Origin of the sequence: Martelella radicis (assembly GCF_014196625.1) — a bacterium.
Classification (GTDB): domain Bacteria; phylum Pseudomonadota; class Alphaproteobacteria; order Rhizobiales; family Rhizobiaceae; genus Martelella; species Martelella radicis.
This window is the reverse complement of record NZ_JACIDZ010000004.1, coordinates 169,117-226,787: the sequence shown is the minus strand read 5'-3', so window position 1 is coordinate 226,787 and position 57,671 is coordinate 169,117. Positions and strand designations below refer to the sequence as shown.

Genomic DNA, 57,671 nt, shown 5'->3' with positions numbered 1-57,671 from the left:
GTTGCCAAACTGATCTTGCTCCTCGATTCGCTCAGGCACGACCGTAAGGTCGAGCGGCGCGCCGTCACGCTCGACCGTCAGTTCGATGGGCACGCCCGGACGCACGCTGACATAGCGCACCACCGCGTCGAAGGTGCCGACCTTCTGCCCGTCAAGCGCCACCATGATATCGCCGGGCGCAACGCCTGCCGCCGCAGCAGGGCTGTCGGGCACGACCTCGCCGACGACGGGATCGGAAACTCCCCGACCGTAAACGGAGAAGATGACCGCGAAAATGGCGATCGCCAGCAGAAAATTTGCGATCGGGCCGGCGGCGACCGTCAGCGTCCGTTTCCAGAGCGCCGCGCCGTTGAATGTTCTGGCGCGCTCCTCAGGCGGCAAGGCCTCAACACCGGCAAAATCCGGCCGGCTCGCCGCGTCTTCGTCGCCGTAGAAACGCACATAGCCGCCAAGCGGTATGGCGCAGAACTTCCAGCGCGTGCCGTGTTTGTCCGTGCGGCCGACGATTTCCGGACCAAAGCCGAGCGAAAACGCCAGAATGCGTATGCCGCACCAGCGCGCCACCAGATAATGGCCAAGCTCGTGGAAGAAGACGAGAAAGGAGATCGCGATCAGGAAGGCAACGATCATTCCGGGCGCGTTTGTAAATCCGATACCCAAGTCAGACTCCATGAACGGGCGGCAAGGCCGTCAGGCCGCTCCACCGAAACAACACGGCCCCGACGCTGTCGCCCGCGCCGAAAAGCATCGCGCAATAGGCAAGGACGAACATCGCCGCCGCCGCGGCGACAAGCCCGTCGACGCGATCCATCACCCCGCCATGGCCGGGAATGAGATGGCTGGAATCCTTTGCCCCGCATCTTCGCTTCAGAGCCGATTCGAACAGATCTCCGGCCTGACTGACGGCCGAAAGAACGAGCGCCAGCAATGCCAGAAGAGGAGAAGGCCTTCCGCCATAGGCAAGACACAGGGAAAGGGCGGCAACGACGCCGAAGAATGCCCCGCCGATGGCGCCCGACCAGGTCTTGCCCGGAGAGATCGACGGCGCAAGCTTCGGTCCGCCAATGGCGCGTCCGACGAAATAGGCCATGATGTCAGTAGACCAGACGACGGCGAAAACGAACAGGATCGTATAAAGGCCGGCCGCGCCGCCATTCCGGATCGCGGCAAGCGAGACCATCGCAAGCCCGGCATAGATCAGCGCGCCGGCAAACCAGAACGGAACCGGCCGGCTTCTGCCACAGAGATAAGCAGCGATCGCGGCAACGGCGGAAAGCAGAAGCGCCGGCAGGAAGAGCTCGAGAAAGGTCAGGATCGCCGTCGCGATCATCACCGCCCATCCCGAAAGAAGCACCGTCATTGTCTCGCCGCCGCTGCCCGAGGGCCGTGCGCGGCTCATCGCCAACCATTCGTGGAAGGCCAGAAGACCGATGCCGACCGAAAGGAGCAAAAAGGCCCAGCCGCCGAACCAGGTGGCCAGAAGAACGGCAGCGGCCATCACCGCCCCGGAGATCACGCGCAGCTTGAGTTCGCGCCCCATCAGGACCCCGTCAGGGCCGCGGCCGTCTCGGCAACGCCGCCAAAACGACGCGAGCGCCGGGCATATTCGGCAAGCGCCTCGTCGAACGTCTCGCGCGAGAATTCCGGCCAGAGGCAGGACAGAAACACGAGTTCGGAATAGGCGGACTGCCACATCAAGAAATTCGAAAGCCGCTGTTCCCCGCTGGTGCGGATGATCAGATCCGGATCGGGAATGCCGGCCGTATCGAGCCTGCCGGACATCATGGCCTCATCGATTTCGTCGGGAGATATCCTGCCTGCAACCGCCTCGCGCGCCAGAGCGGCCGCTGCGCGGGCAATTTCGGTCCGCGACCCGTAATTGACGGCAACCACGACGTGAAGCCCGGTATTGTCGCGGGTCAGGTTCTCTGCCGCTTCGAGCGCGCCGAGTACTTTGGGGCCGAGCCCCTCGCGCTCACCGATCATCTGAAAGCGCATGTTCTGCTGATGATAGGTCTGCAGCTCGCGATGGATGAAGATGGCGATCAGCTCCATGATGTCGCTGACTTCATCCTTGGGTCTTTTCCAGTTTTCGGAAGAGAAGGCGAACAGCGTCAGGTGCTTGATCTTGGCGTCGCGCGCCGCCTCGACGGCGCGGCGAACCGCTTCAACGCCCTTCCGGTGCCCGAAAATACGCTTCAACCCGCGCCCGCTGGCCCATCGTCCGTTGCCATCCATGATTATGGCGACATGATCAGGTTTTGCAGGATCTGCGTAAGACGTCATATCGTTGCTCAAATTCTTGAAAAAATGCAGGTTAAAAATCAGACCTGCATGATTTCTTTTTCTTTCTCCGCAAGCAAGTGGTCAATGCGAGAAATTGCGCCATCGGTCAGTTTCTGCACCTCGTCGGACAGGGATCGGCTGTCGTCCTGGCTGATATCCCCGTCCTTTTCGGCCTTTTTCAGCGCATCCATCCCGTCGCGGCGAACATGACGAATGGCAACTTTGGCCTTTTCGGCATATTCATGGGCAACCTTGACCAAAGAACGGCGGCGCTCCTCATTGAGCTCAGGCAGCGGAATGCGCAGGTTCTGACCGTCCATGATCGGGTTGAGGCCGAGATGCGATTCCCGGATCGCCCGGTCGACGGCACTCACCGTGCCCTTGTCCCAGACATTGACCGAAAGCATGCGGGGCTCGGGAACGGTGATGTTGGCAACCTGATTGATCGGCACCTTCGAGCCATAGGCCTCGACAAGCACCGGATCAAGAATATTGGCGGAAGCGCGTCCGGTCCGCAGTGAGGTGATATCGCCCACGAAGGCGTTGACGGCGCCTTCCATGCGGCGCTCGAGGTCTTTCATGTCGGTTGCATCGCTCATCATCATTCTCCCGTCTTGCGCAGGGCCTGCCGCTCAGGCCGGCCGCGCCGTCATCACTCGTCGGTTACGATCGTCTTGCGGCCACCGCCGGCCATGATCTGGCCGAAACCGCCGCGTTCATGAATAGAAAACACGATAATCGGAATATTGTTCTCGCGCGCCACCGCGACGGCGGCGACATCCATCACCTGCAGGCCGCGCTCGAGCACCTGGCGGTGGGTCAGCGCTTCAAAGCGGGTGGCTTCCGGATCCTTCTTGGGGTCGGCGGAATAAATGCCGTCAACCTGCGTTCCCTTGAAAATCGCCTCCGCGCCGATCTCGGCAGCGCGCAGCGCGGCGGCGGAATCCGTCGTGAAGAAGGGATTGCCCGTCCCGCCGGCAAAGATCACCACCTTGCCCGCATCCATGTGGGTTCGTGTGGCCCGCTGGGAAAAGGACTGGCAGATCTCCGGCATGGCGATCGCCGACAGAACAACCGTATCCACATCCATCTTGCGCAGCGAGGTTGCCAGCGCCAGCGCGTTGATCACCGTACCAAGCATGCCCATATGGTCGCCGGTCACCCGTTCGCCGCCCTTGGAGGCCACGGCAACGCCGCGGAAAATATTGCCGCCTCCGACCACGATGCCGACTTCGACGCCCATGGCCCGGACCTCGGCGATATCGGATGCGATGCGGTCGGCGACATTGACGTCGATGCCGAAACCCTGATTGCCCATCAGGGCCTCGCCGGAAACCTTCAGCAGAACACGCTTGAAAATCGGATTCGTCAAAGTCACAAACTCCTAAAAAGCAATGCCATCCGGATACACGAAGGGCGCCGCAATGTCACGCGGCGCCCTTTCAAATTCCAAGTCTTTCGGGCAATCAGCCCTTGGCGGTCGCGGCAACTTCGGCAGCGAAGTCGCTCTCTTCCTTCTCGACGCCTTCACCGAGCGCGAGGCGGGCGATGGCGGCGACCCTGATCGGCGCTCCCGCTTCCTTCTCGGCTTCCTTGACGGCCTCTTCGACCGTCAGGTCCGGGTTGATGACGAAGGACTGCGAGAGAAGTGCGACTTCCTCGAAGAACTTGCGCATGCGGCCTTCCACCATCTTTTCGGCAATGTTGGCCGGCTTGCCGGATTCCTTTGCCTGCTCCAGGAAGACGGCGCGTTCGCGGTCGGCAATGTCCTTGTCGACTTCGTCGGCGCGCACGGCCAGCGGATTGGTCGCGGCAACATGCATGGCAACCTGACGGCCGATCGTGGCGAGAACGGCCTTGTCGCCTTCCGATTCCAGTGCGACCAGAACGCCGAGCTTGCCAAGACCATCGGCGACGGAATTGTGGACATAGGTAGCCACAACGCCCGAGCCGACCGAAAGCTTGGCGGCGCGGCGCAGCGTCATGTTCTCGCCGATCGTGCCGATGGCATCCTTGATGCTGTCGGCAACGCTCTTGCCGGTGGCCGGATAGGTCGCGGCGCTGATCGCATCGACGGAACCGTTGGTCGACAGCGCGACCTCGGCAACGCCGGCGACCATGGACTGGAACGCCTCGTTGCGGGCAACGAAGTCGGTCTCGGAATTGATCTCGACAGCAACGGCCTCGGTGCCCTTCTCGGCGATGCCGATCAGGCCTTCGGCGGCCGTGCGGCCGGACTTCTTGTCTGCCTTGGAAATGCCCTTGGCGCGCAGCCAGTCGATCGCTGCTTCCATGTCGCCGTCGTTCTCGGCGAGCGCCTTCTTGCAGTCCATCATGCCTGCGCCGCTCTTTTCGCGCAGTTCCTTCACCATTGCAGCCGTAATCGTGCTCATAACTTGCCTCTTGTCCATTCGCTCAGCGGCGCTTGTCGCATCAAAGCGCGGCCTGTTGGGCAACGAAGTGTACCCATACTGTGACAGGGTGATGAAACCCTTGCTGCCGACGGCTGATGGCCGACGGCTCAAAAGTCCAACGGCAAACGCATCGGCAATCCCGATGCGTTTGCCTGCGTCCGGATGGCATCGACTGCGCATTGCGCGGTCGGCCCGATACCGGACCGGAATTTCAAACGGGCCGCGAGCATGCCGCGGCCCAAGGCCAAATGCCTTACTCTGCCGGCTTTTCGGCGGAAGCGTCCTCGGCAGGCGCTTCGTCTTCCAGCGCGGTCTCTGCCGGCGCTTCGGAAGCGGCGCCGAGATCAACGCCCTGGGCGCCCTGCTGGCGGGCGATGCCGTCGATGGCAGCGCGCGAGATCAGGTCGCAGTAAAGGGCGATGGCGCGCGAGGCGTCGTCATTGCCGGGGATCGGGAAATCGACTTCATCCGGATCGCAGTTACTATCGACGATCGCAACGACCGGAATGCCAAGGCGCTTCGCCTCCTCGATGGCGATCTTTTCCTTGTTGGTGTCGATGATGAAGATCAGGTCCGGAACGCCGCCCATATCGCGGATACCGCCAAGGGCGCGGTCGAGCTTTTCACGCTCGCGGTCGAGGTTCAGGCGTTCCTTCTTGGTGAAGCCCTGTGCCTCGTTGGCGAGGATTTCGTCAAGCTTGCGCAGACGCTGGATCGAGTTCGAGATCGTGCGCCAGTTGGTCAGCATGCCGCCGAGCCAGCGGGCGTTGACGTAGTACTGGGCAGAACGCTGAGCCGAGTCGGCGATGATCTCCGAGGCCTGGCGCTTGGTGCCGACCATCAGGACGCGGCCGTTGCGGGCAACGGTGTCGGAAACGACCTGCAGCGCGCGCGACAGCATCGGAACCGTCTGGGCGAGGTCGATAATGTGGATGTTGTTGCGGTCGCCAAAGATGTAGGGTTTCATCTTCGGGTTCCAGCGGTGGGTCTGGTGACCAAAATGGACGCCTGCTTCGAGCAGCTGGCGCATGGTAAAGTCGGGCAATGCCATGCCTTTTCTCCTTTTCCGGTTGAACCTCCGCAGGCCTGAGACCAGACATCAAGGACGTCTGACACCGGCGGAACGCACCGGATTTCTCCCGGAACGCCCCATGGCCTACGTGTGGAATGGGGCGGCGATACCCCGTTTTGCGGCAAATTGCAAGAGGCGCGGCGCCACGAAGGGCCGTCGCATGTCCGCCTGCCCCGATGAAGGGCCTCAGGGCTTGGACGAAAGCGCTTCCGGCGGCGCCTCGCAGCCTGCCGGCTCAAGCGGTTCGAGACGCGTCAGTTCGCCCGCCATCTTGAAGTCGCCGAAATCCATGACGATGTCGCGGCTGACGCCGTCGGCGGAGAGCAGCATGGAGACCGTATAGTCCGGCGTCTCGTCGCCAGAGACCGCGCCCATCGGGAAATAGGCCGTGGTGATCGGCCAGCCGGCTCCGCCCTCGACCCTGTCCTCGCGATCGCCGATCAGGGTGATCGCGCGCATCGTTTCCTCGCCGGAGCCATCGAAGGAGATCGCCTCATAGGCGCGCCGCCCGTTCTCGGCGGCAAGAATCACATTGGCCATGTATTCGGTCGGAAACTCGGCATCCTGAAGCTCGACCGCCCTCGCCTCGTCGCCGCCGAAGGTAACGGCGATCGCGCGCTTTTCGGTCCGCTGGGCCTCGCCGACGGTCTCCGATTGCAGGGCGTTGTCGGAAAACAGCGTGCTGGAAAAGGCAAAGGCGCCCTTTTCTTCGAAGGATGACGACACCTGATCGGTGACGACAGCGCCGTATTCGCGGGCAATATCGGTGACCATGCGCATCTCGGTCACATAACCGGCGCAATCGCTGCCGGTGAAGGAATAGACGAAGCGGCCGTCAAGCCCCTCGACCCCGGACTGCGCCGAAGCCCATTCAAGCGAAAGATCATAGACGGCACGGTGCGGCAGCAGCGACACGGCGCCGATCGCCGGTCCCGCCGCCTGGGCGCCCGCCGCGAGTATGGTCCAGAAAATCCCCGTCGCCACAACTTTCCGCATGCACATTCCCCTTGGTTTTGGAGACCAATCGTATAGAAAAGTCCCGGTTCTGCCAATGTTGTTGAATCCCTTTCCCGAGAAGCCCGGAGCCAAATATGCCCAACGTCGTTTCAGACCGCCTGAAAGCCCTTTCCATCACCCTTCCGCAAGCCTCAGCCCCTGCCGCCAACTACCTTCCCTTCACCCGGTCACAGAACCTGCTGTTCATTTCCGGGCAGCTGCCGACGGAAAACGGCAAGATGGTTGCGACCGGACGCCTTGGCGCAGATGTCTCGCTCGAAGAGGGCCAGAAGGCCGCGCGCGCCTGCGCCATCAACATCATCGCGCAGATCAATGCCGCGCTCAACGGCGATCTCGACCGGGTCAAGCGGATCCTGAAGCTCTCGGGCTTCGTCGCCTCCGCACCGGAATTCACCGATCAGCATCTCGTCATCAACGGGGCCTCGGACCTGATCGCGGACGTCTTCGGCGAGGCCGGCAAGCATGCCCGCGCCGCCGTCGGCATGGCCGCCCTTCCGCTCAACGCCTCTGTCGAAATCGATGCGATCGTGGAGATCGACTGATGCCGCCCCATGACTGGCTGACGGCCCGTCCGATCGCCCATCGCGGCTATCATGACATGAACAAGGCGATCTTCGAGAACACGATGCCCGCCTTTGAACGCGCCATCGAGAACAACCTGGCGATCGAATGCGATGTCCGCCTCTCCGCCGACGGCAAGGTGATCGTATTTCACGACGATGACCTGAGCCGGCTCTGCGGCCGCTCCGACACGATCGAGGCGCTTGAGGCGAGCGCGATCGACGGGATCCGCGTCGGCACGAGCGAGGCGCGCATTCCGCGTCTTGCGGCGCTGCTTGAGGCGACCGCGGGGCGCGTACCGCTGGTGATCGAACTGAAAGCCGGCCCGAGCGATCCCGACGTCTTTGCCCGCACCGTCGTCGCCGAGACCGCCCACTATCAGGGCCCGCTCGCGCTGATGAGTTTCGAGCCGGCTCTTCTCGCCGCGCTCAAACGCGCCGGCGCGGCCTGCCCGCTTGGCCTCACGGCCGACGGACATGACGTGAAATCCTTTGATGCCCATCGCGAGACGATGCGGATCGGCCTTGATTTTGTCTCCTATTATTATGATGATCTGCCCAACGACTTCGTCGCGGGCCTGCGCGACAGCGGCGTACCGGTCATCACCTGGACCGTCCGCAACGAGCGCGCCCGCCAGATCACATTCCAATATGCCGACCAGATGACGTTCGAGGGTTTCGACCCCGCGTAAGGTCCGGGCCTTGAGAGTTCTGTTGAGCGAAAACCTGCAAATCCGCATCGAAAACAGCTTTCCCGCCATTCCGCGAACCGAATGGGAGACGCTTTCGGGGACGCATCCGGGCTTTGACGGCGCGGGCTACAACCCGTTTCTGTCCCATGCCTTTCTGTCGTCACTGGAAGAATCGGGCTCGGCATGTGCTGAAACCGGCTGGCTCGGCCATCACCTCCTGCTGGAGACGGAGGATGGCAAGCTGATCGGCGCCGTGCCCTGCTATCTGAAGAACCACAGCCAGGGCGAATATGTCTTCGATCACGGCTGGGCCGATGCCTTCGAGCGCGCCGGCGGGCGCTATTACCCGAAGCTGCAGTCTTCACTGCCGTTTACGCCCGCAACCGCACCGCATCTTCTGGTGCGCGAGGGCTATGACAGGGCGACGGTGCAGAAGGTCCTAGCGGACGCGCTCATGACGGTCAGCGACCGGCTCAATGTCTCGTCCGCCCACGTCACCTTCGTGCCGGAGGAGGAAACGCCTGTTTTCGAGGCGGCAGGCTATCTTCACCGCACCGACCAGCAGTTCCATTTCCTCAACAAGGGCTATGCCCGCTACGAGGATTTTCTCGACACGCTCGCCTCGCGCAAGCGCAAGGCGCTGAAGAAGGAGCGCCGGGTTGCGCTGGAGGCAGACATCGCCATCGACTGGCTGACCGGCGACGACCTGACCGAGGACATCTGGGACCAGTTCTTCGAATTCTACATGGATACCGGCAGCCGCAAATGGGGCCGGCCCTATCTGACGCGCGAATTCTATTCGCTGATCGGCGAACGCATGCCGCGTGACATTCTGCTGGTCATGGCGAAGCGCGACGGACGCTATATCGCCGGCGCGATCAACTTCATCGGCTCCGATGCCCTCTACGGCCGGCACTGGGGATGCATCGAGGACCATCGCTACCTGCATTTCGAGGTCTGCTATCATCAGGCCATCGATTTCGCCATCGCCAATAATCTGGCCCGCGTCGAGGCCGGCGCCCAGGGCGAGCACAAGCTGGCGCGCGGCTATGTGCCCGTCACCACCCACTCCGCCCACTACATCACCCATGAGGGGTTACGGAACGCGGTCGCCGAGTTTCTCGTTCACGAACGGGAGGACGTTGCGCATTTCAATGATATCCTGAGCGCGCACGCGCCCTACAAGAAGGGCGAATGAAGCGACGGCAACAACGGAGTGAACACCATGGCAGACGAAACCCATATCGCCGAATATGAAGACGACAACATCTTCGCCAAGATCCTGCGCGGCGAGATCCCGGCCACGAAGCTTTACGAGGATGACGACGTCATCGCCATCATGGATGTGATGCCGCAGGCGCCGGGCCATGTTCTGGTCATCCCGCGCAAGCCCTCGCGCAACCTGCTCGATGCCGATCCCGTGGTTGTCGGCAAGGCCATGGCCGTGGTGCAGAAAATGGCGCAGGCGGTGAAAGCCGCGTTCAAGGCTGACGGCGTCTTCATCGCCCAGTTCAACGAACCCGCCGCCGGCCAGACCGTCTTCCACCTCCACTTCCACGTCATTCCGCGTCATGAGGGCGTGGACCTGAAGCGCCACTCGGGCGTTATGGAAGAGAGCGCGGTCCTTTCGGCCAATGCCGAAAAGATCAGGGAGCATCTCTGACATCAAACAAGGAGAACGATGGAAGCCCTGATTGACGATATCACCACCACAGGCGGTAGCGAAAATCTGGTCTTCTTCGTCCGTCTGGTGGGCGCGGCGCTGTTCGGCGGGTTGATCGGCCTTGAACGGGAAATGCAGAACCATGCCGCGGGGCTGCGCACCCACATTCTCGTCAGCCTCGCCGCCGCCCTCTTCGTCATCGTCTCCACGGAAGTGCCGGACCTGATGCCGGAAGATTCCGATGTGCTCAGGATCGACCCGACCCGCGTGATCCAGTCGATCACCGAGGGCGTTGCCTTTCTCGCAGCCGGCATCGTGTTTTTCCAGAAGGGTACGGTCAAGGGGCTGACAACCGGGGCCGGTCTCTGGCTCTCCGGCGCAATCGGTCTCACCATCGGTCTCGGACTCTGGACACTGGGAATCTTTTCCTCTGTCCTCGGCGTCATCGTCCTGCTCGTGCTGCACAGAATCGAGGTGCGCACCAGGCTCAGCCGCCGCAAGACGAAGGACAATCGCTCCGGCGAGGCGTGATCAACGCTCCAGCATCACGATATCGGCCCTGCCGCCAAGCTCGCTCCGGGCTATGTCGACAAGGCTTTTTTCATGGGTGAACAGGATCGTCTGGATATCGCCGCCAAGGCCCGTGAGCGCCTTCAGGCCGGCGGCGCTTCGGACATCGTCGAAGGTCTGGAAGATATCATCGACGATCAGCGGCGCCGGTTCGTTGCGGCTGGCGTAGTCTTCGATGAAGGCAAGGCGCAGCGCCAGCCAGAGCTGATCGCGCGTGCCGTCGCTCAAACCATCCACCGGCACCTCGCTGCCATCGGTCCGGCGGGCGGAGAGCAGCAACGCGTCATTGGCGCCGTAATTCTGCAGCAGCCTGTCGAAGCCGCCCATCGTCAGCGCGGAAAAGTGCCGCCCGGCGTTCTCAAGAATGGGATCGGCGCGGCCCTGGCGATAGCGCTCCATCGCCTGATCGAGCAGATTGCCGGCAAGCTTCAGCACCACCCATTCGCGCGCAAGCCCGCGCGCTTCCTCCTCGGCGGAGACCCGGTCGAAGGCCGCCTGTTCGGCGCTTTCGCCGCGCCCGAGCTCCTGCTTGCGGTGGCGGCATTCGGCACGGCGCTGCAACAGTTCCTCGCGCACGCCCTCGTCCTCGGCCTCTTCGGCGGCAAGCGCCTCACGCTCCTGCCGGCAGGCGATCACATCCAGCCCCTCGGCCAGCCGGCGCGTTTCCTCCGCATCCGCGCCCCCGCTGCCGTCATCGAAGCGCCGCTTCGCCTCGGCAAGCGCGCTTTTCAGGGCGGCCCGCTCCTCAAGGCGCGCAGGAAGTCCTTCCATGACGACACCCGCCGGCAGAGCCTCGGCGATCTTCGCGATTTTCGCCCTGCAGGAAGCAAGGTCCTCCTCGAGCGCCTCGATCTCCGCGTTCAAGGTCGCGCCAGCCTCTTCGAGCGCCTTGCGGCGGGCGGCGCCCGACGTATCGCGGTCGATTCGCTCGCCAAGGATGCGGACACTCTCTTCGGCCTCGCGGCCGGCAAGGTCCGGCGCCAGCGCCTCGGCGAGCGCATCGACAGCCGAACGGAACCGCGCGACGCGCGCCCGGCCTGCCGCGATCTCGCGCTCGAGCCTGTTCTTTCTCTCCAGAAGCTGCGGCACCCTGCCCCAGAGCCCAAGCGCCGTTTCGGCCGCCGCAAGCCCGGTTCCCGGCTTCAGCCCGACATCGGCGAGGCAGGCCTCATAGCGCCCGGCAAAATCGCGGCGCACGGCCTTCAATGCCTCAAGCTCCTGCTCCCGCCGCGCGATGGCCTGACGGGCGGCGGCAATCTCCGCCTGCTGCCGGCGCGCATCCTCCCAGCGCTCGGCAAGACGCTCGATCCGGCCTTCGGCGAGGCGCGCCAGCGCCGGAACCGGCATCTCGGCATCCGTCTCGTCCGCAAGCGGCAGAAGGCTTGCGCGCAGTTCGTCCTTCAGCTTGTCCAGTCCGGCCTGCCGATCGATGAGGCTCAACAATTGCGCGCGCTGATCAAGCAGCACGGCAATCTGACGCAGCCATTCGAGCATGTCATCCGGCGCGCCGGCCTCGACGCCTGCGGCGCGGAAAAGCGCCCGGTGGGCTTCGCGCTCCGCTGCAAGCTCCGCGGTCAGCCGTTCAGCCTCACGCTCTGCGGCTTCGCGATCCCGCGCCAGCGTCGCGAGGCGTTTGCGGTATTCGCCATGGCGTGCCACCGTGTCGGCATTGTCGAGGGCGCTGTCGGCAAGCCCATCGGCCGCCTTTACCGCCGCGACATAGCGCGCATGATCGCCGTTTCCTGCGACAAACGCATCGAAAAGCCTGTCGCGCTCAAGCCGGCCGGCCGCAATGTCCTCGCGCGTCGGCACGGGCGCGTCGCCGGCTTCCTCGGCGATCAGCTCCTCGATTTGCTGCCGCTCCTGATCGCCCTCTGCCTTCCGGCGTTCCAGCGTTTCCAGAGAGCTGCGGATCGCCGAAATCGTCTCGCCCGCTGCCCGCACCGCCGCCTGATCCGGCAGCGTCGCGCGGGAAAGGCCGAAGATATCGGATACGGCCGGGCGCAGCAGCGCCGCGTTTTCCGCCAGGGCGCGGCGACGACCGGCAATATCGGCCTCCAGCGCCTCGGCATCATCGAATTTAGCAATGTCGGGCCGCAGCGCATCGAAGCGACGGCGCAGCGGCGCCGGATCGGTCAATTGACCGCCGCCGCCTTCGCCCTCGAGGTTTTCGAGTGAGGCGCGGCTGTCGGCAAGACCCTTTTCAAGCGCGGATGCCTCGCGTTCCAGCCGCCTTGCCTCTTCGATCACCGCGTCCAGTTCGGCAAGCACGATATTGTCCGGCCGGTTCTGTTCCAGACGTTCGATGTCGGAAATGCCAAGCTCCGCGGCCAGGATGGAAAGCGCGGAAAGCGTCTCTTCCAGTCCGGCTTCGCGCTCCGGCAGGCCGCTGACAGCCTCGGCGTAAAGCCCGCTTTCGCCGTGGAGACGGCGGATTTCCTCGCGACGGGCAAGCAGCCGGTCGTCGATCTTCAGCGCTTCGAGATCGCGCCGCAGCGCTGCGAGCCGCTCGGCCTTGCCTTCGATCTCGACCTTGCGCTGGCCTTGGCGCGCATGGAGCCTCTCGAGTTCCGCGCCGGTTTCGTCCACGACCGATTCCAGATCGGCAAAGGCCTGCAGGGCGCGTTCATGGCCGTCGATTTCGGCAACGAGACCGCGCAGCCGCTGCAGGCGGTCGAGCGTTTCCATGCGGGTGCGCCGCGCGTGCTGCCTGTCGGCAAGGGCTGCGAGCTCGTCCTCGATCTCGCTTTCCGAACGCAACAGCGCCTTCCACTCGCTGGCGTTCAGTTCCAGCGCCCGTTCGGCCTTGCGCGCCGCGTCATGTCGGTCGAGCGCCTGGTAGAAACTGCGGTTCTGCGAACGGCGCGGCGCATAGATGCCATCGGCATCCGCCTCAAGCCTCTGCGCGATTGCCCTGAGCCCCGTCAATCCGGAGGCAGCGGAAAACAGGATCTGCCCGATCTCGCCGCCATCGGCCAGCATTTCATCAGCCCCTGCCCGCAGCCTTTCGCTGTTAAGCCCGAAGGCCCGTTCGAACACGGTGCGGTCAAGACTGCCGAGATAGGCGGAGAGCGCATCATCATTAAGCGCAGTCTCGTTGTCGCCGCCGGCGGCCAGCAGCGTATCCTTGCGGCCCTTGCGACGGCGGAAGGCAAGCGTCTCGCCGGAGCGCGCGCGAATTTCCGCGCCGATCCTCAGATCACGCGCAGCATGCAGGAAATCATAGCCGACATCGCGATCGGGAAAGCCGAAGAGGAGATCGGAAAAGGCCGAGAGCGCGGAAGACTTTCCCGCCTCATTCGGCCCGTAGACGATATGCAGCGCGGCATCGGGCCTGAAGGCGATGGAATGACCGGAAAAATGGCCGTAGCGCAGGAGATCGAGGGAGAGAAACCGCATCGTTCAGCCCTCGCCCGCAAGCCGCGCGCGCAGGATGTCGCGCGCTTCCGCCAGAAGTTCGGCCGCGTTTGCGCCAAGCGGCTCCTCGTCCGCCGCCACGCCGCCTGGCAGCTTTCGGGAAATCTCACTGACGAGTTCATCGATGCCGGCGTCTTCGCCGGCTGCGATCGATCCGACCAGCGCATCGATATCGACCGCCAGATCACCTGTTGCCGCAGCCCTTTCCGTGCCCGTTGCCTCAAGCGCGATCACAAGCTTTTCAAGCCAGAGATCGGCGTGAATGCGGTGGCATGCGGCCTGAACGTCATCGCGCCACTGGGACCGTTCCGCCTTGATCCGCTCGGCTGACGCATGACGGCCGGAAAGCGTGACCCTGAGCGCATGGGGCCGCTCATCCGCCGCCTCGGCAAAGGGCGAGAGCGCCACCTCGATTGCGCCGGGAATGGCGCTTTCGGGCAGGCTTTCTTCCAGCATCACCTCCACCGTCTCGAACCGGGCGCAATCCAGCATGATGCGCTCATAGCGCGGCCGGCCATCCTCGACGCTCACCAGCACCGCGCCCTTCGACCCGGTTTCGCGGATGTTGCGGCCTTGCAGATTGCCCGGATAGAGCGTCAGCGGATCGGCCGAGACCGCCTCAAAGGCATGGACATGGCCGAGCGCCCAGTAATCATAGCCGCGCGAGGCAAGATCGGCGACCGAACATGGCGCATAGACAGCGTGAGGCGGCCTGCCGGAAAGCGACGTATGCAGCACGCCGATGTTGAAATGGCCGGGCACGGCCGGCGGATAGGAGAGCGCCAGATTGTCGGCCGCCACGCGCTCGGCAAAGCCCTGGCCGTGCAGCGCCACCTTCAGATGCTCGATCACGAAGCTCTGGGGCTTGCGGGTGGAGAATTCGTGCACTCCTTCGGGCATTGCAATCGTGCGGGTTACGATGCTTTCGGCGTCGTGATTGCCGCGCAGGAAATAGACCGGGATGTCCGCGCGTGACAGGCGCGCGATCTCGCGGTTGAAGAACAGACCGATATGATTGTCCTTCCAGGCGCCGTCATAGACGTCGCCGGCGATCACGAGAAAATCCACCCGCGCGGCAAGCGCATATTCAACCAGCGCGGAAAAGGCATCGCGGCCGGCGGCGGCGAAACGTTCCGCCATCTGCCGGTCCTTCAGCATCAGCCCGGACAACGGGCTGCCCAGATGCAGATCGGCGGCGTGGATGAAGCGGAAGGACGTCACAAATTTCGTTTCCCTGTTTTTTATTCGGCCTTCGCGGCGTAAAAGACCTTAGGTTCGCACCGCAAGCCCAAACAAGCGCCGGACCGGCGCCTTGTCCCGTCCGCCTCTTTGAGGGCGGGAATCAGACATTCACCGGAGGAACGCATGCATTATCACAATTTCGGACGCACCGGACGCCCCGTCTCCAATATCGGCTTCGGCGCCTGGCAGATCGGCGGCTCATGGGGTTCCGTCAGCGAGGAGGACGGCCGTGCGGCGCTGAACGCGGCGCTCGATGCCGGCATCAATTTCATCGATACGGCCGATGTCTATGGCGATGGCCGCTCGGAAAAGATCATCGCCGACGTTCTGGCAAGCCGCGGCGAAAAGCCCTTCGTCGCCACCAAGGCCGGGCGGCGCCTCAACCCGCATACGGCGGAAGGCTACAACCGCGAAAACCTCGAGGGCTTCATCGATCGCAGCCTGAAGAACCTGAAGCTGGAACAACTCGACCTGGTTCAGCTTCACTGCCCGCCGACCGAGGCCTTCTACCGCCCGGAGGTGTTCGAGGCGCTGGACGCGATCAAGGCCAAGGGCAAGATCGCCAATTACGGCGTCAGCGTGGAAAAGGTCGAGGAAGCGCTGAAGGCGATCGAATATCCGGGCGTTGCCAGCGTGCAGATCATCTACAACATCTTCCGCCAGCGCCCGGCTTCGCTGTTCCTGCCCGAGGCGAAACGGAAAAATGTCGCTGTGATCGTGCGCGTGCCGCTCGCCTCCGGGCTTCTCTCGGGCAAGATCACCCGCGAAACTGAGTTCGACAAGGAGGACCACCGCAACTTCAACCGTTCCGGCGAGGCCTTCGATGTCGGCGAGACCTTTGCCGGCGTGCCCTTCGACATCGCGCTCGATGCGGTGGAGGAAGTGCGCGAGCATGTTCCGGGCGGGGAAAGCATGGCAGCCTTCGCGCTGCGCTGGATCCTGATGAACGAGGCGGTCACCGTCGCCATTCCGGGTGCGCGCAATGCCGAACAGGCCAGGGGCAATGCACGGGCCTCGGACCTGCCGGTAATCGGCGCCGATGTGATGGCGGCGATGGAGGAGATTTACCGCAACCGCATCGCTCCCCACGTCCACCAGCGCTGGTAAGACCGACAAGGGCGGGGCTGTCAGCAGTCCCGCCCGCCTTCAGGCCGCTGCCGGCTCCGCGAAGAGCAGCCGGATATAGCCCCTCAGCAGCATGATCTGCTTGCCGAGCATGGTCGGGTCGTTCAGAGCCCGCTGCATCACGATCCCGCCGTCTATGATCGCGTTCACCATATCGGCCAGCGCATCGAGATCGATATCGTCGCGCGGCGGATGGCGGGCGACGATCGCGTCGAGATGGGCGCGGAACCGCACCCGCCACGACAGCATCGCCTCCGTGTAGAGCGCCCTCACCTCCTGATCGAACAGCCGTTCATTGTAGCAATAGGTGGCGATCAGGCAGCCGGGGTGACCGTTCGGCAGGTCGTCCATCAGCTCCGCCAGGGATTTCAGCCCCGCGAGGAACGCCTCGAGCGGATCCTCGTGCTCTGCCTGCGCGCGCCCGAACACCGCGTCAAGCAGGGTCTCTTCCCGCTCGATGTAGCGCAGGAGCAGTGCGCGGGCGAGCGCATTCTTGTCCGGAAAATGATAGAAGAACCCGCCCTTGGTGATGCCCGCCGCCGCGATCACCTCGTCGATCGAGGTTGCGCCAAAGCCCTTTTCGAGAATTGCCGCCTCGGCAATGTCCATCAGCCGCAGACGCGTGTCCGGTGCCCTGGCCACCCCGCCCTCCCTTGTGTTTGTGAATGATCAACTGTACCGCGAGTCCACTTCCAGGCAACCGGCAAATGCGTCAAAAGGTCGCTTCAACCGATGAGATTGCCATTTTTCGAACGGAAAAGACGATGAATCCGAAAATTACGCTGCGCGCGGCGACCCCTGACGATGCGCCCGCCATGGCGGCTCTGATCAACATTGCCGGCGAAGGCCTGCCGGAATGGTTCTGGAGCACGCTTGCCGAAAACAACGAAGACCCCTTCACCATCGGCGAAGCACGGGCCCGGCGCGAGACCGGCGGCTTTTCCTGGAAAAACGGTCATGTGATCGAGGCGGACGGCGCCGCACGCGCGCTTTTGATCACCTATCCGATCGGCGATGAACCCGACCCCATCGACCCGGCCGAAATGCCGGCCGTCTTCATTCCGCTTCAGGAACTGGAGAACGAAGCGCTCGGTACTCTCTACGTCAACGTGCTCGCAACGGAGGAGGCCTACCGCAAGCGCGGCTATGGCTCCGAGCTTCTGGAGAAAGCCAAGGAACTGGCGAAGGGACGCAGGATGAGCCTCATCGTTTCGGATGCGAACGAGAATGCGATGCGGCTCTACGAGGCCCACGGCTTCACGCCGAAAACCGCGCGACCGAGCGCCAGAACGGAAAGCTGGTCCGGCGACGGCGACAACTGGGTGCTGATGCTGCGGGAGGGGTGAGGCAACGGCAGAAGTTGAAACGCAGTTCCTCCATGCCCGGAGCGATCTGCCGCCGCAAAAGCCATGCCCGGGTTCCAACTCTCAGGTCTGCGCCCGAGCGCGACCACAATGGGCCAGTGCCTGCAGGTTACGCCGTTTCACCGGCCCCGACCCGGGGCTGCCCGAGGGCGCGGCGCAGGAAATCGCGCAAGGTCGTTCTCCCGCGCTCCGGCGCGGCGGGCACCTCCATCGATCCGTCAAGAACGGCGGAAGTCATGCCGGCATAGGATCGTGCAGTCGTTTGAGAGAAACCGAACCGGGCGAAGGTCTCCTCCCAGGCTGCGCGCGGAATGACACCGACAACGACCGGCTTTCCTGCAATGTCGGCGAGGACATCCGCAACATCTTTCGGCGTATAGGCGCAGGGTCCCTCGACATAACGCGTGGCAGCATCGCCAACCTCTCCCATGAGCCGGCGCGCGGCCGCTTCGCCGACATCGTCAGGCGCGACCATGGGCATTGCGAAATCTTCCGGAAAAAAGCTCGGCAATATACCGTCTGCAAGAGCAGCGCCGGCCATGCCGCACCAATTGCTCATGTAGTAGGCCGCGCGATTGATCGCGGCCGGTAGCGGCAGGGCCCTCAGCTTCTCCTCGAAGTCATAGAGGACCGCGAGGTCGCCGCACCGCTCACCCGGCCTGGCGCCATAGGTCGATGCCGCGACGACCTTCTCAAGCCTCGAGCCGGCAAGCGCCTCAATGATCGCGTTGGCGAGAAACCGCTGTTCCTCGTCCGCATCGCCGGCCGGGTCGCCGTTCGGAACCAGCAGGAACGCACGACGCCCGCGCCGGAACACCCTGTGCAGCCCAGCCGCGTCGGCGATATCCACGACCGCGATCTCGGCGTCTGCGCGGCGCAACTCCGCAGCCTTGACCGCGTCACGGACAACCACGGTGACGGCTTCGCCGCACCGCAGGAGCGTACGGGCGACCGCAGAGCCGACCTGCCCTGTTCCTCCGAGCACGATATGCATGTCTGTCCTCCGCCTGTGAAACACACGAAGCGGATATCAGCACCGAGTGACAGAAACTGTCAGCAGAAAACCTGATGCCTGCCAATCACCCGGCTTCGCTTACCCGCGTCAGTGCCACGGCGAGCTGTTCGCGCTGGGCCTTCAGTTCGGCGAAGCGCTCGCGTTCGGTCTCGACGACTTCCGGATCGGCATTGGCGACGAACTTCTCGTTGTCGAGTTTCTTGCCCGAACGCTCGATATCCTTGTCCACCTTGCCGATTGCCTTTTCCAGACGCGCGGTTTCGGCGGCGACATCGATCAGGCTGCCGAGCGGAATGCAGGCCGTGGCCTCGCCGATGATCACCTGGGCCGCGCCCTTCGGCGTCGTCTTTTCGAAGTCGAGCGAATCGACGCGCGCCAGACGCTCGATTGCCGGGAAATGCCGGGCGCTGCGCTCGCGCGTCGTCGCGTTGGCCCCGACGAAGATCAGCGGCGCCTTGGCCGATGGCGGAACGTTCATTTCCGCCCGCGCGGACCGGATCCCGGAAACGAGATCGACCAGCCAGTTGATCTCGTCGGCAGCCGTGTCATCGCGATGGAGCGGCACATGCCAGTCGGCGTGGCAAAGCAGGCCCTCGCCGCCGATATGGGCCCAGAGCTCCTCGGTCATGAACGGCATGAACGGATGCAGAAGCTTGTAGGTCTCGGCCAGAACATAGGCGACGCAGGCCTGCGCCTCGGCCTTGGCGGCCTCGTCCTCGCCCATGAAGACGGGCTTCAGCAGCTCCAGATACCAGTCGCAGAGCTCGTGCCAGACGAAGTGATAGAGCGCGCCCGCCGCCTCGTTGAAGCGATAGGATTCGATTGCCCGCGTGACCTCCTCGGCCGTCTTCGAAAGCTCGGTCAGGATCCAGCGGTTGATCGTCTGCGTCGCCTTTTCCGGTCGGAAGGCGGCATCGAGCTTCATGCCGTTCATCTCGGCGAAGCGCGTGGCGTTCCACAGCTTTGTGCCGAAATTGCGGTAGCCTGCGATGCGGCTCGTATCGAGCTTCACGTCGCGGCCCTGAGCCGCCATGATCGCCAGCGTGAAGCGCAGCGCATCCGCGCCATACTCGTCGATCAGGTCGAGCGGGTTGATGACGTTGCCCTTCGACTTCGACATCTTCTGCCCGTTCTTGTCGCGCACCAGGGCGTGGACATAGACGGTGTGGAACGGTTCGATCGGGTTGCCGTGCTCATCCTTCATGAAATGCAGCGCGTCCATCATCATGCGCGCGACCCAGAAGAAGATGATGTCGAAACCGGTGATGAGAACGCTGGTCGGATAGTAGCGCGCCAACGCATCCGTCTGTTCCGGCCAGCCGAGCGTCGAGAATGGCCAGAGACCGGAGGAGAACCAGGTGTCGAGCACGTCCTCGTCGCGGGTCAGGATATTGCCGGGCTCGTAGTTCTCGAGTTGTTCCTCGACCCAGGCCTTCCACGGGCCTTCATGCGAGATGTAGTGCTGGATCGCGGCCTCGAGCGCCTCTTCCTCGGTCTTTTCGACGAAGACCGAGCCATCCGGGCCGTACCATGCCGGGATCTGATGGCCCCACCAGAGCTGGCGCGAAATGCACCACGGCTCGATGTTTTCCATCCACTCAAAATAGGTCTTTTCCCAGTTCTTCGGCACGAATTTGGTGCGGCCCTCGCGCACGGACGCGATCGCCGGCTCGGCCAGCGTCTTGGCATCGGCGAACCACTGGTCGGTCAGCATCGGCTCGATGACGACGCCGGAGCGGTCGCCGAAGGGCTGCATGATCTTCTTGTGCTCGACGAAGGGGACGTCATAGCCCTCCTCGTCCTTGACGGTGACGGCAAGGCCCTCGGCATTGATCGCCTCGACGATACGCTTGCGCGCCGCATAGCGGTCGAGCCCGCGATACTCGTCGGGCACGAGGTTGATGTCGTCGACATCGGCCTCGCTCGGCAGTTCGCCGGATTTCGCGATCTGCATGGCCTGGCCGGCGCAGGTCGCGTAAGGCTCGCCGTCCTCACGCATCGCCGCCTTCTCGTCCATCAGGCGGTAGAGCGGAATGTGGTTGCGGCGGGCGACCTGGTAGTCGTTGAAGTCATGCGCGCCGGTGATCTTGACCGCGCCGGAGCCGAAATCCGGATCCGGATATTCATCGGTGATGATCGGGATGAGGCGACGATGTTCTTTCGGCCCGACCGGGATTTCACAGAACTTTCCGACGATTGGCGCATAGCGCTCGTCGGACGGATGAACGGCAACCGCGCCATCGCCCAGCATGGTTTCCGGGCGCGTCGTGGCAATCGAGATGTAGTCGCGTTCCTCCTGGAGGATGACGTTGCCGTCTTCGTCTTTCTCCACATAGGTATAGGTCTCGCCGCCGGCCAGCGGGTATTTGAAATGCCACATATGGCCGTCGGTCTCGCGGTTCTCGACCTCGAGGTCCGAGATCGCGGTCTCGAATTCCGGGTCCCAGTTGACGAGGCGCTTGCCACGATAGATCAGGCCTTGCTTGTAGAGCGTGACGAAGACTTCGAGAACGGCTTCAGAAAGCCCCTCATCCATGGTGAAGCGCTCGCGCGACCAGTCGCAGGAGGCGCCGAGGCGCTTCAGCTGGTTAAGAATCTGGCCGCCGGATTCATCCTTCCATTCCCAGACCTTGTCGATGAAGGCCTCGCGCCCCATTTCGCGGCGTCCGGGAAGCTGCTTTTCCATGAGCTGGCGCTCGACAACCATCTGCGTGGCGATGCCGGCATGGTCCATGCCCGGCTGCCACAGCGTGTCCTTGCCGCGCATGCGCTCGAAGCGCACCAGAATATCCTGCAGCGTGTTGTTGAGCGCATGGCCCATATGCAGAGAGCCGGTCACGTTGGGCGGCGGTATCACAATGCTGAAAGACTCCGCACCCGGCCTTGCATTGGCGCCTGCCTTGAACGCATCGGCTTCCTGCCAGCGGTCGGCGATCTTGGGTTCGACGCTGTTCGCGTCATAGGTCTTGTCAAGCATTTCCGTGCCAATTCCTGGTTTGAAAGGATGATCGGCGCGCGCGGCCGACCGTCATTTCCGGTTTTTGACCGCCCCCGGTTTCACCGGCTCAAGGGCCGGTCGAGAGCCAGATGTTGTTAAGCGTTTGGCGCGAAGCCTGTCAACAACAAAGCCGCCCCGAAAGGGACGGCTTGAAGGACCGAAAGGTCGGTAAAACAGCCGCGCTGCTCCGCGCAATCAGCGCCGACGCATGCGCTCGAGTTCGCGCGCAACCACGTTCTCGACGATCGAGGGCATGTGGGTCTCAAGCCAGGTGCTCAGGAGCGGCCGAAGCTCTTCGGCGACGATCTCCTCGATGCTGCGCGCGCCCTCGCGTTCGAGCGCGAAGGAAAGTTCCCGAAGCGCCTCGGAAATGCGCATTTCCGATTCCGCGGAAAGGAGCGACGCATCGTCGCCCTCGGGCGTTACGGCGTCCTGATCTTCATGCGCATGAAACTGGCCGGTCGCCTCGCGCACCTGGCGGGCGACTTCGCCCATCGTGCCCGGATAGACGGCCTGAAAAGACTGCCGGTCGCCGGACTCCTCCTCATGGGAGAGCTCTTCCCCGTGGGGCGGTAGTTCCGGCTCGGCTGCAGGCTCGGCGTGTTCGCCGCGATAGACCTGCTGTTCGACCATCGGCTGTTCAACCATCGGCTGCTCATGGCGCGCCGGTTCGGCCCTCTCCGGCTGATGGGGAGCTGCCACGGGCTCTTCAGTCGAATGATGGCGCGAAACGATCACGGGCTCGCTCGAGCGTTCGTCATCGCGCTGGTACCAGTCCTCGTCGCGCTCTCCGGTCGGCTGGCGAGCATCGTCATCGCGAACCTGTTCGCTCGCGCGCGGCTGCGAGGAACGGTAGCCCGGCGAACGCCCGGCATCCTCGCCGCTGTCGATGATCCGCCGGATGGAGGCCAGAATTTCCTCCATTGTCGGTTCCTGCTGCAACTTCGGCTGCGCCATGACAAACCTTTCTGCGCGCTTATGCGATTTTCCCGTCAATCCGAATCATAGACAAGGATAGTCCATATCCAACACCCCTCACCCTGAAAGCATCATGTTTTCAGGGCTGTACACAGGTTTTTGAAAAGAGGACTTGCCTTGGCGACCATCCTAGAATTCGAAGGCCTTTTCGCGGGTGAAGCCCGGAAGAGGCTTCACGGCAGCATTGAAGGACAGGAATTCGGAGAAGACGTCGCCGTCGCGACGATAGATCTTGGCGCGCGCCGCATTGCCGGCGCCTTCGACACAGACAAGCCGTCCGCCGTCACGCAGCTGCTCGAGCAGAGCGTCCGGGATATATTCGACCGCGCCGTTGACGAAGATCACGTCATAGGGCGCCTCGGAGGGATAGCCGGCCGTCAGTTCGCCGACGACCACCGCGGCATTGTCGTAGCCTAGCTCGAGAAAATTGTCGCTTGCCGCCTGCACCAGTTCCTCGTCGCTGTCGATGCCCACGACGGACTGCGCGAGAAGCGAGAGAACGGCCGCAGCGTAGCCCTCGCCCGCGCCGACGACAAGGACGACATCCTTCCTGGACACTTCGACAAGCTGGATCAGCTTGGCAAGCGGCGACGGCTCCATCATGTAGCGCGCAGGGCTCTCCGCTGTGGCGGGTTTTACCAGAATATCCTCGTCGATATAGGCGAGCGGCTTGAGCTTGGCCGGCAGGAACGCCTCGCGCGGGACCGATAGGAACGCAGAGATCACCGGATGTGCCGTGACATCGGTGGTGCGGATCTGACATTCCACCATTCTCTCACGGGCCGTTTCGTAATTCATCATCGCCATCAACCTCACAGTGCATTTTCGCGAGCCATTGGAAGCCACGTGAGATTGTCACGCCGCCCGAGCATTTTTCTTAAAACGGCCATCGCCCCGTGGCAAGGCGTGAGTGCAATGCTTGTCCAATTTGCGGCAATCGCCGCAGACGCGAAAAAGGGCGCGTTGTCCGCGCCCTTTCCCTGTGCGTTTCATTTCAGATCGGCTTCAGCGACGATATTCGTGCATCAGGCGGCACAGTCGCTGCAGCCCCGCTTCAAAATTGTCCGGCGTCCGCATGACGCTCTCGCACTGGCGGCGCACCACCTGCTGTTCTTGGCCCGAGAGCTGATCGAAGGCCGTTACCAGGCGCTGGTCATCCCGGTTGGACGGCATGTCACCGCTGCCGGAGCCGCCACCGGCCGTACCGTTGCCGCCGGAGCCGCCCATGCCGCCGGAACCGCCGCCGCTGCCGCCATTATTTCCGCCGCCATTGTCGCCGCCTCCGCCGATCGGGCCGCCCGGCGCGCCGCCGTCATCAGAACCGCCGATCCCGACATCCACATCCGCGCCGATGCCCGAACCGCCACCGACATTGGCATCGGCCGAGGCGTTGACGCCCGACGAACCGCCGACACTGGCATCCACATCCGCGCCGATGCCCGAACCGCCGCCAACATTGGCGTCGGCGGAGGCATTAACGCCGGAAGAACCGCCAACGCTGGCATCGACATCCGCTCCGATACCGGAACCGCCGCCGACATCCGCATCCGCGCTCGCATTCACGCCACTGTCGCCGCCGACGCTGGCGTCGACATCCGCGTCAACAGCCTGGCCGCCGCCAACATTGGCGCCGACATCGGCGTTGACGCCGTCGTCACCGCCCACGCTTGCGCCGACACTGGCGCCGACGCCGCCTTCGGGGTTCGTATCGGCATTGACGCTGGCGTTGATTCCGTTTTCACCGCCGATGCTTACATCAAGTGCGTTCGCCGTTCTGGCGCCAGATAGGGCTAGTGCGCTCGCAAATACGACACCGGCAAGCAGTTTCTGTCTGTTGGTGAATGCAAACATGTTTTCCTCCTTGAGGACCGCGCATCATCCGGGCTGAACCCGGAACAGGACGGCCTCCTGACCCAAAGTGTTTAAAGACTTTTCGGCTCTTTCGGAGCACGTAACTGATGAACGGGAGAAGTTTGAAAAAGTTTCCAGGCCCCATCGGCATTCCAGACAGATATCTGATTTTAAAAATACTTTTCTTGAGAAAAAACGACTTCATATCGTTTCAGAAAACTTCGGTACGACCATGACAGCGCAATCAATTCTTGGCGTTATTACTCATGGAACGATGCTGCACTTAAACGCTCGCGAACGGAAACCGGTCGCGATGCCGCGCTGCCCTATCTTTTTCCGAAGCGGAACAACCAGAAACGGCGGCCCGCCCGCTGCCGCCGCTCCGGGCCGACGGGCCTGAACTGTTCGGATTCCGGCGGCGCGCCCTCCGGCGGATAGTCAAGCGTATCCTGCAACGCGGATACTTCCTCGGCGGTCAGGTTCGGAAAGGGGAGTTTTCCCTTGTCGCGCCAGTCCGTCACCCACTGCGCAGCCGTTTCACCCCGCTCGGGATCGATGCCGCGGTCGCGGGTAAGGTAGAGCGTGCTGGCCGGATAGGCGAAGTCCGTGCCGGACTGCTCGACCAGGGCCATCATCCTGAGAACCACATCTTCCTGAATGGCCAAAAATTCCGAATAATCCACGGTGCGAATATAGGCGAAGATCTCGTATTCGATGCGGTTTTCCACGATCCCGAGGAGCCGAACGCGCGCCGGATCTGCCGACACTTTTGGATGAGCGATCAGCATGCGGCGGATTTCCGTCAGCAGATAGCGCAACTGGTCCAGGCTCGTCTCCGGCCGCAGGGCAAAGCTGCGGCGCATCAATACGCTGTCGCGACGGGTGAAATTCTCGATGCTGTCGGCGATGAAATCGGAATTCGGAATGGTCAGCAACGTGCGATCCAGCGTGCGGATGACGGTTGCCCTCAGCCCGATATGCTCGATCGTTCCGATCCGGCCATCGAAGCGGCCAAGATCGTTGACGTCGACGGGCCGGTCGACGAACAGGATGAAGGCCGAGATCACGTTTTCGAGCGTCGAACGCGCCGCAAAGGCGATGGCGATACCGGAAATGCCGAGGCCGGCAATCGCCGCGCCATAAGGAATGGAGAGCGCGTCGGCAAACAAAAGGATGTTGGCGCAGACCACCAGAACCTTGGCAACGCCGACCAGAAGCGACGCCAGGATCGCCCCGCGCTGGTTGATCAGACCGGCGCGATCGATGGCGTGATGAAGCCGGTCGACCAGCCAGAATTCGATCGGGATCGCCCCCGCGATCATCATCAGGACCGCCAGCGACTTGATCGCGCTGCCGAACTCGGACGGCAGGCCGAGAATTGCGAAACCGAGATAGTTGATGACGCCGAAGGCGAGCAGACGGAAGCCCCAGATCGCGAAGGCGCGGCTGCTTGCCGCCTTTCCGCTCGACTGGCCAAGCCGTCCGGCGAGCGTGAGGAAGAGGCCGACAAGAAGCGCGGCGGCGACCGCGACGACGAAAATGGCAACGAGGCCCACCCATTGCCAGGCCTCCAGCGGCCCGACCGGCTGCAGTGCCGCCGGCACCGCCCCGGCAACGATTGCGCGGATCTTGAAATAGGGCGCTTTCGAATGGGTGTCATAGGGAAGAACCCTGACGGCCTGCGGCAGGTTCTCCGTGGCCGCGTAGAGCGCGCGGACCGTGCGCACCGTCTCGGGCGTGAACTGCCACTGCACGCCGTCTTCAGTCTCGGTCGGGGCGAGCACGATATCGCCGGCGGGATGGGTGAAATAGACGAAGGGCTCCAGCGATCCCGGATCATTGGGAATTTCCTGGAACACGACCTCGCCGATCCTGGCGATCACCTCGTTCAGGTATTCGGCGACAAGCACGGATTGGCGGTCGCGGACCACCGTCGGCATTTCGGAAAGGTCGAGCGCGGCAATCGCGGTGTCCTGCATGGCAGGCGCGGCGCGCATGGCATCGATGAAGCTTTCCATGGCGGCGCGCGGCGTGGAGCCGTCAAACCGGCCGCCCGCCTTGTAGCCGCCGCCCTGAAGGCCGGCCGCGATCTCGGAAAACAGCTCTTTGACGAAATCGGCCTGCGGCGCGACCATGAACCAGTCCTCGCCGACGCGGCGGAATTGCAACGGCAGCGTCCGTCCGTCATAGCGCGTCAGCACCAGTTCGGCTTCATCGCCTTCCGGGGCCTTTGTCTCGAAAACGTCGGGATCGACGGTGAACTGGTCGAGCAGAAGCACGAGCGGCGCCAGTTCGCGGGCATGGTTCTCGCGCCCGCCCTCCGGAAAGATCAGCATGGACAGAAGGTCGTCCTGATATTCCAGCCGTCCGCTTTCCACCGCCTCGGCGGCAATCAGGAAGGTGCGCAGCGTTTCCGACGGCGAGGACTGGAAGGCGCGCAGAGCCTGGTCGTGCCCACTGCTGATCCGCGCGCCCGTCCACCATTGCTTGTTGCCGAGCCGCCCGACAAAGCTCCGGCCATCCTCCGACAGGATGAACTCGAACGAGCCGCTGCCCTTCGGCGTCATCCATGTCCCGACAAGCCGCCTACCCTCGGCCTCGCCCTCCAGCCGACCGTTATAGGCCGGGTAGCGCCCGATCACATGCGTGCCGTCCTGTTGCAAGTAGACCCGCGCGCCGCCGTCGAACCAGCGCGAATCCCATGCGCCGGTCCATGAGGCGGGCGCTGCCGTCGCCAGCGCGGTGAGCCCGGCGAAAAGAAGGATCAGGATCGAGAGGACGACGGCAACACAGGCACGCACCGGGACGGGCCGGTCAGCGCTCGTCTTCGCCAGTTCCTTTTCCACAAGCGCCAAGATTTCAGTCCTCCACCGGTTTTGTGACCGCCCCGGGCGGAGCGTTGCGCAGAACAAGGCAGGGCACGACCGACCAGATCACGAGAAGGGCAAAATAGCCCATTTCCGGAATGACATGGAAATAGCCTGCCGCCAGCAGACCGGCGAACATGATGACATGGGCGATCACGCCCCAGCCGATGCTGGCAACAACCTCCCGTCGGCCGGCGATGCCCGCCTTAAAGAGACGGTGATAGATGGCGAGCGAAAGCGGAAAGAACAGGACGATCGCCGTCAACAGGCCCGGATTGTAGCCGCCCCGGATGATCGCCATGCCGACATGGCTGACGGCGTTCACCAGAACGATCGACACCATGCACAACGCCGGAAACAGATGATGGCGCGCCCTGAGGATCGCCAGCGCCGCCACAAGCCAGACCAGCGACGTATTGATGACGAAAACCCCGGCGTCGGTCAGGGGCGGCGGCGTACCGGCCGGCGCGCGCACCAGATCGAGCAGCACCATGTTGACATAGGGCTTGAAGGCATAGACCTGGCCGAAGAGATCGACCCAGTGCTCCTCGAACTGGTGGATGATATAGGCGATCCACAGGATCAGCGCATAAAGGCCGATATCGTTGTCGGAGAGCCGCAAGGGCCTGTCGGAAAAGGCAAAGGCCAAGAACAGCAGGAAAGGCGCCATGAAGGTGCCGAGCTTCATCCAGCCGGTGAGCAGAAATTCATGCTGGCCGAGCGGCAGCCACAGCATGGCAAAGGCCATAACCAGAAAGATGAGCGCCCGATTTTCCGACATGCGATGCCTCCGCCGCGATTCCCGCGCCGCCCGAGGTTAGCGATGCCTGAAATTATGGCAAGCTGCGCTGCGGCGGAAGCCGATCAGAACCGGTATCCGAACCTGATCGAGCCGGTATGCGACTGGTAGTCATCGGCAAAGGCGCCGTCATACTGGAATTTCAGCTCCATGCCCTGGCGCTTGGCGAGATCGAGACCCAGAGTGACATGGCCGACCGTGTCGGCGATCGGGGTGAAGGTCGAGAAACTGTCCATCGACGACAGGCCGGCAAAGCGCGATGTCGTCTCCCAGCTATCGGCCGTCAGGAACGAAACCCCGAGATCGCCGTAAAGCCGCGCCGGCCAGTCCTCGAGGAACGGGATCCGCGCGCCGAACTCGATCCCCGGGGTAACCCCGAAAGCCGTATCCGAATTGCCGTCGACCATCAGGTTCATCGCCCCCGCACCGGTCTCGGTATAGCTGAACTGGTGCATGTTGATGACGTCGAAATCGACCTTCGGACGCATGTAATAGTCGTCGCCGAAAGCAAATTCATAGGAAGCGCGGGCACGGGCGAAGACCATCGCCGAATCCGGCTCGCCGCGCGCGGTGGCCGAAAGCGTGTCGAGATTGATGTAGCGCTTCGAATCGCCCCAGTTGTAGCCTGCGCCGCCGACAAAGCCGAAGAGCCAGGGGCCGGCCTCCTTCTTCAGCGCCACCGCGCCGGTGAAGGATTGCTGTTCCATCTTTTCAGAACCGCTCTTGTTGCGGAACCAGCTATTCTCGTAGGTCAGGCCCGAGCCGAGGAACCAGCCATCAGCCAGCGCCGCCTGCCCGCCGAACTGCAATCCGCCGACCGATTGGGTATAGCCGGAGGAATCGCCGTGCTGGCCCTGCGTGGTCTCACCGCCGAGCGCGCGGCTCCACACGCACGACCCCTCGTCCATCATCACGCCCGTCGCCGCAAAGGCCGGGCAGGACAGCACGCTGTTGGCGGCCGCGATCGCGGCGGAGGGCGAATCGGCCAGCGGCGCCGCCGCCGTCTGCGAGGCCAGTTCCAGCAGCATGTCGTCGAACGTGTCAGGATCGGCCTGGTGGAACGCGCCAAAGGCCGCGCCGAGCGAAATCTCGTCTTCGGCGAATTTGACTTCCGTGGCGCTGCCGTCAGCGATCCTGTCCCAGGCCTGCTGCATCGCCCGCGAGACGCCGCCCGCATTTCGGCCAAGCGATACGCCGTTATCGGCAAAATGCGCATCGGCCACGGAGAAACCGTGCCAGCCCTCGGCCGATTTCGTCACATCGGTAAATTCAAAGACCAGGGAGGAGAGCGCCGTGAGCTCGGCCGTATCCATTCCCTCGGCCTTCAGGAACTCGGTGCGCGTGTTTGGCAGAAGAGCATTGGCGTTGATGTCGACGCCCCAGGTGCCGGCGAAGTCGCCTTCGATCAGAAGCGTGTCGGCCGTGCCGTTTTCCATGTCGACGTCGAGCCCGGTCAGAAGACCGCCCTTGCTCGAATTTTCGGTGCGCCAGTCGATCCGTCTGCTGCGGTCGAAATAGCTGAAGGGCGAGAAGGTCGTCGAAAGGCCGAGATCGGCAACGTCATAGGCGCTGCCCGCATCTTTCGTGCCGACGCCGACAAGGTCGCCGGTCACGCGCGTCCGGACCGTGTTCCATTGTCCGCCCGGATTAATGCTGCCGGCGTTCAGGATGCCGCCGGCATCGGCGATATGGCCGGTCACGAACGTGCCCGTGCCCTGATTGACGAACAGGCTGGAACCGGCGCGCGCCGCCGTCTGCACCACGCCATCGGCAGCCGAGGAGGCGGTTGCAAACTTGTGGTGGACAATATTCCCGGTCACCGTGCCGTGATTGTATTGCATCAGCACGGTTCGGTCGGCGCCGGAGGAATAGATCGCGCCGCCGCCATATTCACCATTGCTGGCCGCAGCTGTCGAGCCGGAGAGAACGCCGCCGCTGCCGACCGTCAACGTCATCGCCGGACCGGTTGCCTGCGACCAGAGCCCCCAGGCGGTCGGGTCGGAAACCTTGACGCTGCCGTTGATCGTGACTTCGAGATTGCCGTTCTGCGCATTGCCGGCAACCTTCGAGTCCTGCTGATTGTTGAAATTGGCGAGCGTGCCGGCATAGGTCTTGCCGTTCTGCAGGAAGATACCGCCGGAGCCGCCGACCGCCTGTGCGACAACGCCGTGGGCATATTTCCCGCTGGTGCTGACGCTGCCGTCGACCGTCACCGCGACATAGCCCGTCTGGTCGGCAATGCCGGAATTGTTGGAATAGTAATACTGGCTGTTGGTGAAAGTGCCGCCGTAGGAGCGGTAGAAAGCGTTCAGCTTCTGGGCGAGATCGGCCGAAACGCCGCCGCCGCCGGAAACAGTTTGCGCAAGAATGCCGAAGGCGCCATCGCCGGAGGTGACGATCGAGGCGTTTTCCTTGACGCTGATATTGACGGTGTGGGCACTGGATGGCGCCTGCTTCTGCACGAAGCCGGACTGGTCGAAATTGTTGGCCGCCGCCGTGAGGAAACCGCCGCCGCCGCTGATCGACTGGCCGGCAATGCCGACGGAGCGTTTGCCTGATGTATTGATCGAGCCGGAGTGGTTGACGATGACATTCTGCCCGTCGGCGTGACCGTTGTCGCTGCCGCCGCCGAAGGTGGAGCTGATGACGCCGGAAATGCTCTCGTCATTGACCGCGTTGTAGGTGCCGAGCGCGACGCCGGCAAAACCGCCGCCGCCGCCGATCGACTGGCCGAGAATGCCGTTGGCATTGTCGCCTGAGGTGGTGATCTTTGTGCCGACGATCGTCTCGACCAGCACATCGCCGCCGTTGCGCGTGCCATCGGACTGGCCCTGCGCCCCGAACTTGATCGAGACCTTGTCCATCGCATAGCCGGTCTGGATCGCATGTCCGCCGCCGCCACCGAGCGACTGGGCAATCACGCCGTTGGCGGCAAAGCCCTGGGTGTAGATATTCGCCGCATAGACCGTGACATTCCCGCCATCACCGGCCGCTCCGCCGGTTGCGCCGAAGGAGATCGTCGAAATATCGAGGTCGGCTTCCGGTCCGGAAACCGTGACGCTGTTGGCGCTGGACGACGTCGAAACCGCACCGCCGCCGCCGCCGATCGATTGCGCCAGAACGCCATGGGAGAACGAGCCATAGGTCGTCGTGGTGCCCTTCGACTGTGTCGAACCAACCTTCTCAACGCCGACATAGACACTGCCGCCGTAACCGCCCGTGCCGCCCGAGGCGCCGGTATTGGCGGAGAGCGTGACGCCGACATCGAAGGAGGGGTGCGCCTTGACCCATTCGGAGAACTTGACCTTGGTCTCCTTCTCGAACTCGAAGGCGTGGCCGATGGAACTGGTGCCGGAACCGCCCTGCCCGCCGCCGCCGCCGATCGACTGGGCAATCAGGCCGGCAGAGGAATCACCCTTGGTGAGAATGGTTCCATTGTTCCAGGCATAAACACTTCCACCATAGCCACCCTCGCCGCCGGTGGCGCCAATGCCGACCTCCAGCTTGTTGTCGGCATCGACATTGCCCGTGCCGCCGCCGCCCTTGCCGCCCCCTCCGCCGATGGAGTGAACGAGGAGGCCGACCGAGTTTGAACCATAGGTCTTGACCGCGCCGGTATCGGCAACGCCGCCATAGGCCGAGCCGCCGTCGCTGCCGCTGCCGGCATTGCCGCCGATGGAGAGCGAAAGATTGAAGGTGGAGCTGCCGAAGTAATCGATGCCGTCGGTCTCGCCGGTTCCGCCCTGGCCGCCCCCGCCGCCGATCGACTGGACCAGCATGCCGTCGGCGAAGTCGCCGCTGGTCTTGATGGTCCCGTAATTATGCGCGTAGGCCTTGCCGCCGGTCCCCGCCGCGCCGCCGGCGCCGCCGAGCGAAAAGGTCAGCGATGCGGTGACGGATTCGCCCTCGAGTTTCTTCTGAAGTTCGGCCTCGCCGTCCGTCAGCTTGGCGAAAGCGCTTTGCAGTGTCGCGGTTCCGGCCGCCGCCGTCGAATCGCCGCCCTGGCCGCCGCCGCCACCGATCGACTGCACATGCAGGCCGAGCGATCCCTTCTCGGCGGTTGTAACCGTGCTGCCCTTCTCCATGATCGCCTTGGCTTCTCCGCCATCGCCGGCGACGCCACCATCTCCGCCATGCGAGACGGACATGGAAAGCGCGAAACTGTCACCCTTCTCGTCGAAGGGCAGGCCGAAAGCGAGCGCACTTGCACTCGACGCGCCGCCGCTGCCGCCGCCACCGCCGATCGACTGCACGAGAAGCGCGGTCGCATCATAGCCGGAGGTCGAAACCGCGCCGGAATGGGTCAACTCCGCTTCTCCGCCATTGCCGCCGTCACCGCCGGTGCCGCCGGTCGCAATCGCGATGTCGAAGGTTTTGCCGGCGGAAACCGACTTGGCCGCGCCGCCCGAGCCGCCGCCGCCGCCGATGGACTGGATCACGATGCCGAGAGCATTGACGCCCGCCGTTGAAACCGTGGTTCCGGACGACGTGGTGACACTTGCCGTATCGCCATTGCCTCCGCTCCCGCCGCTGCCGCCGACGGCATCCGAAAAGCCGATACCCCAGGCCGTCGCCTTGCCCCCGGCGCCGCCGCCGCCGCCGATCGACTGCGCGATAATGCCGGCCGCGTAACTTCCGTTCGTAGTGATATTGCCGTTGGAGGTGATCGTAACCTCATTGCCATTCCCGCCATTGCCGCCATCGCCGCCGACGGCAACAAAAAGCCCGCTCTTGTTGCGGCCCGTGCCGCCGCCGCCGCCGATCGACTGGGCGACGATGCCGTGCGCATCCGCGCCGTAGGTTGTCAGCACGCCGTAGTTCTGGACCGAAGCCGTTCCGCCGTCTGAGCCATCACCACCGGACTTTCCGCTGCCGCCAATGCCGCCGATCGCGCCCGAGCCGGTATTGTCGCCGCCGCCGCCGCCGATCGATTGCGCCAGGATGGCGATGCCGCCGCCGAGGGGAACATCGCCCGAACTCTGCGTTCCGGTCTTGCCCGCTGCATATCCGCCATGGGTGGTGACAGCCGCCTTGTTGGTCACCGTGACGCCTGCCGCATACGCGCCGCTCGACGCGCCGCCGACCCGTTGCGAAGCGGAATTGGTGACAGCCGAATAATAGCTGTAGGATTGCGTGGCGATCTTGCCGCTCGACGTCAGAAGCCCGCCGCCGCCGCCGATCGACATTGCGACAATGCCGTGGGAATCGACGCCGTAGACCTCGATCGCGCCATAGTTCTTGACGGTGACCTTACCGCTCGTATTGGAGGCGATGTTGGCATCGCCCCACTGGAACCCGCCATTGCCATCCCAGACATAGATGCCGCCGCCCGCCCCGGACGAGATCGCCGCAATCCCGTGGGAGTGATCGCCCTTGGTCGTGATCGCAAAGTCGCTCTTGGCGTAAACGCTGCCGCCGGTTCCGCCCTTGCCGTTCTGCGTCGTCGATGCCGTCGAGGCGACCTGGCCCAGACCGCCAAGCGAGGTGGCCTGAATGCCGCTGGAATGCGCACCCGTCGTGGCAATCGATCCGCCGCCAGTGACCTTGGCATAGACAGCGCCCGCCGCACCGCCTTTTTTCGAAGCGTCATAATAGTTCAGGCTGGAGCCGCCATAGCTGGCCGCAACGATGCCCCCCGAATCATCTCCGGACGTCTTGATCGTGGTGCCGGATGCGCCGTAGACCGTCACGGAGGCCGTGCCGCCATTGCCGCCGTCATAACCGCCGCCCGAGCCATTCGTGTTGACCGGACCCTGCCCGCCATAGCTGACGGCCGAGACCGCGGCGCCGCTCGTGCGGTCGGTAAAGGTCCAGTCCTTGCCGATGCTTCCGGCGGCAACGGTCGAGATCGTTCCGGAAAAGGCGCTGTCGCTGGAGCCAAGCGTCACGGTCGCCTTGCCGGCGTTGCCGCCGGTTCCGCCCTCCATCTGGTTCCATGAGATATTGTTCGGGCTGTTGCCGCCATAGGAGGCTGCAAAGAGACCGCCGCCTGTCTTGGTCGAGGCAATGGAATTCACGTCGCCGGAAACCGTGATGGTCGAATCGTTGCCTGCTCCGCCCGTCAAAGCCCAGGTGGCGCCGCCGCGGCTGATGGCGACAATGCCGAACCCTTGCGCCGAGATATCGGCGGTGGTCCCGACCGTGACCGCGCCGGCATCGCCGCCATAGGTCGCATAGGCCGTGCCGCCGCTGCTGACGGCATAGATGCCGTGGCGCGCCGCGTTCTGAATGGTCGCATTGTTGGAGACGCCGACAGTGCCGCCCGCGCCGCCGGAATATTTGTCGGCGTCCTTGACCTCGCCGCGAAAGGCGTTGCTGCCCGCGGAGACGACGCCGATCGCATCCGAATGCTTCTTGGTGTAGAAATGCGTCCCGTTCGGGGCGCTGAAGGAGATCATCGAGGAGACGTCAGCCTCCGCCGAAACATCGATCGTCGCCGTGTTGGTGATCGTGATGTTCAGGCCCTGCTGCGGATTGACCGGCGGCATCGAGTAGGGATCGCCATAGTAGACATTGCTCGACTGGTACCAGGTCATCGCGCCGCCATAGGCATATTGCGGCGAGGTCACGGTCGAGGAAGACGAGATCGTGCAGGCGAAGGTCGTCGAATTGATCGCGCCGGCATTGTTCACATAGCTGTCGGTCGAGCTCGGATCGCAGACCGCCTGTGCGTAAACCCGCGTGTAGCCGCGCGAATAAAACGGCACGGGAACGCCCGCGAGCGCGCCGGCAAGCGCGGTCGAGTGAAACAGCAGCGACGAGGCGATCCAGCGTTTGCGCGCGCTCTTGCGTTCTGTCTTGTCGAACTGATGAGCACCGGCGCGTTCGCGTTGGTCTGGTTTCAGCATGAATCGTCTCCCCGGCGCATTTTCTTGCCTGCGGTTTTCCCCGCAATGGACGATCACTTTTGATGATTTCTAAACAATTAGACAGCGGTAAAATGCGTCGAGGCGGACCTTTTCTGGCCTTTTGCCTCCCTATGGCTGCCGAAATTCCGCTTATTCTTCCAATGGTTGCGCGATCTGGCTCCGGCTGGATCCGACAGGCCTGACCGCGCATCACCGCAAGGCCGAACCGGAATCAGTTCGCACAGCATGTGACAAGACCCCGCCGAGAGCGATCGGGATCGTGCGGCCAAGCCGAAAACCAGGAGACGATGATTTCAGGAAGATCAAGTCACGCCAGAAGCGGAAATGGAGGCCTCGGCCGGAATCGAACCGGCGTGCAAGGATTTGCAGTCCTCTGCGTAACCACTCCGCCACGAGGCCCCAGGCTCGCGAAAAGCAAGCGTTGGCGGGCGTTTAGAATGATTTGCAATTCGGCGCAAGGGGAATCTCCGAAAAACAGCCGCTAAATTGGCCTTCGCCAGAGCTTCCCCTGCGCTGTCGAAGAGCAAGAGGCCGGTTTGAGGGATACCCGCACGCAAAGAGGCCCGCCCCTTTGCAGGGACAGGCCTCGGCTTGCAGTGCGTTCGGGCGGGCGGCTTACATCTTGCCGCCATAGACCGGGAACATGCTGGCATCGCCGTAATCCTTGATGCGCTCGATGTTCTTCAGCGCATCCATGTCGGCGTCCGAAATCTCGAAATCGACATCGGCATTGGTGCTCATATGGTCCGGGTTCGCCGTCTTCGGTAGCGGCAGAAGGCCAAGCTGCAGGCAGTAGCGGATCGACAGCTGTGGTACCGAGACGTCGTATTTCGCCGCGATCTCGGCAATCTTCTCATTGTCGAGGATCTTGCCGTGGGCGACCGGCGAATAGGCCTCGACCAGCAGGCCCTTGCTCTTGATGTAGTCGATCAGCTCGAAGGGCGTGTTGCTGATATGGGCCAGGATCTGGTCGAGCATCGGCTTGACCTTGGCGTTTTCGAGCAGGTTGTCGAGATCGGCCTTTTCGAAGTTGGAAACGCCGATCGCGCGCAGCTTGCCGGCCTCATAGGCCTCTTCCAGCGCCCGCCAGGCTTCGAGATTGCCTTCGAAATAGCGTTCCTCGCCGGCGAAATCGCCCCAGGGCTGGGGGCTGTGGATGATCATCAGATCGATGTAATCCAGGCCGAGCTCCTTCAGCGAGCCGTCGATGGCGGCCTTGGCGTCGGCATAGTTCTTGTGGGACGCATCGAGCTTCGTCGTGACGAACAGCTCTTCACGGGCAACGCCGCTCTCGCGGATGCCCTCGCCCGTGCCGCGCTCATTGGCATAGGCCTGAGCCGTGTCGATATGACGGTAGCCGAGCTTGATCGCAGCCTTGACCGCGTCGGCAACCTTGTCATCATCGATCATCCAGGTGCCGAGACCGAGCTTCGGAATTTTGACGCCGTTCGGAAGCGTATAGGTTTCTTGCAGGATCATTGGTTCAATTCCCTTTCTCCGGCTCATGAGAGCCGCCTCAATGTTTCGGCAGGACCGGCGCGCAAGCGCTCCCTGCCCGCATCATGCGTTGGCCACGCCTGCCGGCTTTGGTCCCGACAGAGCGCGCTCATTGTTCGATGGACACCATTTAGGGCGGCATCGGCGCGGTGATAAGACCGGCGGAAACGATTGGACTTATGAATGCTGTTCATCAATTGCCCGATTATTGCTTCGATCGATCGGCTGCTTCCGGCTTGCGGCTTTCCCCCGCCGGCCATAGTAAGACCTGCAAGGACGGCCTTCTGCAGGAGCTGATGTGACCATGCCCCCGGCTGAACAAAGACGGAAATGGCGCCCATTTACCGGGCGTGGCGACCCGTCATGAGCGCGTTTCTTGCCTATGGTGGCCTGTTTTCAAGCGCGCTCATTGCCGCAACCATCCTGCCGATGCAATCGGAGGCGGCGCTCTCCGGCCTCATTCTGGCGAGCGACTATCCGGTCTGGGCGCTGGTGCTCGCCGCCTCGCTCGGCAATGTGCTCGGCTCGGTCATCAACTGGCTTCTGGGGCGCGGCATCGCGCGGTTTCGCGACCGCCGCTGGTTCCCGGTCGGCCCTCGGGCGCTGGAAAGGGCGGAAGCCTGGTACAGGCGCTACGGCAAGTGGTCGCTTCTGATGAGTTGGGCGCCGATCGTCGGCGATCCGCTGACTGTCGTTGCCGGGATCCTGCGCGAACCCTTTCCCGTCTTCCTGGCCCTGGTCACTCTTGCCAAGGTCGGGCGTTATCTGGTGCTCACGGCGGCGCTTCTCAGCCTGGTCTGACAAGAAGGGGCGCCGGAAAATCGATAAATTCACAAAGGTTCGGCTCGAATCACATTAAAAATCGGGTAGGCTTGGTCCCGGATCGGCGTTGTCGAGGTCCGGCAGAGGTCAGTTGCGCACAGGAGGCCGCGGAGAAGGTGATGCATTCAGACAATTCTTACCCGACATGGCACAACAGCTCGAAATCTTCCTTCGGGCGATGCGCAATGCTCGTCCTCGCTCTGCTTTTTGCCTCTCTTTCCGCCTTGCAGCCGGGTTCTGTCGCGCCGGCCCATGCCCAGGAGATTAGGACGCAGCCCCAAGAAGAGCAGCAAGCCACCGCCGCGGAGCTGGTCCAGGAAATCATCGATGATGCCGGAGACAATGAGGGCCTGAAGTCGCGCTACCAGCGCCTGGTGACCAATCCGATCTCGCCGCCCGACACGCGCAGCCCGCGTGCCACGCTCGAGAGTTTCCTGGTGATCATGCAGGCGGCCAACAAGTTATGGCTCGGCGTGCGCGACGAATTCTTCGCCAATGATGATTTCTTCATATCGCCCGATGACAAGGAACAGCTTGTCCTCGTCCAGTCGCTGCTTGGCAAGGCGGCGCAGACCATGGACCTCTCAGGCGTTCCCGCCGCCTCGCGCGAGCGCTTTTCCATCGAGACCGTGCTTCAGCTTCAGGAAGTCTTCGATCGCATCTACCTGCCGCCGCTCGATGACGTTCCGGGCTTTCCGGCCGGCTCGAACGCCCGGACCAACGATCTCGACGCACCCTTGCCCGACCGTTGGATCATTCCCGGCACCAGCCTGACCATCGCGCTCATGAAGGAGGGTCCGCAGTCCGGCCAGTACCTGTTCACGGCTGCGACGGTTGACGAGATCCCCGACGATTACGAAGCGCTGCAATCGCTGCCCATCATTGCCGACAAGGGCGAGGATCTTTACCAGTATTACATCTACACGCCCGGAAACCTGGTGGCGCCGCAATGGTACCAGTACGTGCTGAACGGCCCGGACTGGCTGCAAAGCACATTCGGCGGACAGGCCTACTGGCAGTGGATCGCGCTCGCGCTCACCGTCATCGTCCTCATGCTCGCGCTCGCCTTCTACACGCGCTGGAACAATCGCCGCGCCGTGCCGCTTGATCCGGCGGCCCGCCAGTCGCGCCGGCTTGCGCCGCCGATCCTGATCATCCTGGCGGCAAACCTCTTCCACTATCTGTGCGAGGAGCAGATCAACATCACCGGCGAACTCCTGCAGATGCTGACGACGGTCATAAGCGCGATCGTCTGGACGACCGCTGCCTGGCTCACCTATCAGGTTCTTCAGACCATCTATCTCTGGACGATCCGCAACCCGGCCGTCAACAATGCGAGCCTTGATGCAAGCCTGGTGCGCACCGGCTTCAGGGTCGCCTCTTTCATGGTGGCGATCGTCGTCCTCGGTTATGGTGCAACCCGGATCGGCATCCCGATCTATGGCGTCGTCGCCGGTCTCGGCGTTGGCGGTCTGGCCATTGCCCTTGCCGCCCAGCCGACGCTTGAAAACTTCATCAGCGGCCTCATCCTCTATGCCGACAGGATCGTGCGCGTCGGCGATTTCTTCCAGTTCTCCGACACCGCCGGCACCGTTGAGGAGATCGGCATCCGCTCGACCCGCATCCGCGCGCTCGACCGCACGCTGATCATTGTCGCCAATGCAGAGCTGGTGAAGCACAAGATTACCAATTACAGCCAGCGCGACGTCTTCCTGTTCCGCCACAAGGTGGGCGTCCGATATGAGACGGACAGCGAAACCCTGCACAAGGTGCGCGACGGCATTCACGCGGCCCTGGAAGCGCATGAGAGCGTCCTGGAAAGCCCGCTGCGCGTGCGGCTGGTGGAATATGGCGATTTCGCCATTCTCTTCGACATCTACGCCAACATCTCGGCGACCGACATCAATGCCTTCCTCGAGGTGCAGGAAGAGCTCCTGATCGCGATCCGCGAAGTCATTGAGGGCAATGGCGCCAGCTTCGCCTTCCCCTCCTCCACCGTCTATCTCTCCCGCGATCAACTGCCGGAACAGAAGACGGTCGACATCGTTGAGAACAAAAGTGACGAGGAACGGCCGAACGGCGCCCCCGAGGAAAAGGCCTACCCCGTCGATGAAACATAAGCACTGACCTGCCGCAGGGGCCCGGCGGGTCCTTTTCGGAGCGGTCATGGTCTGGGGTTGGATCAATGCGAATTCGGGGGCGCTCAGCGCCATCGCGAGCTTGTTTACGCTCGTCATCTGGGCGATCTATCTGCAGCTTATCTTCAGCGGCTTTCGCGAAGGCCGGCGTGCCAAGATCCTGATCAATCGCGGCGCGGGGCCGACCCTCGACGGTCACTGCCTCGTCGCCAATATGAGCGCGAAGCCGATCTATATCGACGCGGTCCTGCTCGACTTCACCTTGAAGGATGAGAATGGGGACAGGGATCTCCGCTATTCGCTCTCCAACCTCAACTTCGATGAGGACAGCACGCCCGACCCGCGCAAACGCTGGTTTCAGGGACCGCTCGATTCCGGCGAACATCTCGACCTCGGCTCGTTCAAGACGCTGATCGGCAAGATGTCGCCGAAAGGATTTGATGATTTCGAGAACATCGCGGACGTCAAGCTGACTGTGGTCGCGACCTACACCTCGGAGGATCAGCCGGTGGCCGCAGAACGCAGCTTCGACATCATCCGCACGGATGGCGACCTGCTGCTTTCGCCGCGCTCCTATTCGGCCAACCAGATCCGCTCCCGCAGCGCCAGAAAGCGCATCGAAAGCGAGATGCGCCGGTTGCACAATTCCGAGCGCGGCGATGACAACGAAACCAGCGATGGCGTCCAGCGCCGCAAGTGAGCCGGCGCGGAAGGCTGCCCGGGGTCGCCGCTGCGGTCCGCAACGGCCGGCTGGACCGGAGCCGAAATAGCCTCTTTTCGGGCTTTCGCGCAAAACCGGAAGACAATGAGATTTTTTTGCAAAAAGGGCTTGGCAAATCGCCTGCGCATTTGTATTAACCCGCTCACACCGCAGCGCCCAAGCGGCGCGGATATTCCCTGGTAGCTCAGCGGTAGAGCACTCGACTGTTAATCGATAGGTCGTCGGTTCGAATCCGACCCGGGGAGCCACTTCTTCTTTTTCCTCTTGTGGCCTGTATCATCGGATTATTTTCGCTCAACGATCTTTTGGTTTGGGCCAACGATAGCCCAGCATGTCCGCTGCGGGATAGACCTTCAGGCAAACTCTGTCCACGCCACCTCCTTCTGAAGGCGACTGGTTTCCGCCCAGCAGAGTGATCTCGCTCCCGTCATCGGAAACTGCGTCCACGAAACCGACATGCCCGGTATATCGCGGATCATGGGACTTCTTGACCGCGATCGCACCTTTTTGCGGGCCGACCGCCTCGGGCAGCATCAACCAAGCCTTCGCCTGGCTGGCCGGCTTCGGAGTATCGGCCGCCTCGGCGGCCTTATCGTCACCGCAATTCTTCAGACACCAATGGACAAATGCCGCGCACCACGGGGTGGTATATGGCTCATTCGCTCCAAACCCGACGCTTTCCAGATATGCAGCAATGCTGTCATTGAGGTTCGGATTCGTATCGGAGTCCCGGCTCGGCGCCTCGCTTACTCCCTTAGCCATCTCTGCCTCCGCTGTCGCCAGCCAGGGCGCGTCGCGGCCGTCGGCGACGATGGGGTACCAATCGGGGGCATTCTGCAGAAGCGAGCGATTCTGCCCGTAAGCGACCGATAGCCTTCGATAGACTTCATCGAGGACCTGATCCACACTGCGCGGCGCGCCGCCAGACAAGAAGACACTCTCGTTTCCGCTGATCATAGCCTGGGCATCGTGCCCTCTTTCCGTCAGAACATCCGCGATGCTCCGCGTCCGACCCGCGCCGAGAACATCCTGCGCGGCCGGCATGCCGAGAAAGTGGTAGAGATAGAGTTCGCTGATCGTCGGCAGCACGCCGAACTTTTTCTCATGCGCGTTGATCGCCTCGTCGACGGTATAGGCTGCGAGTATCGCCTGCTGCCCGGGATCGCCAATTCCGGTGTAGGTGACGAATACTTCATGTGAATGCTGGTCGACATAGGCCTTCCAGGTCTTCGGCATGAACTGAAAGGGACCGATGGCGCCTGTGCCTTCATACGCGCCGCCAGTTATTGTGCTTGAAGTGTCATTCCAGTGCGTTCCGGACTCAACGCGCGCCAAAGCCAGGAGATATTGAAGGTCAATCAGTCTATCCGCACAGGCATGTGCGCAAACATTCACAAACTTGTCGTATTTGATATCTTCCCAATGAAGCTTCACCAACTCGATCGCTGCTGCAGGAAGGTAACCTTTCACTGTTTTGCCGCTGCGAAACACAACTTTCACGTTCATCCAGCCGGTAACACCGCTTTCAGTGACATCGATCAGATTATCTTTTGGCCCCAACACAACTACACTATTAAAGAGTCGTACTGGATCGGACCCCAACTTTGGCCTACTATATAACCTAGTTATCAAATTTGTTCGCCAATTATTCACCAGCACCCTCCTCATATTCTACGTTCTCAACTAGAAAATCTTCTATATTTTTTTCGTAAATATCAGTTGGTGAAGATATATTCATACCTATTTTCTTTATTTCAATAATCGACTTCCTGTTTAAATCATTTAATCCGATCCCGGAAATAAATTCTTCCTTAATAGGGATCGTGTATGTCTCTGGTTTTTGATTAATAAAATTCCATATTATCATCTTTGATTGTAAAATTTGACTTGAAGAAGAATAAACAGAAAAATTTTCGTAGGCGCTCTTTGCGCCATTCTCGCTGCAGTAACTGCCCTGGCTGCCAACGTAAGCGAGAGTGCCCTTATCAAGATCTTCAGTGGGCTCTATTCCAAGGAGAGGCTGGATGGATCCAAGTGCATGCCGCGTCTCACCTCCCATTTCTCCGTCTACTTTTACGCAAAGCTTTTTCTGGAGATCTTTCAAGCGACCCCGACTGATCTTGATATCCCGTCCATCCTCAAGCCCCGGCGCCAGAGCACTTTCCGGCGACGGCGAAGGCCGGATAACGGGGGCATCCGGCTTGGGCGCAACCCCAATCGCCTCGGGAACGGGTTGGGCAGACTGGGTGCGCCCCACAAAAGGTTCGCCCGTGCCAGTCGTGACTGCCTGGAACTGAGTTCCCTGAAGCGTCGCCTTGACCTGCGCCTCGATGGAGACGGGCAGGCAAATGTTGAGATAGCCTTTCACGGCTTCCATGGCCGCGTTGGACGATTGATAGTTGGCGCGCTGCCTGGCAACGCCAATGCGATAGGCCCCAGCCTGACCGCGCACCAGAGACTGGATATCAGAAGGGTCCATGGCAAAAAGAAGCGCCGATGTCGCGTTGTTGTTGACCGATTGCGCCAGGCCGAAAGCATCCGCCGTTATCGCAATCGCCTTGGCACCCGCGTCGACCAGGGCCAGGATATTTCCGGCGGAAAGTCCGAAAGCGGTAATCTGACTGCTGGTGGCATCGCGGTTCTTCCGGATTCGATACAACGCGGCTAGATACTCGTTGCATTGCTCGTCCACATAACCAAAGCCTGCACGCGCGACTTCATACCAATCAACGGCGTTTGCGGTTTCACTATAGCCGGCCCGGGCTATCAACTGGGCCAGAACTCTCTGGTAATTTTCAGTGGAATTCTTGACTGCGCCAGCCTGCAACACCGGCGACGGGCCGCGTGCTGCTGAAAAATCACCGCCCGCAATACAGCCGGTGCACAGCGCCAGAACGGAAGAACAGCATAAAACGGTAGAAATAATCTTCACAGCCGCACCTGATCAATTTGTTCTTAATTTATTCTTGCATGACTCGATCTAATACAGAACACATGAAGCCAATAAAATCACGATATGTGGATAAGTTCATATAGACTAATTTATTCAGAACCTTATCAACCTCCGGTCGCCATATTTATTCAAACGAACAATTCGATTTTATTCTATAAGTAAGACGCAAAGACGAATCACCGCCTTCAGCCAGACCAAGGTCGCGGATGACGACAGGAAGAGTATTGTTGTCACGCCGTTGCACTGGGCAAACGGCCTTTTCACAATCATAGCGATAAATATTAAGTATCAGTGCCCGAGATACGATATGTCGGGCGGGTAGAATCGAACGAGACGGAACAGACAGATCATGATGGAAATCTCCAGCGCGCCCGACCCGGCCGACATCGCCCGGGTTGACGAAAACCTGTCCGATTTCAACGATGAAGATGTGGGGCCGGCGGGGCGGACGCCGCTTTCCGTTTTCGAACGGGACGAGGACGGGCAAGTGATTGCCGGCATCAATGCGCTGACCGCCTGGGGCTGGCTTTATGTCCAGCGGCTGTGGGTGGGCGAGGATGCGCGTGGAAAGGGCCTGGCAGGCGCGATGCTGGGCGCGGCGGAAGAAGAAGCGCTGAAGCGGGGCTGCCACAGCGCCTTTATCGACACCTTCAATCCGGTCGCGCTCAGGACCTATCAAAGGTGCGGCTACAAGGAATTCGGCCGGATGGAGAATTTTGTTGCCGGCCGCGACCGGGTGTTTCTGCAAAAGACATTGTAGCGCGCGTTCCGCGACAGGCGGAAACGGCAATCTGCCTCGCTGAAGCCCTCACCCGGCAATTCGCCCGCCGGTCATCGGTTCGGGCACGCCGGTGGTTGCCGGGAAGGAGAAGGGCAGACCGCGCAGCGCCCTGACGGCCAGGAACGCGAAGCATTCGGCTTCGATCGCGTCGCCGCGCCAGCCGACGGCTTCGGCCGGCACGGCCTCGACGCCGGCGCGGGTCTCAAGCATTGCCATGATCGCCGGGTTGCGCCTGCCGCCGCCGCAGACGACGAGACGTTCCGGGCGAACGGGCAGAAGATCGAGCGCCTTGCCGACGGCGGCGGCGGTAAAGGCCGTCAGCGTCGCAGCGCCGGTTGCGGGGTCCAGCCCCTCGGCCATGGCTGAGGAGAAGTCGAAACGGTCCAGCGACTTAGGATAGGGCGCAGAAAGATAGGGATGTTCGAGCAGTTTCGACAGCCGCGCCTCGTCCACCGTGCCCGAAAGCGCAAGCGCACCGTCACGGTCCATTTCGCCAAGGCCGTTTTCCTTCATGAAATCATTGAGCGGCGCGTTGGCGGGTCCCGTATCGAAGGCGATCAGCCTCTCGGCCCCATCCCACCAGGTGACATTGGCAACGCCGCCGAGATTGAGCACCGCCGTCTTGCCCGATGTATCGAGGCTTCTCAGCAGCGCCTGATGATAGCCGGCCGAAAGCGGCGCGCCCTGCCCGCCGGCCCGCACATCGGCCGTGCGGAAATCATAGGCCACCTTGCAATCGAGGATCCGGCTCATCAGCGCGCCGTCGCCCAGCTGGCGGGTATCGCCGAAGCGGGTCGCGGTGGGCGCGCGGTGCAGAACGGACTGGCCGTGAAAGCCGACAATGCCGATATCGGCCATGCTCATGCCCTCGGCCTCGGCCAGCGTCCGCACCGCATCGGATTGCGCCCGCGTCAGCACCTTCTCGGCCTCGGCGAATATCTTCGGCTCGGGCCCCTCGAAATTCCATTTGCGCGCTTCGGCGAGCGTCTCTTCCAGAAGGTCGCGCGTTGCCCGCGGATAGGGCGCCAAAGTGTAGGCCCCGAAGTCCTCGACAGTCACGCCGTCGGTTTTCAAGAGCGCTACATCGATATTGCCGTCAAGCACGGTTCCGGTCATCAGACCGACGGCCCAGACGGGTTTGAAATCCTGCACCATCATTCCGCTCCGTTGATGAGATCGCTGACACGACGCCTGAGCGCCATGATGCCGCTATCCGTATGGCGGCTCGGATGCACCCGGTTGGTCAGGAGCGTCCACGCATGGCCGCGCTCGAAATCGACGCAGAGCGACGTGCCGGTGAAGCCGGTATGGCCAACCGTGGCATCCGAGCACAGCGCGCCGCCATGCCAGTTTTCATAGGGTCGCTCCCAGCCATGGGTGCGGCGCTCCGAAAGCGGTTCACGCATCAGCTTTACGGCTGGATCACCGGCGGCATCGCGCTTCAGCAGGCCGGCCGCGTGATCAAGCACGGCATCCACCGTGCCGAACAGACCGGCATGACCGGAGCCCTGAAGCGCATAGCAATTCTCGTCATGCACCTCGCCGCAGATCACCCGGCCGCGCCAGGTGCAGCGCTCGGTGGCCGCCGTTTTGTCCGGATCGGCGGAGAAGGCAAAGCCCGCGCCCGGATCAAGTTCGCGGATGGTCTTGCCGGAGATACGCTCGAGCGCGATGCCGAGGAGAATGAAATTGATGTCGGAATAGACGGGCGTTTCGACCCGTTTCCATTCGCGCTGCAGCACGAAGGCGCGCAACCGGCCGGGATCGCCGCCATAGGTATAGATCGGCTCGACCGCCGGAAACGGCGTCTGGTGGCCAAGGCATTGGCGGAACGTCACCTGCCGTTCCCAGCAGTTCGGATCATATTGCCGGAAATCGGGAATGACGGCGGTCAGCGGGTCATCAAGGTCGATTGCCCCCTCCAGAGCCAGCGCCAGAATGCGCTCCGTGGTGAAAATCACCTTGGTCAGCGAGGCCAGGTCGAACCATGTTTCAGTCGTCATCGGCCGCGTTTCCGGGTCCAGCGCCGCCGCGCCGCAGGCCTGCGTCAGCCGCCTGCCCTCGCCATCCACGCATCCGAGTACGCCGCCGGGAATGCGCCCTTCGTCAACCGACGCCTTCAGCGCGGCAAAGGCCTTGTCGAAGCGCTCTGAAAAATCCGTCGCCATCACGCCTCTTCCCTCCGCGCCATATGGTCGGCGCCAAAACTCTGCCACTCGGGCTTCGGCGGCTCAAAGCCTGCCGGGCGCACCAGCGAGGGCACTTCGGTGGTATCAAGCCGATACTCCTGTCGCCGCCGGTCGATGCTCGGCACGGCGGAAATCAGCCGTTTGGTATAGGCATGTTTCGGCGCGGAGAGCACAGAGGCGGCATCGCCGATCTCGACAATCTGCCCGGCATAGACCACGGCGATGCGATGAGCGATGCGCTCGACCACGGCCATGTCGTGGGTGACGAACAGATAGGAAAGGTTCATCTCGCGCTGCAGCTCGGTCAGGAGGTCCAGAACCATGGCCTGCACCGAGACATCGAGCGCGGAAACCGCCTCGTCCAGCACCACGACGGAAGGCTTCAGCATCAGCGCGCGGGCGATGCAGAGGCGCTGGCGCTGGCCGCCGGAAAATTCATGCGGGTAGCGGGTGAGCGCGTTTTCGGGCAGACCGACGCGTTCCAGCAGTTCGGCCATGCGGGCGCGGGTCTGAGCGTTCAGCCGCCCGCCCGTGGCAATCACCGGTTCGGCCAGAATGCTGTCGATACGCAGGCGCGGATTGAGCGAGGCGTAGGGGTTCTGGAACACCATCTGGATCGGGTCGCCATGGGCGGCAATGCTTGCCCCCTCGCCCAGATGAAACGTGCCGCGCGTCGGCTGCGTCAGCCCCATGATGGCGCGCGCCGTGGTCGATTTGCCCGAACCGCTCTCGCCGACAATGCCGAGCGTCTCGCCGGGCATCAGGTCGAAATCGATGCCGTCAACCGCATGCACGGCACCGCTCTGGCGGCGGAAAAAGCCGGAGGTGACGGGAAACCGCACGGTCAGGTCCTCGACGGTGAGCGCTGGCCTGGCGTTTTCCGCTGCCATCCGGGAGTAATCGGTGCGAGCGGACCGACCGTCATCAAAATGCGGAACGGCCTTCAGCAGATGCTGCGTATAGGGATGCCGCGGATTGTCGAGCACGTCATCGGTCGGCCCCTGCTCCACGGCCTCGCCCTGCTGCATCACCATCACCTTGTCGGCGATGCCGGCAACGAGACCGATATCATGGGTGATGAAGATCAGCCCCATCTCGCTTTCGCGCTTCAGTTCGGACAGCAGTGCCAGGATCTGCGCCTGCACGGTCACATCCAGCGCGGTGGTCGGCTCGTCGGCGATCAGCAGGCGCGGATTGCAGGAGAGCGCGGTGGCGATCATCACGCGCTGCAGCATGCCGCCGGAAAGCTGGTGCGGATGGTATTTCAGCCGCCGTTCCGCATCGGGAATGCGCACGCGTTTCAGGGCGTCGACAGCGGCCTTCATTGCCTGTTTGCCGGTCAGGCCGTGATGCAGGCGAAAGCTCTCGGCGATCTGCTCGCCGATGGTGTGCACCGGATTGAGCGAGGTCATCGGCTCCTGGAAGATCATGCCGATCTCGCGGCCGCGGATTTTCGCCAGCTGCCTTTCGGGCGTCGCGGCAAGATCGGCGACATCGCCGGAGCCGAGCGCGAATTCGATTCTCCCGCCGGTGATCTTGCCGCCGCCGAAATCGACAAGCCGGTTGACGGAAAGCGCGGTGACGGATTTGCCCGAGCCGCTTTCGCCGACGATCGCCAGCGTCTCGCCCGCATCGAGCGTGAAATCGATGCCGTGAACGACCTCGTTTTTCACCGGGTCCTTGCCAAAGCCCACATGCAGATCCGTGACGGAAAGAAGATGGCTCATGCCTCGGCCCTCCTTGAACGCGGGTCAAGAATATCGCGCAGGGCATCACCCAGAAGATTGAAGCCCAGAATGCCGATCATGATGGCAAAGGCAGGAAACACCAGCAGCCAGGGCGCCATTTCCATCAGGTTGCGCGCTTCGCTCAGCATCAGCCCGAGGGAGGCTTTCGGCGGCTGGGTGCCGAGACCGAGGAAGGAGAGCCCGGCCTCCGTCAAAAGCGCCCAGGCGAGCGCCAGCGTCACCTGTACCGTCAGCGGCGCGACCAGATTGAGCAGCATGTGACGCGAGAGGATATAGCGGCGCGAGGAGCCGAAGGTGCGCGCGGCATCGACGAATTCGCGGGTCTTCAGCGACAACGCCGGGCCGCGCACCACGCGGGTGAAGATCGGCGTGTAGACAAAGGCGATCGCCATCACGCTCGTCCATGTGCCGGGACCGAGGATGGTGATGATCAGCAGTGCCAGCAGGATCGCCGGAAAGGCCAGCAGCACATCCATCAGCCGCATGATCGTGCCGTCCCAATAGGTGCCGAACCAGGCAGCAGTCAGACCCAGCACGATGCCGGCGACGGTCGCCAGCGCCACGGAGGCGAAGGAGACGATGAAGGATTGGGCGATGCCGATCATCAGTCGGCTTGCGACATCGCGACCGAGAAGATCGGTCCCCATCCAGTAGGTCGCGTTCGGGGCGTGCAGCCGGTCGATGCGGAACTGCATCAGCGGATCATGCGGTGTCAGCCCGACGAGACCGAGGATCGCGATGATGATGTAGAGCGCGACAATGGTGCCGCCGATGCGGCCGCTCGGATGGGCGAAGATGGAGCGCAGGAGCTGCATTACTTGCCTCCCAGCCGGATACGCGGGTCGAGCGCGGCATAGGCGAGATCGACCAGCAGGTTCACGATCATGAAATTGAAGGCGATGAACAGCACGCTGCCCTGCACCAGAGCATAGTCGCGCTGCAGGATCGCCTCCAGCACGGTGCGGCCGAGGCCCGGCAACGCAAAGACCTGCTCGACGATGACCGCGCCGCCCAGAAGATAACCGAACTCGACGCCCGAGACGGTGACAACCGGGATCAGCGCGTTCGGCAGGGCATGGTGCCAGATCACCGAACGGGCCGGCACGCCCTTGGCGCGGGCCGTGCGGATGTAATCATCGGAGAGAATATCGAGCATCGCCGAGCGTGAAATGCGGGTGACGGCGGCGGCGAAGGCAAAGCCAAGCGTCAGCGCCGGAAGGATCATCTGCGCGAGGTTTTTCAGCGGGTCTTGCCAGAGCGGCGTGAACGTGCCCATGGCGGGCAGAACGCCGAACCAGACGGACAGCGCATAGATCGCCAGCAGCGCGACGACGAAACTCGGCGTCGATTGGCCAACCATCGCGACGATGCGGACGATGAGATCGGACGGCTTTTCCGCATGGGTGGCGGCGTAGATGCCGGCGGGAAGGCCGACGGCAAGCGCGACGACCATGGAAAGGAGCGCCAGTTCCAGCGTCAGCGGAAAGACGCGCAGGATGACCTCCATCACCGGGCGGCCATAGGTGACCGAAATGCCGAGATCTCCGTGCAGCACGCCGCCCAGCCAGTGCCAGTATTGGCCGAACCAGCTCTGGTCCATGCCGAAATAGGCCTCAAGCGCTGCCCGCTGCGCCGGTGTCAGCAGACCGGCTTCGGTTCCCAGCATCGCCGTGATGGCATCGCCGGGAACCAGTCTGATGGAGACGAAGACGAGGACGGATACCCCGAGCATGACCACAGGAAAGGTCACCAGTCGCCGGGTCAGGTAGTTCATGTTGTATGCGCCTCTCGTCTTCTCTGTTTCGGCTTATTCGCTGACGGTGACAGCGGAAAGTCCGAAGAGCGAGCCCGTCGGGTTGGCCTCGAAGCCGCTTACCTTGTCGTTTGCCGCCGTGTAGCTGTAGCCGGTGTAAAGCCAGATCCAGGGCGAGACCTCGGTGATGTGCTTGGAGAACTCGGCAAAGATTTCCTTGCGCTTCGCCGGATCAGTCTCGACGCGGCCTTCCTGCATCAGGCTGTCGAGGGTCTCGTCACCGTAATGGGCGACATGGGCGAGATTGCCCTCCTTGGTCCAGTAGCGGTTATACATGGTGTAGGGGTCGGTGCGGCCGCCGTTCAGCGCCACGGCCATGTCGAAATCGCCCTTCAGCCAGCGGTCGATATAGACGTTCAGCTCCATCATCTCGATTTCGAGGTCGATGCCGATTTCGGCAAGCTGCGACTGGATCACCTGCGCTTCGGCTGCCGCTGTCGGCGGTTCGCCGGTCGCTGCCATCACCTTGGCGGAAAAGCCGTCTTCATAACCGGCATCGGCCATCAGCGCCTTGGCCTTGTCGAGATCGGGCGTGTAGCAGAAGAGGTCGGATGGATCGGTGGCATAGGCCGGCATGGTCAGCGGCCCGGTCACCTTGCCCTCGCCCAGGAGCGCGGCGTCGAGCACGTCCTGACGGTCGATGGCGCAGGAGATGGCCTGGCGGACCTTTTCTTCCTTCATCGCGCCTTCTTCGGCGTTCAACTGCAGAACGTGGTAGTTCAGCACCGGCTCGCGTGTCAGCGTCAGGCCCGCATTGTTCGGTACCAGGGTTGCGACCAGCGGATCGTTGATCAGCGCGAAATCGACCTGATTGGTACGCAGCGCCGCGAGGATCGCGGTTTCGTCGGGAAGGACCGAAATATTAATGCCGTCGACGCCGACATCGCCGCCGGCCCAGTTTTCATTGACGCTCAGCACTTCGCGGGAATTGGGCTCCCAGCTGTCGAGAACGAAAGGCCCGGAGCCGAGCGTTTCCGTGCCGATCGTACCGGCCTCGATGGCGCTTGCCGGGATGATCGCGGCATTGATCGACGACATCGCGGTCAGAAGCGGCACATCCGGCTGTGACAGATTGAAGACGACAGTTTCATCGTCCGGCGTGTCGATGCTTTCGATGGAAAGGAAGTTCGCGCGGGCCGAGGCACCGGTTTCCTCATTCAGGATCCGTTCGAAGGATGCTTTCACATCCGCCGGCATCACCTTGTCGCCATTGGAGAATTTCGCATCAGGATTGAGCTTGAAGGTCAACGTCTGACCGTCCTCGGAAAATTCCCAGGACGTGGCGATGGCCGGCGCGATGTTGAGTTCCGTATCGGTGCGCACCAGCGGCTCGTAAACGAGTTCCAGCAGGCGCAGCGACGAAAAGGCCGTCTGCTTGTGCGGATCGAGACCGGTCGCGTCCTGCGACCAGGCCATGTTCAGTGTTGCGGCGGCTGCCGGAACGGCCGCGCCTGCCATGCCGAGCGCTGCGGCAACGGCAACGGCGGAAACCAGATTATTGAAACGGGGTCTGCCCATGATCATTTCCCTCGAGATTATTGAGCGTTGCCGATGCGGCCTCCTGCCGACACCGGAGAGACTTCAGCTATCGCGGCTTTTCGCCGTCTTCTGATTGATCGCCTTGCGCAGGAAACCGCCTGTCTCGTCCAGGAGATCGCGGCCTTCCTGCAGTTCCATGTCCGTCAGCGCCAGGAGGATGGCGAGCTTGACGTCGTTGTTCGTCTTTTCGAGCAATGCTTCGGCGGTTTCGGCCGCAACGTCCGATGCCTCCATGACGATCCGCACGGCACGCGCGTAAAGCTTGGCATTGGAGACGGTCACATCGACCATCAGGTTCTGATAGACCTTGCCGATGCGGACCATGCTGGCGGTGCTCAGCATATTGAGAACGAGCTTCTGCGCCGTGCCGGATTTCAGCCGGGTGGAACCCGCCAGCACTTCCGGGCCGACGACCGGCGCAATCGAGATATCCGCGATTTCCGCGATTGCCGAAGCGGGATTGCAGGAGAGCGCCACCGTCGTCGCCCCCCTCTCCCGCGCGTAGTTCAAGGCGCCGATGACATAGGGGGTACGGCCGCTGACGGCGATGCCGACGACGACATCCTGCGCTGTGAGATCAATGGCTTGCAGGTCGGCGGCGCCAAGCGCGGGATTATCCTCTGCGCCTTCGACAGCCGTGGTCAGCGCCTTCTCGCCGCCGGCGATCAGACCGACGACCATGCCGGGGGGCACGGAAAAGGTTGGCGGGCACTCCGACGCATCGAGAACGCCGAGACGACCGCTCGTACCCGCGCCGATATAGACGAGCCGCCCACCTGCATTGAACGCCTCGACGATGCGATCGACGGCGTACGCAATGGCATCCGCCTCGCGGCCGACCGCGATTGCGACCTCGCCGTCCTCGGCATTGATCTTTTCGATGATTTCGCGCGTAGACAGCAGGTCGAGGTCAAGCGTGCGCGGATTGCGCCCCTCGGACACCAGTTTCTCCAGCTCGCCGGCCAGCAAATTCATGAATGCATTCCCCTGTTCGGCAGGCGGTGCGTATTGTTGTTGTTCGTCACCGCGCCCTGACAGGAACGCTATAATCATAAATTCCATTTGTCAAATTCGTTTCAGAATAAATTATTCCAACATTGATAGCGGGTTTCTCCCGACATCGGCGACGGCCCCTCCCCTTGAACTGGCCAAGAACCGTTACGCTTTCGCAATCAATTCATTGTATTCCGCATCGAGGAATTTATTATTCCAAACCGAGCATTCCGGCTGAACGAGAGGAAAACCGTGTCCGTTCTCAATGTGATAGAAGCGCAGCTCGGCAGCTTGGCGCCAGCCGACCGCCAGATCGGCCGGTTCATTCTGGACAACCCCGAACGGGTGCTCCGCCTCTCCTCCGCGCGCCTCGCCGAGGAGACCGGCCGCAGTCAGTCGAGTGTGGTGAAATTCGCCCAGAAGTTCGGCTTTACCGGCTATCAGGATCTGAAACTCGCCGTCAGCAAGGCGCAGGCGCGCGAATGGCGCGCGCCTGGCGCGCTGCACAGTACGATCGAGCTTGGCGACAGCCCGGCGACGGTGGCACAGAAGATGCTATCGAGCAAGATGCACGCCATGCAGCAGACCATTGCCGCCAATGACGAGCGCGAGATCGCCCGCGTTCTGGAACTGATCGACACGCCAGGGCGCGTGCATGTGGCCGGCGTCGGGGCCTCTTCGCTGGTCGCACGTGATCTTTGCCTCAAACTGCAGAAGCTCGGCCGCTATGCCATGCACGATGCGGACAGCCATGTGCAGATGGCGAGCGTCTCCGCCTCAAGGAAAGGCGACGTGCTGGTGGCGTTGTCCCATTCCGGCACCAGTATCGAGACGGTGCGGATCGCCGAACTAGCCCGCAGGCGCGGCTCCGCCGTCGTCTCGATCACCGGACCGCAGCAGAACCCGATCGCACGCGGCGCCGACATTGCGCTTTACACGATTGCCGATGAGGAACGGGTGCGTTCCTCGGCCATCACGGCCCGCGATGCGCAGCTCATGCTGACGGATTTCCTGTTCATCCTCCTGCTGCAACGCCAAAAGGACGCGACGGACTACATCGACAACAGCGGTGACGCCGTCTCGGCACTGAAGCTCGGGACAGATAAATAGGCGCGACCACGGATACACTCAGCCCTTCAGGGGCACGCAGATCTCCGTGATCAATTCGGCGGGCGGCGTGTCGCGCGGATCATTGCGATAGATTTCGCAGGGCGGACCGTCAGCGGGTTCGTGACCGGCTGCCGGCAGCCAGCTTCCGTAGAACCAGTTATAGGCCTTGTGCAGCTCGGCATAAGGGCCCTTGTGAGTGAGGACAGCATAGCGACCGCCGACAAGCGTGCGCGTTTCAAGCGCCTCGGGCGTCGCGGCGTCCGCCGCAATGGAAAACCCGGCAAAGGAATTGAGCTCCTTTTCGTCGGTAAGGCCGGGATCGTCATAATAGACGCCGACCATCTCAGTTTCAGGTCCGAAGGCCCCTGCAGCGGCCATCAGCCCCGCTGCGGAGCCGAAGGCCTTGTCGATTGCCATATAGGACCCGCGATGCGGCAAGCCCGCAAGCCTGCGCTCGTTCATGTCCCGCAGTTTGACGTCATACATGGCACTTTCCTCCTGCCTGACCGGTTGATCGAACATCTTGTGGCGGCCATTCTTTCGGTAGCTGGCCGGGGTGATACCGTAAGTAGTCTTGAAAAGACGCGTGAAGGCCGGAACGCCGGATGATCCGGCCCGTCTCGCGATCGCCTCCACCGGCGCATCCGAATTGACCAGCTCGCCCGCCGCCCGATGCAGCCGCAGCCGCCTGACGGTCGCGGCGATCGTCTCGCCATGGACGCCGCGATAGATGCGGTGCCAGTGCCAGGGCGACAGGCAGGCGATCTCGGCAAGCGTCGCGAAATCGAGCTCCTCGTCCAGATGATCATGGATATAGGCGCTGACCCGCATCAGGCGTTGCTGGTAGGTCTGAAAATCCGGTTCGTTGGTCATCTCTTCTTTCCGTTTCCACTTGGCGTTATGGTTGAAGCACGGACCTGTTTGACAAATCTTGCGGAATTGCCCAGCGTACCGGAAATCGTTACGCTGACCTTGTCAGCGACAACAGGTTTGATAGACATCATCTGATTATCCCCTCCCCGCGCAAGGTCGCCAAGCCATGCCCACACGTCTCGTTCCCAAAACCGTCAGCGTTCTGAAAGAAGGCTATGATCTTTCAAGGCTGAAAGCCGACACCATTTCCGGTCTTACGGTCGCCATCGTCGCCTTGCCGCTTTCCATGGCGATTGCGATCGCATCCGGCGTTTCGCCCGATCGCGGGCTCTATGCCGCAATCATCGGCGGCTTCTTCGTCTCGCTCTTCGGCGGCAGCCGGCACCAGATCGGCGGACCGGCCGGCGCCTTCATCGTGCTGGTGGCGGCCTCGGTGGAACGCCACGGCGTTGACGGGTTGATGCTGGCGGTCATCATTTCCGGCCTGATCATGATCGCCGCCGGCTATCTGCGGCTCGGCGCCTATATCCGCTTCATCCCCTATCCGGTAACCGTCGGCTTTACCGCGGGCATCGCCATCATCATTTTCGCCAGCCAGCTTTCCGCCATCTTCGGACTTGACCTTCCGGACAAGGAACCGGGACCTTTCGCAGAAAAGGTGGCCTATCTGGCGCAGTTTGCCGGCACCACGAATTTGGCCGCACTCGCGATCGCCATCGGCACCATCGCTCTCATTGTCGCGCTCAGGAAAGCAAAGCCCGGATGGCCCGGCATGCTGATTGCCGTCGCGGTCGCTACCCTTGCGGCGACCTTGCTGAACCTTCCGGTCGAGACGATCGGCAGCCAGTTCGGCGGGCTGCCGCGCGGCCTGCAGACGCCGGCTGTTCCGACGCTCTCGCTTGAAAAGGTGTTTTCCGTTCTGCCGGACGCCTTCGCCTTCGCGCTGCTGGGTTCGATCGAATCGCTGCTGTCGGCCGTCGTCGCCGATGGCATGACCGGCCGCCGTCACCGCTCCAACATGGAACTGATCGGCCAGGGCGTCGCCAATATCGCCTCCGGTTTTTTCGGCGGCATCTGCGTCACCGGCACCATCGCCCGCACGGCCACAAACGTGCGCGCCGGCGCCACCAGCCCGTTTTCCGGCATGCTGCATTCCGCCTTCCTCCTGATCTTCATGCTGGTTGCTGCGCCCCTTGCCCGGTTCATTCCGCTCGCCGCCCTCGCCGGCGTTCTGGCCGTCGTCGCCTGGAGCATGGTCGAGAAACCGGCGATCCGCGCGCTGTTCAGAAGCTCGCGCGGCGATGCCGTGATCCTCACCGTCACGCTGCTGCTCGTCGTCTTCCGCGACCTGACCGAGGGCATTGTCGCCGGTTTTGCGCTGGGCGCCGTCCTCTTTATCGACCGCATGGGCCGCAATGTCGCCGTCAGCCCCTATGACGACTACAATGCCAAGCGCGAGCACCCGATCGTCAACACCGATCCCGACACGATCGTCTACCGTATCTCCGGCGCGTTTTTCTTCGGCGCGGCCTCCACGGTCGGCTCGGTTCTGGACCGGATTGCCGACCGGGCGAAGAACTTCGTGCTCGACCTGTCGGACGTCTCCTATATCGATTCTTCCGCCGCCAACGTGCTCGAAAGCACGGTCAGGCGTGCGCGGGCGCGGCACGTCCGCGTCATCCTCACGGGCGTTGCGCCGCCGGTAAAGGCAATCCTCACCGCCCACCACATCGACGAATCTCGCGTTACCTACAGCGCCGATCTCGATGCCGCCGAAGCACTGATCGCGGCCGACGCGGACAAACCGGGCGAAAACCATTGATCCACATCTCTCTTGCGCCCGAAACATAAAAAGAACACGAAACAAAAAACCATTATATTTCAATGGAAAGAGGGGGATTGAAAATTGAGAACAAATGGAGTACGAATAGGTAAATCAGGGCCTCACCTAGGCGGCGGGCGCAACAAGGGATAAAGTCGATGGCACAGAATTCACTCAAACTCGTTGAGGAAAAATCCGTGAACAAGAGCAAAGCGCTGGAAGCAGCACTTTCCCAGATCGAACGCTCGTTCGGCAAGGGCTCGATCATGAAGCTCGGCGCCCAGGACAGCGTCGTCGAGATCGAGACCGTTTCGACCGGCTCGCTGGGCCTCGACATCGCGCTTGGCATCGGCGGCCTGCCGCGCGGCCGCATCATCGAAATCTACGGCCCGGAAAGCTCCGGCAAGACCACGCTGGCGCTGCAGACCATTGCCGAGGCACAGAAGGGCGGCGGCACCTGCGGCTTCATCGACGCCGAGCACGCGCTCGACCCGATCTATGCCCGCAAGCTTGGCGTCGACCTGCACGACCTCCTGATCTCCCAGCCCGACACCGGCGAGCAGGCGCTTGAGATTGCCGACACGCTGGTGCGCTCCGGCGCGCTGGACGTGATCGTCATCGACTCGGTCGCCGCCCTGACGCCGCGCGCGGAAATCGAGGGCGAGATGGGCGACAGCCTGCCCGGCTCCCAGGCACGACTGATGAGCCAGGCGTTGCGCAAGCTGACGGCGTCGATCTCGCGCTCCAATTGCATGGTCATCTTCATCAACCAGATCCGCATGAAGATCGGCGTCATGTTCGGATCGCCGGAAACGACGACCGGCGGCAACGCGCTGAAATTCTATGCATCCGTCCGCCTCGACATCCGCCGCATCGGCTCGGTCAAGGATCGCGACGAGGTGGTCGGCAACCAGACCCGCGTCAAGGTCGTGAAGAACAAGATGGCCCCGCCCTTCAAGCAGGTCGAATTCGACATCATGTATGGCGAAGGCGTTTCCAAGATGGGCGAGTTGATCGATCTCGGCGTGAAGGCCGGCATCGTTGAGAAATCCGGCTCGTGGTTCTCCTATAACAGCCAGCGTCTTGGCCAGGGCCGCGAGAACGCCAAGACCTTCCTGCGGGAGAACGGGGCGATCGCCGAGGAGATCGAACTGGCGCTCAGGCAGAATGCCGGGCTCCTGTCCGAGGGGCTCCTGGATACCGACGAGGAAAACCAGGCGACCGGAACGGACGACGATTGATCGGCCGGCCCTGCCGCTCTGCGGCCGGGGATTCCCGTCAGAACTGATCCGGCAGCGGCTTTACGAAGCCGCTGCCTTTGTCTTGTCTGGACACTGGCGACGCCTGTCGCTAAAAGCCCAGAAAGTCTCGGCAGACAACACCGACATATGAAGGGGCGTGGCATTTATGAGTGGCGTGAATGAAATCCGGTCGACATTTCTCGACTTCTTCAAGCGGAACGGTCACGAGGTCGTCGCCTCCAGCCCGCTTGTGCCGCATAACGACCCGACCCTGATGTTCACCAATGCGGGCATGGTGCCGTTCAAGAACGTCTTCACCGGGCTTGAGAACCGTCCCTATTCGACCGCGACGACGGCGCAGAAATGCGTGCGCGCCGGCGGCAAGCACAACGACCTCGACAATGTCGGCTATACCGCGCGCCATCACACCTTCTTCGAGATGATGGGCAACTTCTCCTTTGGCGACTACTTCAAGGAACAGGCGATTTCGCTTGCCTGGGAATTGATCACGAAGGAGTTCGGCCTGCCGAAGGACAAGCTGCTGGCGACCGTCTACCACGAGGATGACGAAGCGTTCGAGCTCTGGCGCAAGATTGCCGGCCTTCCCGAGGACCGGATCATACGCATTCCGA

Annotated in this window: 45 protein-coding genes and 2 tRNA genes (2 of these 47 only partly in view); 16 read left to right on the top strand and 31 right to left on the bottom strand. The window is 62.4% G+C overall.

The window, feature by feature from the left end; translation table 11 throughout:
- The 8 genes from rseP to GGR30_RS08280 form a co-directional block, all read right to left on the bottom strand.
- Positions 1-672 carry the 5' portion of an RIP metalloprotease RseP gene (gene rseP / locus GGR30_RS08315; RefSeq protein ID WP_183484692.1) on the bottom strand. 465 nt of this gene lie to the left of the window's left edge, so 672 of the gene's 1,137 nt are visible here — the first part of the coding sequence; the start codon lies at positions 670-672; its stop codon lies beyond the left edge, outside the window.
- Positions 662-1,540, bottom strand: a complete 879-nt coding sequence (locus GGR30_RS08310) for a phosphatidate cytidylyltransferase (RefSeq protein WP_183484689.1) — start codon at positions 1,538-1,540, stop codon at positions 662-664. The genes rseP and GGR30_RS08310 overlap by 11 nt, the downstream gene beginning before the upstream one ends.
- Positions 1,540-2,286 carry an isoprenyl transferase gene (locus tag GGR30_RS08305; protein WP_183484686.1) on the bottom strand — a complete coding sequence of 249 codons (747 nt, stop codon included), beginning with the start codon at positions 2,284-2,286 and terminating at the stop codon, positions 1,540-1,542. Before GGR30_RS08305 ends, GGR30_RS08310 begins: the two co-directional genes overlap by 1 nt.
- A 38-nt stretch (positions 2,287-2,324) precedes the next feature.
- The gene (gene frr / locus GGR30_RS08300; RefSeq protein WP_183484683.1) at positions 2,325-2,885 is read right to left on the bottom strand and encodes a ribosome recycling factor; all 561 of its coding nucleotides are present in this window, start codon (positions 2,883-2,885) and stop codon (positions 2,325-2,327) included.
- Positions 2,886-2,938: 53 nt separating this feature from the next.
- Positions 2,939-3,658: a UMP kinase gene (gene pyrH, locus GGR30_RS08295; protein WP_210287981.1), complete on the bottom strand. Its 720-nt coding sequence runs from the start codon at positions 3,656-3,658 to the stop codon at positions 2,939-2,941.
- A 94-nt stretch (positions 3,659-3,752) separates the two neighbouring features.
- Entirely contained in the window at positions 3,753-4,679 is a 927-nt protein-coding gene (tsf, locus tag GGR30_RS08290; protein WP_183484677.1) for a translation elongation factor Ts, read from the bottom strand.
- A gap of 274 nt (positions 4,680-4,953) precedes the next feature.
- On the bottom strand, positions 4,954-5,751 hold the full coding sequence (rpsB, locus tag GGR30_RS08285; RefSeq protein WP_183484674.1) for a 30S ribosomal protein S2: 798 nt from the start codon (positions 5,749-5,751) through the stop codon (positions 4,954-4,956).
- A gap of 207 nt (positions 5,752-5,958) precedes the next feature.
- A complete protein-coding gene (locus GGR30_RS08280; protein WP_183484671.1) occupies positions 5,959-6,768 on the bottom strand; it encodes an EipB family protein in 810 nt (269 codons plus the stop codon).
- Between the two features lie 95 nt (positions 6,769-6,863).
- Between GGR30_RS08280 and GGR30_RS08275 the strand changes: the two genes are divergently transcribed.
- From GGR30_RS08275 to GGR30_RS08255, 5 genes are read left to right on the top strand one after another with little or no spacing between them, the layout of a single operon-like run.
- Complete coding sequence (locus tag GGR30_RS08275) at positions 6,864-7,331, top strand: RidA family protein (RefSeq protein WP_183484668.1); 468 nt, start codon at positions 6,864-6,866, stop codon at positions 7,329-7,331.
- Positions 7,331-8,041 (top strand): glycerophosphodiester phosphodiesterase family protein, encoded by a 711-nt coding sequence (locus tag GGR30_RS08270; protein ID WP_183484665.1) that lies wholly within the window; start codon positions 7,331-7,333, stop codon positions 8,039-8,041. Before GGR30_RS08275 ends, GGR30_RS08270 begins: the two co-directional genes overlap by 1 nt.
- Positions 8,042-8,063: 22 nt before the next feature.
- Complete coding sequence (locus tag GGR30_RS08265; RefSeq protein WP_183484662.1) at positions 8,064-9,239, top strand: GNAT family N-acetyltransferase; 1,176 nt, start codon at positions 8,064-8,066, stop codon at positions 9,237-9,239.
- A 27-nt stretch (positions 9,240-9,266) separates the two neighbouring features.
- The gene (locus GGR30_RS08260) at positions 9,267-9,704 is read left to right on the top strand and encodes an HIT family protein (protein ID WP_036236974.1); all 438 of its coding nucleotides are present in this window, start codon (positions 9,267-9,269) and stop codon (positions 9,702-9,704) included.
- A gap of 18 nt (positions 9,705-9,722) precedes the next feature.
- The gene (locus GGR30_RS08255; RefSeq protein ID WP_183484659.1) at positions 9,723-10,235 is read left to right on the top strand and encodes an MgtC/SapB family protein; all 513 of its coding nucleotides are present in this window, start codon (positions 9,723-9,725) and stop codon (positions 10,233-10,235) included.
- On the opposite strand, the gene GGR30_RS08250 is transcribed toward GGR30_RS08255, so the two are convergent.
- Both GGR30_RS08250 and GGR30_RS08245 read right to left on the bottom strand, forming a co-directional pair.
- A complete protein-coding gene (locus tag GGR30_RS08250; protein WP_183484656.1) occupies positions 10,236-13,673 on the bottom strand; it encodes an ATP-binding protein in 3,438 nt (1,145 codons plus the stop codon).
- Positions 13,674-13,676: 3 nt separating this feature from the next.
- On the bottom strand, positions 13,677-14,912 hold the full coding sequence (locus tag GGR30_RS08245; protein WP_183484653.1) for a metallophosphoesterase: 1,236 nt from the start codon (positions 14,910-14,912) through the stop codon (positions 13,677-13,679).
- 144 nt (positions 14,913-15,056) lie between these two features.
- Here GGR30_RS08245 and GGR30_RS08240 point away from each other — a divergent pair, with 144 nt between their 5' ends.
- The gene (locus tag GGR30_RS08240; protein ID WP_183484651.1) at positions 15,057-16,040 is read left to right on the top strand and encodes an aldo/keto reductase; all 984 of its coding nucleotides are present in this window, start codon (positions 15,057-15,059) and stop codon (positions 16,038-16,040) included.
- 39 nt (positions 16,041-16,079) lie between these two features.
- Here the strand turns inward: GGR30_RS08240 and GGR30_RS08235 are convergent, their stop codons facing one another.
- On the bottom strand, positions 16,080-16,700 hold the full coding sequence (locus GGR30_RS08235; RefSeq protein WP_183484648.1) for a TetR family transcriptional regulator: 621 nt from the start codon (positions 16,698-16,700) through the stop codon (positions 16,080-16,082).
- Positions 16,701-16,822: 122 nt separating this feature from the next.
- Between GGR30_RS08235 and GGR30_RS08230 the strand changes: the two genes are divergently transcribed.
- Entirely contained in the window at positions 16,823-17,404 is a 582-nt protein-coding gene (locus tag GGR30_RS08230) for a GNAT family N-acetyltransferase (RefSeq protein ID WP_183484645.1), read from the top strand.
- A gap of 127 nt (positions 17,405-17,531) precedes the next feature.
- Here the strand turns inward: GGR30_RS08230 and GGR30_RS08225 are convergent, their stop codons facing one another.
- The 10 genes from GGR30_RS08225 to GGR30_RS08180 form a co-directional block, all read right to left on the bottom strand.
- Positions 17,532-18,416, bottom strand: coding sequence for an NmrA family NAD(P)-binding protein (locus GGR30_RS08225; protein WP_183484642.1), 885 nt, complete (start codon positions 18,414-18,416; stop codon positions 17,532-17,534).
- Positions 18,417-18,501: 85 nt separating this feature from the next.
- Positions 18,502-21,414: a valine--tRNA ligase gene (locus tag GGR30_RS08220; RefSeq protein WP_183484639.1), complete on the bottom strand. Its 2,913-nt coding sequence runs from the start codon at positions 21,412-21,414 to the stop codon at positions 18,502-18,504.
- Positions 21,415-21,630: 216 nt separating this feature from the next.
- Positions 21,631-22,392 (bottom strand): PopZ family protein, encoded by a 762-nt coding sequence (locus GGR30_RS08215; protein ID WP_183484635.1) that lies wholly within the window; start codon positions 22,390-22,392, stop codon positions 21,631-21,633.
- Positions 22,393-22,542: 150 nt separating this feature from the next.
- On the bottom strand, positions 22,543-23,211 hold the full coding sequence (locus GGR30_RS08210; protein WP_183485052.1) for a protein-L-isoaspartate O-methyltransferase family protein: 669 nt from the start codon (positions 23,209-23,211) through the stop codon (positions 22,543-22,545).
- Positions 23,212-23,418: 207 nt separating this feature from the next.
- Entirely contained in the window at positions 23,419-24,264 is an 846-nt protein-coding gene (locus GGR30_RS08205) for a hypothetical protein (RefSeq protein ID WP_183484632.1), read from the bottom strand.
- 326 nt (positions 24,265-24,590) lie between these two features.
- Positions 24,591-27,110 carry a mechanosensitive ion channel family protein gene (locus GGR30_RS08200; RefSeq protein WP_343066479.1) on the bottom strand — a complete coding sequence of 840 codons (2,520 nt, stop codon included), beginning with the start codon at positions 27,108-27,110 and terminating at the stop codon, positions 24,591-24,593.
- Between the two features lie 13 nt (positions 27,111-27,123).
- Positions 27,124-27,912 carry an HXXEE domain-containing protein gene (locus GGR30_RS08195; protein ID WP_183484623.1) on the bottom strand — a complete coding sequence of 263 codons (789 nt, stop codon included), beginning with the start codon at positions 27,910-27,912 and terminating at the stop codon, positions 27,124-27,126.
- Between the two features lie 83 nt (positions 27,913-27,995).
- Entirely contained in the window at positions 27,996-34,778 is a 6,783-nt protein-coding gene (locus GGR30_RS08190; protein WP_183484620.1) for an autotransporter outer membrane beta-barrel domain-containing protein, read from the bottom strand.
- A 346-nt stretch (positions 34,779-35,124) separates the two neighbouring features.
- Positions 35,125-35,198: transfer RNA gene (locus GGR30_RS08185), tRNA-Cys, on the bottom strand.
- Between the two features lie 216 nt (positions 35,199-35,414).
- The gene (locus GGR30_RS08180; protein WP_183484617.1) at positions 35,415-36,278 is read right to left on the bottom strand and encodes an aldo/keto reductase; all 864 of its coding nucleotides are present in this window, start codon (positions 36,276-36,278) and stop codon (positions 35,415-35,417) included.
- A 381-nt stretch (positions 36,279-36,659) separates the two neighbouring features.
- On the opposite strand from GGR30_RS08180, the gene GGR30_RS08175 reads away from it, so the two are divergent.
- From GGR30_RS08175 to GGR30_RS08160, 4 genes are all read left to right on the top strand, one after another.
- On the top strand, positions 36,660-37,097 hold the full coding sequence (locus tag GGR30_RS08175; RefSeq protein WP_183484614.1) for a YqaA family protein: 438 nt from the start codon (positions 36,660-36,662) through the stop codon (positions 37,095-37,097).
- 206 nt (positions 37,098-37,303) lie between these two features.
- A complete protein-coding gene (locus GGR30_RS08170) occupies positions 37,304-39,238 on the top strand; it encodes a mechanosensitive ion channel family protein (protein WP_183484611.1) in 1,935 nt (644 codons plus the stop codon).
- 46 nt (positions 39,239-39,284) lie between these two features.
- The gene (locus GGR30_RS08165) at positions 39,285-39,956 is read left to right on the top strand and encodes a hypothetical protein (protein ID WP_183484607.1); all 672 of its coding nucleotides are present in this window, start codon (positions 39,285-39,287) and stop codon (positions 39,954-39,956) included.
- A 194-nt stretch (positions 39,957-40,150) separates the two neighbouring features.
- Positions 40,151-40,225 (top strand) — tRNA-Asn (locus GGR30_RS08160).
- Between the two features lie 46 nt (positions 40,226-40,271).
- On the opposite strand, the gene GGR30_RS08155 is transcribed toward GGR30_RS08160, so the two are convergent.
- Both GGR30_RS08155 and GGR30_RS08150 read right to left on the bottom strand, forming a co-directional pair.
- A complete protein-coding gene (locus tag GGR30_RS08155) occupies positions 40,272-41,537 on the bottom strand; it encodes a CHAP domain-containing protein (protein ID WP_183484604.1) in 1,266 nt (421 codons plus the stop codon).
- Positions 41,538-41,622: 85 nt separating this feature from the next.
- The gene (locus tag GGR30_RS08150; protein WP_183484601.1) at positions 41,623-42,909 is read right to left on the bottom strand and encodes a hypothetical protein; all 1,287 of its coding nucleotides are present in this window, start codon (positions 42,907-42,909) and stop codon (positions 41,623-41,625) included.
- A gap of 370 nt (positions 42,910-43,279) precedes the next feature.
- Here GGR30_RS08150 and GGR30_RS08145 point away from each other — a divergent pair, with 370 nt between their 5' ends.
- Complete coding sequence (locus GGR30_RS08145) at positions 43,280-43,690, top strand: GNAT family N-acetyltransferase (RefSeq protein ID WP_183484597.1); 411 nt, start codon at positions 43,280-43,282, stop codon at positions 43,688-43,690.
- 48 nt (positions 43,691-43,738) lie between these two features.
- Here the strand turns inward: GGR30_RS08145 and GGR30_RS08140 are convergent, their stop codons facing one another.
- From GGR30_RS08140 to murQ, 7 genes are all read right to left on the bottom strand, one after another.
- The gene (locus GGR30_RS08140; RefSeq protein ID WP_183485049.1) at positions 43,739-44,866 is read right to left on the bottom strand and encodes an anhydro-N-acetylmuramic acid kinase; all 1,128 of its coding nucleotides are present in this window, start codon (positions 44,864-44,866) and stop codon (positions 43,739-43,741) included.
- Positions 44,866-45,879, bottom strand: coding sequence for a serine hydrolase domain-containing protein (locus tag GGR30_RS08135; RefSeq protein ID WP_183484594.1), 1,014 nt, complete (start codon positions 45,877-45,879; stop codon positions 44,866-44,868). Before GGR30_RS08135 ends, GGR30_RS08140 begins: the two co-directional genes overlap by 1 nt.
- Positions 45,879-47,627: an ABC transporter ATP-binding protein gene (locus GGR30_RS08130; RefSeq protein ID WP_183484590.1), complete on the bottom strand. Its 1,749-nt coding sequence runs from the start codon at positions 47,625-47,627 to the stop codon at positions 45,879-45,881. The genes GGR30_RS08135 and GGR30_RS08130 overlap by 1 nt, the downstream gene beginning before the upstream one ends.
- The gene (locus GGR30_RS08125; protein WP_183484587.1) at positions 47,624-48,463 is read right to left on the bottom strand and encodes an ABC transporter permease; all 840 of its coding nucleotides are present in this window, start codon (positions 48,461-48,463) and stop codon (positions 47,624-47,626) included. Before GGR30_RS08125 ends, GGR30_RS08130 begins: the two co-directional genes overlap by 4 nt.
- A complete protein-coding gene (locus GGR30_RS08120) occupies positions 48,463-49,422 on the bottom strand; it encodes an ABC transporter permease (protein ID WP_183484584.1) in 960 nt (319 codons plus the stop codon). Before GGR30_RS08120 ends, GGR30_RS08125 begins: the two co-directional genes overlap by 1 nt.
- A gap of 33 nt (positions 49,423-49,455) precedes the next feature.
- Positions 49,456-50,979, bottom strand: coding sequence for an ABC transporter substrate-binding protein (locus GGR30_RS08115; protein WP_183484581.1), 1,524 nt, complete (start codon positions 50,977-50,979; stop codon positions 49,456-49,458).
- A 63-nt stretch (positions 50,980-51,042) separates the two neighbouring features.
- Entirely contained in the window at positions 51,043-51,975 is a 933-nt protein-coding gene (murQ, locus tag GGR30_RS08110) for an N-acetylmuramic acid 6-phosphate etherase (RefSeq protein ID WP_183484578.1), read from the bottom strand.
- 270 nt (positions 51,976-52,245) lie between these two features.
- Here murQ and GGR30_RS08105 point away from each other — a divergent pair, with 270 nt between their 5' ends.
- Positions 52,246-53,103, top strand: a complete 858-nt coding sequence (locus GGR30_RS08105) for an SIS domain-containing protein (protein ID WP_183484576.1) — start codon at positions 52,246-52,248, stop codon at positions 53,101-53,103.
- A gap of 18 nt (positions 53,104-53,121) precedes the next feature.
- On the opposite strand, the gene GGR30_RS08100 is transcribed toward GGR30_RS08105, so the two are convergent.
- The gene (locus GGR30_RS08100; protein ID WP_183484574.1) at positions 53,122-53,976 is read right to left on the bottom strand and encodes an AraC family transcriptional regulator; all 855 of its coding nucleotides are present in this window, start codon (positions 53,974-53,976) and stop codon (positions 53,122-53,124) included.
- A gap of 166 nt (positions 53,977-54,142) precedes the next feature.
- Here GGR30_RS08100 and GGR30_RS08095 point away from each other — a divergent pair, with 166 nt between their 5' ends.
- The 3 genes from GGR30_RS08095 to alaS all read left to right on the top strand — a co-directional run.
- The gene (locus GGR30_RS08095) at positions 54,143-55,798 is read left to right on the top strand and encodes a SulP family inorganic anion transporter (RefSeq protein ID WP_183484572.1); all 1,656 of its coding nucleotides are present in this window, start codon (positions 54,143-54,145) and stop codon (positions 55,796-55,798) included.
- Positions 55,799-55,956: 158 nt separating this feature from the next.
- Entirely contained in the window at positions 55,957-57,039 is a 1,083-nt protein-coding gene (recA, locus tag GGR30_RS08090; RefSeq protein ID WP_183484570.1) for a recombinase RecA, read from the top strand.
- Positions 57,040-57,205: 166 nt separating this feature from the next.
- On the top strand, positions 57,206-57,671 hold the 5' portion of the coding sequence (alaS, locus tag GGR30_RS08085) for an alanine--tRNA ligase (protein WP_183484568.1). It continues 2,189 nt past the right edge of the window; the window shows 466 of its 2,655 coding nt (coding positions 1-466); it begins with the start codon at positions 57,206-57,208; its stop codon lies off the right edge, out of view.

Bases quoted from the DNA above. Each gene is read 5' to 3' on its own strand.
- GGR30_RS08145 (WP_183484597.1), top strand. From the start codon at position 43,280: ATGATGGAAATCTCCAGCGCGCCCGACCCGGCCGACATCGCCCGGGTT.
- GGR30_RS08135 (WP_183484594.1), bottom strand. From the start codon at position 45,879: ATGGCGACGGATTTTTCAGAGCGCTTCGACAAGGCCTTTGCCGCGCTG.
- GGR30_RS08125 (WP_183484587.1), bottom strand. From the start codon at position 48,463: ATGCAGCTCCTGCGCTCCATCTTCGCCCATCCGAGCGGCCGCATCGGC.
- tsf (WP_183484677.1), bottom strand. From the start codon at position 4,679: ATGAGCACGATTACGGCTGCAATGGTGAAGGAACTGCGCGAAAAGAGC.
- GGR30_RS08180 (WP_183484617.1), bottom strand. From the start codon at position 36,278: ATGATCCTGCAAGAAACCTATACGCTTCCGAACGGCGTCAAAATTCCG.
- GGR30_RS08230 (WP_183484645.1), top strand. From the start codon at position 16,823: ATGAATCCGAAAATTACGCTGCGCGCGGCGACCCCTGACGATGCGCCC.
- GGR30_RS08120 (WP_183484584.1), bottom strand. From the start codon at position 49,422: ATGAACTACCTGACCCGGCGACTGGTGACCTTTCCTGTGGTCATGCTC.
- GGR30_RS08205 (WP_183484632.1), bottom strand. From the start codon at position 24,264: ATGTTTGCATTCACCAACAGACAGAAACTGCTTGCCGGTGTCGTATTT.
- GGR30_RS08275 (WP_183484668.1), top strand. From the start codon at position 6,864: ATGCCCAACGTCGTTTCAGACCGCCTGAAAGCCCTTTCCATCACCCTT.
- frr (WP_183484683.1), bottom strand. From the start codon at position 2,885: ATGAGCGATGCAACCGACATGAAAGACCTCGAGCGCCGCATGGAAGGC.
- GGR30_RS08140 (WP_183485049.1), bottom strand. From the start codon at position 44,866: ATGGTGCAGGATTTCAAACCCGTCTGGGCCGTCGGTCTGATGACCGGA.
- GGR30_RS08220 (WP_183484639.1), bottom strand. From the start codon at position 21,414: ATGCTTGACAAGACCTATGACGCGAACAGCGTCGAACCCAAGATCGCC.
- GGR30_RS08130 (WP_183484590.1), bottom strand. From the start codon at position 47,627: ATGAGCCATCTTCTTTCCGTCACGGATCTGCATGTGGGCTTTGGCAAG.
- rpsB (WP_183484674.1), bottom strand. From the start codon at position 5,751: ATGGCATTGCCCGACTTTACCATGCGCCAGCTGCTCGAAGCAGGCGTC.
- GGR30_RS08240 (WP_183484651.1), top strand. From the start codon at position 15,057: ATGCATTATCACAATTTCGGACGCACCGGACGCCCCGTCTCCAATATC.
- GGR30_RS08280 (WP_183484671.1), bottom strand. From the start codon at position 6,768: ATGCGGAAAGTTGTGGCGACGGGGATTTTCTGGACCATACTCGCGGCG.
- GGR30_RS08165 (WP_183484607.1), top strand. From the start codon at position 39,285: ATGGTCTGGGGTTGGATCAATGCGAATTCGGGGGCGCTCAGCGCCATC.
- GGR30_RS08225 (WP_183484642.1), bottom strand. From the start codon at position 18,416: ATGCATATCGTGCTCGGAGGAACAGGGCAGGTCGGCTCTGCGGTCGCC.
- recA (WP_183484570.1), top strand. From the start codon at position 55,957: ATGGCACAGAATTCACTCAAACTCGTTGAGGAAAAATCCGTGAACAAG.
- GGR30_RS08270 (WP_183484665.1), top strand. From the start codon at position 7,331: ATGCCGCCCCATGACTGGCTGACGGCCCGTCCGATCGCCCATCGCGGC.
- GGR30_RS08095 (WP_183484572.1), top strand. From the start codon at position 54,143: ATGCCCACACGTCTCGTTCCCAAAACCGTCAGCGTTCTGAAAGAAGGC.
- GGR30_RS08195 (WP_183484623.1), bottom strand. From the start codon at position 27,912: ATGTCGGAAAATCGGGCGCTCATCTTTCTGGTTATGGCCTTTGCCATG.
- GGR30_RS08170 (WP_183484611.1), top strand. From the start codon at position 37,304: ATGCTCGTCCTCGCTCTGCTTTTTGCCTCTCTTTCCGCCTTGCAGCCG.
- murQ (WP_183484578.1), bottom strand. From the start codon at position 51,975: ATGAATTTGCTGGCCGGCGAGCTGGAGAAACTGGTGTCCGAGGGGCGC.
- GGR30_RS08305 (WP_183484686.1), bottom strand. From the start codon at position 2,286: ATGACGTCTTACGCAGATCCTGCAAAACCTGATCATGTCGCCATAATC.
- GGR30_RS08190 (WP_183484620.1), bottom strand. From the start codon at position 34,778: ATGCTGAAACCAGACCAACGCGAACGCGCCGGTGCTCATCAGTTCGAC.
- GGR30_RS08175 (WP_183484614.1), top strand. From the start codon at position 36,660: ATGAGCGCGTTTCTTGCCTATGGTGGCCTGTTTTCAAGCGCGCTCATT.
- GGR30_RS08100 (WP_183484574.1), bottom strand. From the start codon at position 53,976: ATGACCAACGAACCGGATTTTCAGACCTACCAGCAACGCCTGATGCGG.
- GGR30_RS08260 (WP_036236974.1), top strand. From the start codon at position 9,267: ATGGCAGACGAAACCCATATCGCCGAATATGAAGACGACAACATCTTC.
- GGR30_RS08210 (WP_183485052.1), bottom strand. From the start codon at position 23,211: ATGAATTACGAAACGGCCCGTGAGAGAATGGTGGAATGTCAGATCCGC.
- GGR30_RS08250 (WP_183484656.1), bottom strand. From the start codon at position 13,673: ATGCGGTTTCTCTCCCTCGATCTCCTGCGCTACGGCCATTTTTCCGGT.
- GGR30_RS08255 (WP_183484659.1), top strand. From the start codon at position 9,723: ATGGAAGCCCTGATTGACGATATCACCACCACAGGCGGTAGCGAAAAT.
- GGR30_RS08115 (WP_183484581.1), bottom strand. From the start codon at position 50,979: ATGGGCAGACCCCGTTTCAATAATCTGGTTTCCGCCGTTGCCGTTGCC.
- GGR30_RS08215 (WP_183484635.1), bottom strand. From the start codon at position 22,392: ATGGCGCAGCCGAAGTTGCAGCAGGAACCGACAATGGAGGAAATTCTG.
- GGR30_RS08310 (WP_183484689.1), bottom strand. From the start codon at position 1,540: ATGGGGCGCGAACTCAAGCTGCGCGTGATCTCCGGGGCGGTGATGGCC.